At 41.2% G+C, this 45,051-nt stretch carries 43 protein-coding genes, 20 tRNA genes, 2 rRNA genes, 1 pseudogene and 1 riboswitch (1 of these 67 cut by a window edge); of the genes and pseudogenes, 50 read left to right on the top strand and 16 right to left on the bottom strand.

The features are described 5' to 3' along the window. The 22 genes from AC1TO6_RS03015 to AC1TO6_RS02910 all read left to right on the top strand — a co-directional run. Positions 1-96, top strand: a 23S ribosomal RNA gene (locus tag AC1TO6_RS03015); the annotation flags it as partial. 150 nt (positions 97-246) lie between these two features. Next, positions 247-362 (top strand): 5S ribosomal RNA (gene rrf, locus AC1TO6_RS03010). 141 nt (positions 363-503) lie between these two features. After that, positions 504-579 (top strand) — tRNA-Val (locus AC1TO6_RS03005). Between the two features lie 66 nt (positions 580-645). After that, positions 646-721 (top strand) — tRNA-Thr (locus AC1TO6_RS03000). Between the two features lie 6 nt (positions 722-727). Then, a tRNA-Lys gene (locus tag AC1TO6_RS02995) sits at positions 728-803 on the top strand. Positions 804-834: 31 nt separating this feature from the next. Further along, a tRNA-Leu gene (locus tag AC1TO6_RS02990) sits at positions 835-916 on the top strand. Positions 917-924: 8 nt separating this feature from the next. Next, positions 925-999: transfer RNA gene (locus AC1TO6_RS02985), tRNA-Gly, on the top strand. 7 nt (positions 1,000-1,006) lie between these two features. Beyond that, positions 1,007-1,092: transfer RNA gene (locus AC1TO6_RS02980), tRNA-Leu, on the top strand. 23 nt (positions 1,093-1,115) lie between these two features. Next, a tRNA-Arg gene (locus AC1TO6_RS02975) sits at positions 1,116-1,192 on the top strand. 25 nt (positions 1,193-1,217) lie between these two features. Beyond that, positions 1,218-1,294 (top strand) — tRNA-Pro (locus AC1TO6_RS02970). Between the two features lie 82 nt (positions 1,295-1,376). Beyond that, positions 1,377-1,452: transfer RNA gene (locus AC1TO6_RS02965), tRNA-Ala, on the top strand. A 26-nt stretch (positions 1,453-1,478) separates the two neighbouring features. Further along, positions 1,479-1,552: transfer RNA gene (locus AC1TO6_RS02960), tRNA-Met, on the top strand. A 7-nt stretch (positions 1,553-1,559) separates the two neighbouring features. Further along, a tRNA-Ile gene (locus tag AC1TO6_RS02955) sits at positions 1,560-1,636 on the top strand. Between the two features lie 20 nt (positions 1,637-1,656). Then, a tRNA-Ser gene (locus AC1TO6_RS02950) sits at positions 1,657-1,749 on the top strand. Positions 1,750-1,790: 41 nt separating this feature from the next. Then, positions 1,791-1,865, top strand: a tRNA-Met gene (locus AC1TO6_RS02945). Between the two features lie 3 nt (positions 1,866-1,868). Continuing rightward, a tRNA-Asp gene (locus tag AC1TO6_RS02940) sits at positions 1,869-1,944 on the top strand. A 55-nt stretch (positions 1,945-1,999) separates the two neighbouring features. Beyond that, a tRNA-Phe gene (locus AC1TO6_RS02935) sits at positions 2,000-2,075 on the top strand. 7 nt (positions 2,076-2,082) lie between these two features. Then, positions 2,083-2,156: transfer RNA gene (locus AC1TO6_RS02930), tRNA-Gly, on the top strand. Positions 2,157-2,159: 3 nt separating this feature from the next. Then, positions 2,160-2,236 (top strand) — tRNA-Ile (locus AC1TO6_RS02925). Between the two features lies 1 nt (position 2,237). Further along, positions 2,238-2,312, top strand: a tRNA-Asn gene (locus tag AC1TO6_RS02920). A 7-nt stretch (positions 2,313-2,319) separates the two neighbouring features. Beyond that, a tRNA-Ser gene (locus tag AC1TO6_RS02915) sits at positions 2,320-2,410 on the top strand. A gap of 8 nt (positions 2,411-2,418) precedes the next feature. After that, positions 2,419-2,490 (top strand) — tRNA-Glu (locus tag AC1TO6_RS02910). 308 nt (positions 2,491-2,798) lie between these two features. Here AC1TO6_RS02910 and AC1TO6_RS02905 read toward each other — a convergent pair. Together AC1TO6_RS02905 and AC1TO6_RS02900 are read right to left on the bottom strand one after the other, a co-directional pair. After that, positions 2,799-3,539 carry a TraR/DksA C4-type zinc finger protein gene (locus AC1TO6_RS02905; RefSeq protein WP_482100094.1) on the bottom strand — a complete coding sequence of 247 codons (741 nt, stop codon included), beginning with the start codon at positions 3,537-3,539 and terminating at the stop codon, positions 2,799-2,801. A 178-nt stretch (positions 3,540-3,717) separates the two neighbouring features. Next, positions 3,718-4,632: a 1,4-dihydroxy-2-naphthoate polyprenyltransferase gene (locus tag AC1TO6_RS02900; RefSeq protein WP_482100093.1), complete on the bottom strand. Its 915-nt coding sequence runs from the start codon at positions 4,630-4,632 to the stop codon at positions 3,718-3,720. A gap of 208 nt (positions 4,633-4,840) precedes the next feature. Here AC1TO6_RS02900 and AC1TO6_RS02895 point away from each other — a divergent pair, with 208 nt between their 5' ends. The 5 genes from AC1TO6_RS02895 to AC1TO6_RS02875 are packed head-to-tail and all read left to right on the top strand — an operon-like array spanning position 4,841 to position 11,095. Next, entirely contained in the window at positions 4,841-6,226 is a 1,386-nt protein-coding gene (locus AC1TO6_RS02895; RefSeq protein WP_482100092.1) for an isochorismate synthase, read from the top strand. Next, entirely contained in the window at positions 6,219-7,931 is a 1,713-nt protein-coding gene (menD, locus tag AC1TO6_RS02890; RefSeq protein WP_482100091.1) for a 2-succinyl-5-enolpyruvyl-6-hydroxy-3-cyclohexene-1-carboxylic-acid synthase, read from the top strand. The genes AC1TO6_RS02895 and menD overlap by 8 nt, the downstream gene beginning before the upstream one ends. Beyond that, the gene (gene menH / locus AC1TO6_RS02885; RefSeq protein WP_482100090.1) at positions 7,924-8,769 is read left to right on the top strand and encodes a 2-succinyl-6-hydroxy-2,4-cyclohexadiene-1-carboxylate synthase; all 846 of its coding nucleotides are present in this window, start codon (positions 7,924-7,926) and stop codon (positions 8,767-8,769) included. Before menD ends, menH begins: the two co-directional genes overlap by 8 nt. Continuing rightward, positions 8,766-9,584 carry a 1,4-dihydroxy-2-naphthoyl-CoA synthase gene (gene menB, locus AC1TO6_RS02880; RefSeq protein ID WP_482100089.1) on the top strand — a complete coding sequence of 273 codons (819 nt, stop codon included), beginning with the start codon at positions 8,766-8,768 and terminating at the stop codon, positions 9,582-9,584. The genes menH and menB overlap by 4 nt, the downstream gene beginning before the upstream one ends. Before the next feature lie 53 nt (positions 9,585-9,637). After that, positions 9,638-11,095 carry an o-succinylbenzoate--CoA ligase gene (locus AC1TO6_RS02875; protein WP_482100088.1) on the top strand — a complete coding sequence of 486 codons (1,458 nt, stop codon included), beginning with the start codon at positions 9,638-9,640 and terminating at the stop codon, positions 11,093-11,095. Positions 11,096-11,468: 373 nt separating this feature from the next. On the opposite strand, the gene AC1TO6_RS02870 is transcribed toward AC1TO6_RS02875, so the two are convergent. After that, positions 11,469-12,425 (bottom strand): metal ABC transporter solute-binding protein, Zn/Mn family, encoded by a 957-nt coding sequence (locus tag AC1TO6_RS02870; RefSeq protein WP_482100087.1) that lies wholly within the window; start codon positions 12,423-12,425, stop codon positions 11,469-11,471. Positions 12,426-12,583: 158 nt separating this feature from the next. Next, positions 12,584-12,814 carry a membrane protein insertion efficiency factor YidD gene (gene yidD / locus AC1TO6_RS02865; protein ID WP_482100086.1) on the bottom strand — a complete coding sequence of 77 codons (231 nt, stop codon included), beginning with the start codon at positions 12,812-12,814 and terminating at the stop codon, positions 12,584-12,586. Between the two features lie 98 nt (positions 12,815-12,912). On the opposite strand from yidD, the gene AC1TO6_RS02860 reads away from it, so the two are divergent. The 5 genes from AC1TO6_RS02860 to AC1TO6_RS02840 all read left to right on the top strand — a co-directional run bounded on the left by AC1TO6_RS02860 (position 12,913) and on the right by AC1TO6_RS02840 (position 15,287). After that, positions 12,913-13,362, top strand: coding sequence for a Dps family protein (locus tag AC1TO6_RS02860; RefSeq protein WP_482100085.1), 450 nt, complete (start codon positions 12,913-12,915; stop codon positions 13,360-13,362). Positions 13,363-13,424: 62 nt separating this feature from the next. Further along, on the top strand, positions 13,425-13,607 hold the full coding sequence (locus tag AC1TO6_RS02855; RefSeq protein WP_482100084.1) for a putative motility protein: 183 nt from the start codon (positions 13,425-13,427) through the stop codon (positions 13,605-13,607). An 88-nt stretch (positions 13,608-13,695) separates the two neighbouring features. Continuing rightward, the gene (locus AC1TO6_RS02850) at positions 13,696-14,004 is read left to right on the top strand and encodes a transposase (protein WP_482100083.1); all 309 of its coding nucleotides are present in this window, start codon (positions 13,696-13,698) and stop codon (positions 14,002-14,004) included. A gap of 46 nt (positions 14,005-14,050) precedes the next feature. Beyond that, a complete protein-coding gene (locus AC1TO6_RS02845) occupies positions 14,051-14,512 on the top strand; it encodes an NUDIX domain-containing protein (RefSeq protein ID WP_482100082.1) in 462 nt (153 codons plus the stop codon). Further along, on the top strand, positions 14,502-15,287 hold the full coding sequence (locus AC1TO6_RS02840; protein WP_482100081.1) for an alpha/beta hydrolase family protein: 786 nt from the start codon (positions 14,502-14,504) through the stop codon (positions 15,285-15,287). The genes AC1TO6_RS02845 and AC1TO6_RS02840 overlap by 11 nt, the downstream gene beginning before the upstream one ends. Positions 15,288-15,434: 147 nt before the next feature. Here the strand turns inward: AC1TO6_RS02840 and pckA are convergent, their stop codons facing one another. After that, positions 15,435-17,021 (bottom strand): phosphoenolpyruvate carboxykinase (ATP), encoded by a 1,587-nt coding sequence (pckA, locus tag AC1TO6_RS02835; protein ID WP_482100080.1) that lies wholly within the window; start codon positions 17,019-17,021, stop codon positions 15,435-15,437. A 187-nt stretch (positions 17,022-17,208) separates the two neighbouring features. Next, positions 17,209-17,327: riboswitch (SAM riboswitch) on the top strand. A gap of 191 nt (positions 17,328-17,518) precedes the next feature. Between pckA and metK the strand changes: the two genes are divergently transcribed. Continuing rightward, a complete protein-coding gene (gene metK / locus AC1TO6_RS02830) occupies positions 17,519-18,715 on the top strand; it encodes a methionine adenosyltransferase (RefSeq protein WP_482100079.1) in 1,197 nt (398 codons plus the stop codon). Positions 18,716-18,821: 106 nt separating this feature from the next. On the opposite strand, the gene AC1TO6_RS02825 is transcribed toward metK, so the two are convergent. Further along, positions 18,822-19,334 (bottom strand): gamma carbonic anhydrase, encoded by a 513-nt coding sequence (locus AC1TO6_RS02825; protein ID WP_482100078.1) that lies wholly within the window; start codon positions 19,332-19,334, stop codon positions 18,822-18,824. A 114-nt stretch (positions 19,335-19,448) separates the two neighbouring features. On the opposite strand from AC1TO6_RS02825, the gene AC1TO6_RS02820 reads away from it, so the two are divergent. The 3 genes from AC1TO6_RS02820 to AC1TO6_RS02810 all read left to right on the top strand — a co-directional run bounded on the left by AC1TO6_RS02820 (position 19,449) and on the right by AC1TO6_RS02810 (position 23,027). Beyond that, entirely contained in the window at positions 19,449-20,243 is a 795-nt protein-coding gene (locus AC1TO6_RS02820; protein ID WP_482100077.1) for an alpha/beta hydrolase, read from the top strand. Between the two features lie 38 nt (positions 20,244-20,281). Next, complete coding sequence (locus AC1TO6_RS02815; RefSeq protein WP_482100125.1) at positions 20,282-20,866, top strand: histidine phosphatase family protein; 585 nt, start codon at positions 20,282-20,284, stop codon at positions 20,864-20,866. A gap of 160 nt (positions 20,867-21,026) precedes the next feature. Continuing rightward, positions 21,027-23,027: a methyl-accepting chemotaxis protein gene (locus tag AC1TO6_RS02810; protein WP_482100076.1), complete on the top strand. Its 2,001-nt coding sequence runs from the start codon at positions 21,027-21,029 to the stop codon at positions 23,025-23,027. A gap of 197 nt (positions 23,028-23,224) precedes the next feature. Here AC1TO6_RS02810 and AC1TO6_RS02805 read toward each other — a convergent pair. Further along, positions 23,225-23,473: pseudogene (locus AC1TO6_RS02805) on the bottom strand (transposase); the annotation flags it as partial. A gap of 394 nt (positions 23,474-23,867) precedes the next feature. Between AC1TO6_RS02805 and lepB the strand changes: the two are divergent. The 8 genes from lepB to nhaC all read left to right on the top strand — a co-directional run bounded on the left by lepB (position 23,868) and on the right by nhaC (position 31,104). Beyond that, on the top strand, positions 23,868-24,395 hold the full coding sequence (lepB, locus tag AC1TO6_RS02800; protein WP_482100075.1) for a signal peptidase I: 528 nt from the start codon (positions 23,868-23,870) through the stop codon (positions 24,393-24,395). Positions 24,396-24,635: 240 nt separating this feature from the next. Beyond that, on the top strand, positions 24,636-25,181 hold the full coding sequence (locus AC1TO6_RS02795; protein WP_482100074.1) for a GNAT family N-acetyltransferase: 546 nt from the start codon (positions 24,636-24,638) through the stop codon (positions 25,179-25,181). Positions 25,182-25,244: 63 nt separating this feature from the next. Then, on the top strand, positions 25,245-25,433 hold the full coding sequence (locus tag AC1TO6_RS02790; RefSeq protein ID WP_482100073.1) for a hypothetical protein: 189 nt from the start codon (positions 25,245-25,247) through the stop codon (positions 25,431-25,433). Positions 25,434-25,685: 252 nt separating this feature from the next. Continuing rightward, positions 25,686-27,842, top strand: coding sequence for an ATP-dependent helicase (locus tag AC1TO6_RS02785; protein WP_482100072.1), 2,157 nt, complete (start codon positions 25,686-25,688; stop codon positions 27,840-27,842). Further along, on the top strand, positions 27,839-28,216 hold the full coding sequence (locus tag AC1TO6_RS02780) for a fluoride efflux transporter FluC (protein WP_482100071.1): 378 nt from the start codon (positions 27,839-27,841) through the stop codon (positions 28,214-28,216). The genes AC1TO6_RS02785 and AC1TO6_RS02780 overlap by 4 nt, the downstream gene beginning before the upstream one ends. Beyond that, on the top strand, positions 28,213-28,563 hold the full coding sequence (crcB, locus tag AC1TO6_RS02775) for a fluoride efflux transporter CrcB (RefSeq protein WP_482100070.1): 351 nt from the start codon (positions 28,213-28,215) through the stop codon (positions 28,561-28,563). The genes AC1TO6_RS02780 and crcB overlap by 4 nt, the downstream gene beginning before the upstream one ends. A 33-nt stretch (positions 28,564-28,596) precedes the next feature. Then, positions 28,597-29,331 carry a thermonuclease family protein gene (locus AC1TO6_RS02770; protein WP_482100069.1) on the top strand — a complete coding sequence of 245 codons (735 nt, stop codon included), beginning with the start codon at positions 28,597-28,599 and terminating at the stop codon, positions 29,329-29,331. Between the two features lie 384 nt (positions 29,332-29,715). Continuing rightward, positions 29,716-31,104, top strand: coding sequence for a Na+/H+ antiporter NhaC (nhaC, locus tag AC1TO6_RS02765; protein WP_482100068.1), 1,389 nt, complete (start codon positions 29,716-29,718; stop codon positions 31,102-31,104). Positions 31,105-31,219: 115 nt separating this feature from the next. Here the strand turns inward: nhaC and AC1TO6_RS02760 are convergent, their stop codons facing one another. Continuing rightward, entirely contained in the window at positions 31,220-31,426 is a 207-nt protein-coding gene (locus AC1TO6_RS02760; protein ID WP_482100067.1) for a hypothetical protein, read from the bottom strand. 946 nt (positions 31,427-32,372) lie between these two features. On the opposite strand from AC1TO6_RS02760, the gene AC1TO6_RS02755 reads away from it, so the two are divergent. After that, on the top strand, positions 32,373-33,668 hold the full coding sequence (locus AC1TO6_RS02755; RefSeq protein WP_482100066.1) for a hemolysin family protein: 1,296 nt from the start codon (positions 32,373-32,375) through the stop codon (positions 33,666-33,668). 94 nt (positions 33,669-33,762) lie between these two features. On the opposite strand, the gene AC1TO6_RS02750 is transcribed toward AC1TO6_RS02755, so the two are convergent. Both AC1TO6_RS02750 and AC1TO6_RS02745 read right to left on the bottom strand, forming a co-directional pair. Further along, positions 33,763-34,296: an isoprenylcysteine carboxyl methyltransferase family protein gene (locus AC1TO6_RS02750; protein WP_482100124.1), complete on the bottom strand. Its 534-nt coding sequence runs from the start codon at positions 34,294-34,296 to the stop codon at positions 33,763-33,765. A gap of 12 nt (positions 34,297-34,308) precedes the next feature. Continuing rightward, positions 34,309-35,388: a type III polyketide synthase gene (locus AC1TO6_RS02745; RefSeq protein WP_482100065.1), complete on the bottom strand. Its 1,080-nt coding sequence runs from the start codon at positions 35,386-35,388 to the stop codon at positions 34,309-34,311. Between the two features lie 132 nt (positions 35,389-35,520). On the opposite strand from AC1TO6_RS02745, the gene AC1TO6_RS02740 reads away from it, so the two are divergent. Continuing rightward, positions 35,521-36,525, top strand: a complete 1,005-nt coding sequence (locus AC1TO6_RS02740; protein ID WP_482100064.1) for an LLM class flavin-dependent oxidoreductase — start codon at positions 35,521-35,523, stop codon at positions 36,523-36,525. 229 nt (positions 36,526-36,754) lie between these two features. On the opposite strand, the gene AC1TO6_RS02735 is transcribed toward AC1TO6_RS02740, so the two are convergent. Both AC1TO6_RS02735 and AC1TO6_RS02730 read right to left on the bottom strand, forming a co-directional pair. After that, entirely contained in the window at positions 36,755-37,201 is a 447-nt protein-coding gene (locus tag AC1TO6_RS02735) for a YaiI/YqxD family protein (RefSeq protein WP_482100063.1), read from the bottom strand. Between the two features lie 60 nt (positions 37,202-37,261). Further along, complete coding sequence (locus AC1TO6_RS02730) at positions 37,262-38,587, bottom strand: M28 family peptidase (RefSeq protein ID WP_482100062.1); 1,326 nt, start codon at positions 38,585-38,587, stop codon at positions 37,262-37,264. 107 nt (positions 38,588-38,694) lie between these two features. On the opposite strand from AC1TO6_RS02730, the gene AC1TO6_RS02725 reads away from it, so the two are divergent. Next, positions 38,695-38,928 carry a hypothetical protein gene (locus AC1TO6_RS02725; protein WP_482100061.1) on the top strand — a complete coding sequence of 78 codons (234 nt, stop codon included), beginning with the start codon at positions 38,695-38,697 and terminating at the stop codon, positions 38,926-38,928. Between the two features lie 97 nt (positions 38,929-39,025). Next, on the top strand, positions 39,026-39,529 hold the full coding sequence (locus AC1TO6_RS02720; RefSeq protein ID WP_482100060.1) for a DinB family protein: 504 nt from the start codon (positions 39,026-39,028) through the stop codon (positions 39,527-39,529). Between the two features lie 233 nt (positions 39,530-39,762). On the opposite strand, the gene AC1TO6_RS02715 is transcribed toward AC1TO6_RS02720, so the two are convergent. Beyond that, the gene (locus AC1TO6_RS02715; protein ID WP_482100059.1) at positions 39,763-40,791 is read right to left on the bottom strand and encodes a DUF4097 family beta strand repeat-containing protein; all 1,029 of its coding nucleotides are present in this window, start codon (positions 40,789-40,791) and stop codon (positions 39,763-39,765) included. Beyond that, positions 40,784-41,107, bottom strand: coding sequence for a PadR family transcriptional regulator (locus tag AC1TO6_RS02710; RefSeq protein WP_482100058.1), 324 nt, complete (start codon positions 41,105-41,107; stop codon positions 40,784-40,786). The genes AC1TO6_RS02715 and AC1TO6_RS02710 overlap by 8 nt, the downstream gene beginning before the upstream one ends. 213 nt (positions 41,108-41,320) lie before the next feature. Between AC1TO6_RS02710 and AC1TO6_RS02705 the strand changes: the two genes are divergently transcribed. Beyond that, positions 41,321-41,719 carry a hypothetical protein gene (locus AC1TO6_RS02705; RefSeq protein ID WP_482100057.1) on the top strand — a complete coding sequence of 133 codons (399 nt, stop codon included), beginning with the start codon at positions 41,321-41,323 and terminating at the stop codon, positions 41,717-41,719. Here AC1TO6_RS02705 and AC1TO6_RS02700 read toward each other — a convergent pair whose 3' ends face one another. Next, positions 41,720-42,394, bottom strand: coding sequence for a DNA alkylation repair protein (locus AC1TO6_RS02700; protein ID WP_482100056.1), 675 nt, complete (start codon positions 42,392-42,394; stop codon positions 41,720-41,722). It abuts the gene before it with no gap. A gap of 321 nt (positions 42,395-42,715) precedes the next feature. On the opposite strand from AC1TO6_RS02700, the gene AC1TO6_RS02695 reads away from it, so the two are divergent. After that, on the top strand, positions 42,716-44,101 hold the full coding sequence (locus tag AC1TO6_RS02695) for a leucyl aminopeptidase family protein (protein ID WP_482100055.1): 1,386 nt from the start codon (positions 42,716-42,718) through the stop codon (positions 44,099-44,101). Positions 44,102-44,255: 154 nt separating this feature from the next. Here AC1TO6_RS02695 and AC1TO6_RS02690 read toward each other — a convergent pair whose 3' ends face one another. Beyond that, positions 44,256-45,051 carry the 3' portion of a TRM11 family SAM-dependent methyltransferase gene (locus tag AC1TO6_RS02690; protein WP_482100123.1) on the bottom strand. Its footprint extends 89 nt past the window's final position, so 796 of the gene's 885 nt are visible here — the last part of the coding sequence; its start codon lies beyond the right edge, outside the window — the gene reads right to left on this strand; the stop codon is at positions 44,256-44,258.

Raw genomic sequence — 45,051 nt, 5'->3', positions numbered from 1 at the left:
TAAGATCCCTCAAAGAAGATGAGGTTGATAGGTCTGGGGTGGAAGCACGGCGACGTGTGGAGCTGACGGATACTAATCGATCGAGGACTTAACCAATTTTGAAGAGGGCTTGATTACCCTGATTCATGCACACAATGTCTGTTTCATTCAGTTTTGAACGAATAAGTACCGTTCATAAAAATAGTGCTTGCAATTAGCTTGAGAGTTGTTATAATGAGTATTGTCTTAGAAATAAGACGATGAAGGTCTGGTGACGATTGCGAAGAGGTCACACCCGTTCCCATACCGAACACGGAAGTTAAGCTCTTCAGCGCCGATGGTAGTTGGGGGTTTCCCCCTGTGAGAGTAGGACGTCGCCGGGCCTAAACATTCATTACATACAGTTTAGATCTTTGTAATAAGAAGCTTAAGACTCATTATGTGGGACAAGCCATTAATACATAGAAATGATTGAGTAAGTAGAAATGTTTAAACTTTATTTAGTTTGTTGAAATGATTACCCAGGAGGATTAGCTCAGCTGGGAGAGCACCTGCCTTACAAGCAGGGGGTCGGCGGTTCGAGCCCGTCATCCTCCACCAATTTTTTTAAAACACGAACTTTCGTTTTAAAGAAATTTCATTACGGATTCACTTCGTATGAATAATGCCGGAGTAGCTCAACTGGTAGAGCAACTGACTTGTAATCAGTAGGTTGAGGGTTCAAGTCCTTTCTCCGGCACCACTTTTCGAGCCATTAGCTCAGTTGGTAGAGCATCTGACTTTTAATCAGAGGGTCGCAGGTTCGAATCCTGCATGGCTCACCATTTTTTATGAAATAAGGTCAATTTATATATTGCGGGTATGGCGGAACTGGCAGACGCGCTAGACTTAGGATCTAGTGCCTTCGGGCGTGGGGGTTCGACTCCCTTTACCCGCACTTATAGTGCGGAAGTAGTTCAGTGGTAGAATACGACCTTGCCAAGGTCGGGGTCGCGGGTTCGAATCCCGTCTTCCGCTCCATATTTTTGCCGGGGTGGCGGAACTGGCAGACGCACAGGACTTAAAATCCTGCGATAGGTGACTATCGTACCGGTTCGATTCCGGTTCTCGGCATAAATAACTTTTTACACTTATATGCGCTCGTAGCTCAATTGGATAGAGCACCTGACTACGGATCAGGAGGTTGTGGATTCGACTTCTGCCGGGCGCACCATTATATTTTAAAATTTAATAAACATCGGGACGTAGCTCAGCTTGGTAGAGCACTTGGTTTGGGACCAAGGGGTCGCAGGTTCGAATCCTGTCTTCCCGACCATTAAGCTTTTTAAGCAGATTCACCGCTTAAATAAACTATCATCTTAAATCGAATTATTACTTAATTAACTAACCCTTACATTGGGGCCTTAGCTCAGCTGGGAGAGCGCCTGCCTTGCACGCAGGAGGTCAGCGGTTCGATCCCGCTAGGCTCCACCAATTACAAAAACTATTTAAATTATCCTGGCGGCGTAGCTCAGCTGGCTAGAGCGTACGGTTCATACCCGTGAGGTCGGGGGTTCGATCCCCTCTGCCGCCATCTTAAAGGACCTTTAGCTCAGTTGGTTAGAGCAGACGGCTCATAACCGTCCGGTCGCAGGTTCGAGTCCTGCAAGGTCCACCACTTATTTATTATACAGCCATGGAGGTATACCCAAGCTCGGCTGAAGGGATCGGTCTTGAAAACCGACAGGGGAGTCAAATCCCGCGGGGGTTCGAATCCCTCTACCTCCTCCATTTTTACTAGTGGTAAAATTAAATAATACTTATATTGTTGTCGCGGGGTGGAGAAGTGGTATCTCGTCGGGCTCATAACCCGAAGGTCGCAGGTTCAAATCCTGCCCCCGCAACCAAATGGTCCCGTGGTGTAGCGGTTAACATGCCTGCCTGTCACGCAGGAGATCGCCGGTTCGATCCCGGTCGGGACCGCCATTTTTTATTAGTATTATAGGGTTTAAGATAAGTAATTAACTTAAATCAAATACGTGGCTCAGTAGCTCAGTCGGTAGAGCAAAGGACTGAAAATCCTTGTGTCGGCGGTTCGATTCCGTCCTGAGCCACCATTTTTATGCGAGTGTAGTTTAGTGGTAAAACCTCAGCCTTCCAAGCTGATGATGAGGGTTCGATTCCCTTCACTCGCTCCAAGAGGGCCTATAGCTCAGCTGGTTAGAGCGCACGCCTGATAAGCGTGAGGTCGGTGGTTCGAGTCCACTTAGGCCCACCATTCCGCAGTAGCTCAGTGGTAGAGCAATCGGCTGTTAACCGATCGGTCGTAGGTTCGAGTCCTACCTGCGGAGCCATTTATATGGGGAAGTACTCAAGCGGCTCAAGAGGTGCCCCTGCTAAGGGTATAGATCGCGAAAGCGGTGCGAGGGTTCGAATCCCTCCTTCTCCGCCATATAATTTGGCCCCTTGGTCAAGCGGTTAAGACACCGCCCTTTCACGGCGGTATCACGGGTTCGAATCCCGTAGGGGTCATAATAAAAGCAGTAATACAAGTTTTTTATTAAACTTGTATTACTGCTTTTTTATTGTTTAGAAAGATAATTTTAATGATTGGATTTCATGTCTGGACTCGCCGTTTACTGCTTGTGGGGACAAGTCTTTTCCTACTACTATGAATCGGTACATTTGCTTAATTATCTTGTGTATTGTAAACCTGAATATACTTTTTCGACTTGGTTTTGTACTCAACAATTGCTAATAGATACAATGGAATCTACTTCCATTGTATCTAGCACCGTAAATTAAAAACCTATACCAATTGACTCAATTAACAAATTAATTCATTTTCTTTTGCCGTCAACATAACCATCGCTTTCATGATATGGAATGTCGCCAAGTGGGGATTCAATACCTTCATTATCCAATTCATCTTCGTATTTGTCAGAAGCATCGGATCGTACAAAACCCCTTGATTGACCATTTATATCGGTGCCAGTGAATTCTTCAATTTCTTCAGCTGCACCGTCTGAAATCTCGTTGTCGTATAGCGTATTGTAGCTGGCGTGATCCCCACTAAAATCTGAAGGGGTTTCAGATGTACCGGATTTTGCAATTTCCTGAAAGCTATCTTCACTTTCCCGAGTTGTTCCCAACTTTCGATCGGCGAATGAGTTAGGGTTGGCCATGGTAAGAGTATCTTCTTCTACGGGTCTGTCTAGAGGTACTTCTTGCTCTGTCGCATGTTCAATGCAAAGAGTGGTATAAGGAACTGCCTCAAGCCGCTCAAATGGTATATCCGTTTGACATACTTCGCATTTTCCATAAGAACCATCCTCCATTGCTTGTAAGGCGTTTTCTACTTTATTAAGCTCAGAGCCTGCATGCACGTTCAGTGCTACGTCTTTCTCTCTCTCAAACAGTTCAGTACCCATGTCAGCAGGATGATTGTCATACATAGAAAGTTCTCCGACTTCTTCTAACGGACTATCTTTAATATCGGTTTCTTTTGCTGTTTTGGTTAAATGATCCATCATTTCATGTAACTCTTTTTTTAATGTCTCTGTTTGTTTCGCATCTAACATGTTTTGCCACGTCCTTTTCAGTAATAGTATCAGTATGCTCATTAATAACTTGCTTAATGAGCATGGAATGGATTGTTTTCTATTCTTTTTACTTTCCTTCTTGAAGTCCTTTTTAAACATTCGAACAAAAAAAGTCCGATCCATCAGAGTGATGGTTCAGACTTTTTTTGATTAAATATTAAAAAAGAAGATGTCCAATGAGGATTCCAGTGCCTAATAGTAATCCAAACAGCGTGTTTGTGATTGCAGTGTTTTTCATGGCAGGGTTCACATGTATGGGTAGGTGGTTATTTCGGAACACGGCGATTGCAGATGCCGGTTTTTTTAGACTTAAGAATATGATTAACGCCCATGGAGTGAGATGTCCAAAGAGAATCAGTGCTACAACCCAACCATAAGATACGATGAAAAATAGCATTAGGATGGTAATTGCATTAGAACGGCCAACTAGAATCGCAAGCGTCTTCCGTCCGCCTTCCTTATCTCCTTCCAAATCACGTATATTGTTTGCCATCATAATACCCGCGACAAGCAACATACTTGGTATGGATAGAAGTACTGCTTCTGTCGTGATCGTTCCTGTCTGAATATAGAATGCAATGAGGATTAGTAGCATTCCCATGACAACTCCGGAAAAGAGTTCCCCAAAAGGCGTGTATGCGATTGGATATGGACCGCCTGTATAAAAATAACCAATTATCATGGATATGCCACCGACCACTGCAAGCATCCACGACGTTTCCATGCATATGTATACTCCTATAAGAATGGAGATTCCGTAAAGCATAAAGGCAAGGTTCAACACCGTTTTCGGTTTGACGCCATTCCGGACAATTGTACCTCCGATACCTATGGATTGTTCTGTATCGAGACCTCTTTTGAAATCATAGTATTCATTGAACATATTTGTCGCCATTTGAATGAATATACTTGCAATAAGCATAGCGAAAAATAGAGGAAAATGAATGTCCCCATATGTCAACGCAATCATTGTACCGAGGAAAACTGGTGCAAAAGCTGCAGTGAGTGTATGAGGTCGGGTTAGCTGCCACCAAATTCGCCAACCTGAATCCGCTTCTATTTTCTGTTGCATTATGATTCTCTCCCTACATTTGTGATTAAGCCAAGAACACCCATGATTTCAGTCGTAGGAGGTTCATAATGACCTCATCCATTGTACTCCATAATTGGTGGAGTGAACAGAGAGACTGCATATTATGTGCCGAAACGCTACAGTTTCGGTATAATAGAATAAAGGAATAAGCTCAAAATTTGACGTATGAATGTGCGGAGGGAAAATAATGAATCGGAAGTTGACCACTACCCGCGAATCTAAATTAAAAGTTAGTCAGCATGAAATGCGCTTTTTCACAGAAACTGTTGATGCGGATCGAATATCACCACTTGCATTTTTTGAGGCAGGGGATTCATGTTATAAAGATGAACGGTTTTATTGGCAAAATGCAGATAAAACATTAACACTTGTTGGAATTGGACATGCTACTGTATTGACCAGTGAAGAAACGGAGAATCGTTTTGAGGTTATTTCAGAAAGCTGGAAAAACTTGTGTGCGGCGCTTATAAAGGAAGAAAATGATCGGGAGCCTGTTCTTTTCGGAGGTTTCTCATTTGATCCTAAAAGTAATAAGGGAACAGAGTGGGATGCATTTCCATCTGCTCATTTTGTTGTGCCTGCTTTCCAGCTATCAATTACAAATGGCAAGACTGCCATCTCCATAAACCTAGTTACAAAAAGCAATGATGCTGCGGAGCAGTTTGAAAAGTTGCGCGAGGAAAGGGATCGTCTTATCCATATTGCACAAGTGGAAGAATTCGCTCTTCATACCAAGCCAGAAGTTGTATCTATTGAGGAGCTAGCGAAAAATCATTATATGGAAACGTTAGTTGATATTACAGAACGAATTAATAATGGTGAAGCGGAGAAGGTTGTAATTGCAAGAGCGATAAAATTAAACTTTAAAGATAAAGTACCTGCTGTCACGGCACTTCACCATATTACGAACGAACAACAAGAAAGTTACCACTTCGGTTTGCAAAAAGAAGGTCAACTATTTTTCGGTGCTACTCCAGAGCGGCTTATAGAAATATCAAACGGACGGGCGTACTCTGCATGTGTAGCAGGGTCTATCAAACGTGGTAAATCAGCGGCTGAAGACCGGAAACTTGGTGATCAACTTCTTGAAGATCGTAAAAATAGGGAAGAGCATCAATACGTTGTAAATATGATTTCACAAGTATTTGAAACTTTTTGTACAGATGTCAAAGTTTCAAAAGTACCGAAATTAATGAAAGTTCGTGATATACAGCATCTGTTAACACCAGTTGAGGGGAAAGTTGAACATGGGACTGATATTTTTAGCATGGTTCAGGCTCTCCATCCAACTCCGGCACTTGGCGGTGTTCCGACAGAAAAATCGATGGAACTGATTCGCACTGAGGAAAACATGGATCGAGGATATTATGCAGCACCAATCGGCTGGACGGATACAGCAGGAAATGGTGAATTTGCTGTGGCTATCCGCTCTGCACTACTCGATGGGGATAGTGCATATTTGTATGCGGGGGGCGGTATTGTGGCGGATTCTGAACCTGATAAGGAATACGACGAAACATGGGTGAAATTCAGACCGGTCATACGTGCACTTGGGGGTAAATTGAATGGATAACCGAATAGTTTTGACTGATTATGTTCGACGAATGACCAGTGCTTTGATGATGGCCGGTGTGAAAACTGTGGTCATTAGTCCGGGCTCTCGTTCGACACCACTCGCATATGCATTTGCCTCAACAGATGAGCTTGATGTGTATATGCAAGTAGACGAACGCTCAGCAGCCTATTTTGCACTTGGAATGGCAAAGGCCTCTTCTGATCCTATCGTTCTCCTATGTACATCAGGTACAGCAGCGTCCAACTATCATCCTGCGATAACAGAAGCGTACTATGCGCGAATCCCACTAATTGTTATTACTGCGGATCGCCCACACGAACTAAGAGAAGTTGGAGCACCACAGGCAATCGATCAAATTCGAATGTACGGTAAGCATGTGAAACATAGTGTAGACTTCCCACTTGCAGAAAAAAATACAGACATTGATGACTTTATCGATAGACATATAAGTCGGGCATTATCGGTAGCAACTACAGCTCCACGCGGACCGGTCCATTTAAATGTTCCGTTCCGTGAACCGCTACTCATTGATTTTGATCGTGAGATACCCAAAATGACTTTCCAGAAAAGGATTCAAAGTGTAGATAGTCTGGATCTAGAAACGATTCAACAGATTACCTTGTTACTTGCTCGTTCAGAAAAGGGAATAATTATTGCTGGGGAAATGCCAGTAGGATTAAATAAAGAGCTTTTCTGGAGCTTTGCAAAAGCGCTGGAATGGCCGGTATTGTGCGATCCGATATCAAATCTTCGTACGGAAATACCAGAGCAATGCCGTTCACTATGTATTGATCATTATGATGCAATATTAAAGAGCGAGTTATTCAAAGGGAAATCTGTACCTGATACTGTGATTCGATTCGGTACACAACCGGTTTCGAAACCACTTTCACTATATTTGAAAGCAATGCGACCAGCGAACGTTATCACGGTTGATGAATCACCGGAATTCCGAGATTCACTTGGTATTGTTACCCATCATATCCAGGCTTCACCTGAAACGGTATTAAGAATATTGGTCGAAAAACAAAAGACATCTTTTTCGGAGTCATGGACACTAGCGAATGATGCTGCATCTGCAATCACCGATGAATACACGGGAGTTGACGGAGATGAAGGGATTTTTGCAAAGTTGCTTTTTGAGCATCTTCCCTCCGGCAGCGACTTAATTACTGGTAGCAGTATGCCAATCCGTGATGTTGATACGTTTTTTAGGAAAACGACCAAAGATATAGCGATTTTTGCCAACCGTGGGACGAACGGAATTGATGGCGTTGTCTCGACAGCTTTCGGTGTCCAGACCAATAGAAAGAGACCGGCGTGGCTATTAATAGGCGATCTGTCGTTCTTGCATGACGTCAATGGGCTTATTGTAACTCGTTTTCATGAGGTTGACTTGACTATTGTAATTATCAATAATGACGGTGGTGGTATATTCTCATACCTTCCACAAGCTGAAGCAGGCCGTCATTTTGAAGAATTATTTGGTACACCTACAGGGTTAACGTTTGGTCACATAGCAGCTATGTATGACGCTCAGTATGCAGCGATAACAACCCCAGAAGAGTTTGGGATAGAGTTAGCTAAAGTGAAAAATAAACCAGTGCGCATCATAGAAGTATTTACAAATCGACAGGCAAACGTCGTTGCACACCGTGACCTATGGAAACAAATTACCGCTAGGATTGAGCAGGATGAGTAACAAGACGATTCGCATTCGGGGCATAGATATAAATGTAGAAATTTCGGGTGAAGAACAGTTACCCTCTGTCGTTCTACTACATGGATTCACAGGTAGCACTGCTTCATGGCGTGAAATAGTTGAATTATTCAGAGGTAAATACAGAACAATAGCTGTCGATTTGACTGGACACGGGAAATCGAGTATTCCAGATGATGTAAATAGATACACGATGGAACAGCAATTAGCCGATCTCGAGGAATTATTTACTGTGTTATCACTTGATCAATTCATATTGATAGGTTATTCCATGGGTGGGCGTATCGCTCTGGCTTATACAATTAATTATCCGAATCGGATTTCATCATTAATTCTAGAAAGCTCTTCTCCAGGTTTAAAGACAGAAAATGAAAGAAATGAAAGAAAAGCAGCGGATAAACGTTTGGCAGAAAGAATATTGAAAGATGGGTTACCTTCATTCGTCGACTTTTGGGAAAACGTTCAGTTATTTGCAACACAGAAAAGTTTACCTAAAGAAAAACAGATAAAAATCAGAAATGAGCGGCTAGGTCAAAGGGGTAATGGACTAGCCAACAGCCTACTCGGCATTGGCACAGGCAGCCAACAGTCTTATTGGGAATGTCTTGAGACGTTCAATCTGCCTGTTTTGCTAATAACGGGAGAACTCGACACTAAGTTCGTAAATATTTCCCGGGAAATGCATGATAAATTTCACAATGTCCGCCATGAAACGATAAAACACGTTGGGCATGCAATTCATGTGGAAAAACCGGGTACATTTGCTACAATGGTAGAGCAGCATGTTTCAGAGTTGAAAAATCGAGGAGGGTCACTATGACACGTCAATGGGAAACGATACGTACATACGAAGACATCAAATACGAACAGTATGGCGGGATTGCAAAAGTAACAATCAACCGTCCGGAAGTGCGCAATGCATTCCGACCTAAAACGGTATCAGAGTTAATCGACGCATTTTCACGCGCACGGGACGACCAGAGCATTGGAGTCATCGTATTAACAGGGGAAGGCGAGAAAGCATTCTGTTCAGGCGGAGACCAATCAGTTCGTGGTCACGGCGGCTATGTCGGTGAAGATGAAATACCGCGTCTTAACGTTCTGGACTTGCAGCGCCTAATCCGGGTTATTCCAAAACCGGTTGTGGCAATGGTTGCAGGATATGCAATCGGCGGCGGACACGTTCTGCATGTTGTCTGTGATTTGACGATTGCTGCAGAAAATGCAGTTTTCGGACAAACAGGACCGAAAGTCGGTTCATTCGACGCAGGTTACGGTTCAGGATACTTGGCACGAATCGTCGGTCATAAGAAAGCGCGTGAAATCTGGTTCTTATGCCGTCAATACAACGCACAGGAAGCACTCGAAATGGGTTTAGTTAACACTGTGGTTCCTTATGAACAATTGGAAGACGAGACTGTCCAGTGGTGTGAAGAGATGCTTGGCATGAGCCCAACTGCACTTCGTTTCGTAAAAGCAGCAATGAACGCAGATACGGACGGACTTGCTGGACTTCAACAATTAGCTGGTGATGCAACACTTCTTTATTACACAACGGATGAGGCGAAAGAAGGCCGCGATGCGTTCAAAGAAAAACGTAAACCGGAATTCGGACAGTTTCCTCGATTCCCTTAATAAAACTGCATGAATACTTAAAGAGCTGCCTTTAATCGGGTGGCTTTTTCTGAATGGATGGTGATTGGATGATTCCAAATTGGTTAATACAGCGGGCATATTTAACGCCCGATAAAACAGCTTTTTCATTTAAGGATGAAAAGTGGACATTTATACAATTAAAAAATCGTGCAATGACTCTTGCGCAGAAAATGAAAGCCAATGGTTTAAGTGAAGGGGATCGAATTGCACTACTTGGGGCTTCCAATGCTGAAATGGTATTTGTCATTCATGCCTGTATGCTATTGGGACTAGAAATTGTCATGTTGAATAGCCGGTTGACGAAAAAGGAGATTGAGTATCAATTCGACGACTCAAGTGCTACCACGCTAATTGTGGCGGATGATTTACATAGCATAGTTGCTGACATGCCATTACAGAAGTTATACTTTTCTGCAATTTACACGAGCTCTGAAAGGCCATTTATTATCCAGGATAGTTGGGAAACCGACAGAACCATTACAATTATGTATACATCAGGTACGACAGGATTTCCGAAAGGTGTCCGTCAAACCGTTGGGAATCATGTTTCGAGTGCACTTTCATCGGTCCTTAATCTGGGGCTTAACGAACGGGATGCGTGGCTATGTGCTATGCCACTTTTCCATATTAGCGGCTTTTCAATTCTAGTCCGTTCTGTTCTTTATGGAATGGAAGTCGTATTGCAGGAGAAGTTCGATGCAGTTAAATCTGCCAGTGCAGTAGAGAATGGGTTAGTCACATATATGTCCGTCGTATCACTTATGCTTGATAAAGTCTTGCGTGAAATGGAAGAGAGGAATAAGGTTGCTCATCCTACATTCAAAGCAATGCTAGCCGGTGGTGGACCTCTTCCAATCGATTATTTGAATCGAGCAAAAGCGCTTGGAGTTCCAGTTCTTCAAACATATGGCTTAACGGAAACAAGTTCTCAAACAACAACTTTGGCGGCAAACGATGCCATCCGTAAGATGGGTTCTGCCGGCAAACCTTTGTTTTTAAATCAAATCAAAATCAAAAATACTGAAACACCATTAGAAAAAGGTGAAGTTCTAATACGTGGATCGCACGTCACACCAGGATACATCGGTCGTTTCAAAGGGGTAGATCCTTTGGAGGATGGATGGTTCCCGACAGGAGATATCGGCTACTTGGATGATGAAGGCTATTTATATATCGTTGACAGAAGATCCGATTTAATCATTTCAGGTGGCGAAAATGTCTATCCGGCTGAAATTGAAAATGTGTTAGTTGCGCATCCAAGTGTCCGTGAGGCAGGCGTTTGTGCTAAAGAACATTCAGAGTGGGGAAGTGTCCCCATTGCATTTGTTGTCGTTTCTGGAAAAGTAACGGCTGAAGAGTTAACATTATTTTGCGAAGAGCGATTGGCTCGCTACAAAGTACCGAAGTCGTTCCATTTTGTCGAAAAGCTCCCGCGTAATGGGTCTAATAAGCTAATGCGTCGTAAATTGAAAGAGTTGGATGGATACTGAATAAGGAGTCGTCTCAAGTAGGCAAAGCCTGCACCCGCACTAGGAGTGCCGCCTCTAGCAGGTTATTCACAAGTCTAAGTTTTAAACTTTCTATATAGGTTGAACTTATGATTCTTTCTACTTTCCAGTTGATTGGAGTGTAGAGCGGCGAATCCAGCGGGAAAAGCGGTTAGGAAGAGAAAGTTCACTCTTCCTTTGCTGAAAGCCCCGCAGGAACGTAGTGACGAGGAGATTGAAGCCGTGCCCGCGGAAAGCGTCCGCTCGAAACGGAAATCAACGGTTAGTAGGATTCTTTATTTCAACATATTTAGCAACAAAATAGGCTATCAAGCAACCCGGATTTAATCTGGATTACATGATAGCCTTTTCGCATTTACTTCGTATTTAACGCTTTCTCAAGCGTCTCAATATTTTTATTCATCAAAGTGAAATAAGTTTCATTATTTTTTATATCATCGACGGTTAATACGCCTAGATTATGAAGCATGAGTGACTCTGCTCCAATTTCATTCCTCACGACATCAGTCAATTTTGAAGAAACATTCTGCTCAAATAATACATACTGAACATTCTGCTCCTTCGCTGCTTTAACAATTTTAGTTAATTGTTTTTGTGAAGGTTCGCTTTGCGAATTTAATCCCGCAATTGCAATTTGTTCAAGGCCGTATGAATTTGCAATATAACCAAAAGAAGCATGAGAAACAAAGAATGTCTTCGAAGGTGCATTCAGAGCCATTTCTTTAAATTTATCATCGAGTTCATCAAGTTCTAGTTTCAATTGTTCATAGTTCTCTTCAAATTCAATTTCCATTTCAGGCTTTGATACAATTAATGCGTCTTTAATAGAAGATGCAAGTTCAATACTTAGTTTTGGCGAAATCCATACGTGCGGATCAATGCTGCCATGATTATGCTCTTCGTGTTCATCCTGTTCTGCATCATGGCCATGTGCTTCCTCTAGCGACTCTTCGGTTATAGCTTCTGCTGTTGCAATCATTTTGACATTTTCATTTTTTAATGTTTTTTCAGCATTTTCGACAAATCCTTCAAGGCCCATTCCGATATAGAAAAACAAATCCGCTTCCGCAAGTGACATCATATCTTTTTGTGTCGGTTCAAAAGTGTGCTCGTCCGTTCCAGCGGGATAGACGGACTTAACTTCAACATGATCAGCACCAATACGTTCAGTAAAGTATTGTAGTGGATAAACCGTAGTATAAATTGTTAGTTTTTCAGATTCACTATTCTCTGTGTTCTTCACCTTATTACCACATCCAGAAAGTACTATAATTGTGAGTAAAGAAAAGATGATTAGCAGTTTCCGGTTCATGCAAAAACCTCCATTTATTTAATAGTAATCATTCCGATTTAGAGAACTGACTTTTTTATCATACAAGAGCTTTTCTATTTTGGCAACTAAATAAGTGGTTTTATTATCATCAAAAAAAGACAGTTCGGCAGTTTTGCCTACCTGTCTTATCCTAGGAATTATTTTGTTTTTGAGTCTTTCTCAGGAACTGGATCAAATCCACCTTCATGAAATGGATGACATTTTGAAATTCTTCGAACCGCCAACCAAGAACCCTTTAATGCACCATGCTTTTCCACTGCCTCAATTCCATAATGGGAGCAAGTTGGGTAGAAACGACAAGACGGAGGAGTTAAAGGCGAGATAACTTTTTGATAGATTTTGATAATGCCTATTACAATTTTTTTCATTTCATTTCTCCCTATTCGTACCTATATGTTTATTGTAGTGGCTTTAGTGGTAAATTAAAAGAAGGACGAACTATATAATAACAAAGGGAGAGATTAATATGTCAAAAGAACTTATTGAAGAATTGAACGTGCAAGTATCAACATGGTCGGTGATGTATGCAAAACTTCATAATTACCATTGGTACATAAAAGGGCCTCATTTCTTCACATTGCATGCCAAATTCGAAGAACTTTATAATGAGGCTACGCTTCATATGGACGAAATCGCTGAACGTGTGTTGACGCTGGGTGGAAATCCGGTAGCTTCTTTAAAAGAACATCTTGAAATGTCTGTGGTGATAGAAGCTACAGGAAAAGAAAAAGAAGACGATATGGTCAAGAACGTCGTCGATGATTTTGGTAAAATTATGAAATCGTTGAAAAAAGGTATGGAATTAGCTGCAAAAGATGGCGATGACATGACGGAAGATTTACTGAATGCAACTTATCAGAGCATTGAGAAACACCAGTGGATGCTAAATGCGTTCCTTGGGGAAGATAACAAATAATCAATTTTCATTGAAAAAGTCAGCTATTTGCCGATAGTAAACTTGTGAGGAGAATGGTGTAAATGAATATGAGTTCCATCATGGCTAGTCAATTGAATAGTTTGCAATCGACTGTCCGGTTGAGTGTTCTAAACAACACACTTTCAATGAATACGGCAGCTGCAACAGAAATGCTGAAAAGTTTAGCTGATCAGTCTGCTGCAACGCATCCTCATAAAGGTGCTTCGGTCGACGTTCAAACTTGATTTGAGAAAAAGCATGTATTCCCGTAAAGGGAATGCATGCTTTTGTTCATTTTAAGCCATGCTAAAAAGAAAAAAAGGATGGGTTGGCATGGAAAAATACAATATGTACGTTTCAGTTGTACATCAGCAAATATATCATCACCCGGATGATTCACCGTGGGAGTATGAAGTTAAAATCACAGAAGAACATATTCCCGTATTCAATCGTTTATTTTCACAGATAGATGAACTTGAAATACGGAACTTTATTAGGTCGCATCTACCGTTTTTACCGTATTATTATGGCCGGAATAATGAAAAGGTCGATCAACGTACGATGAGGATTTATGCACTTATCCATGAGTTCACCGATGAGCCATCGAAGCGATTCATCGAAGAACTTCCTTATTTTCGTTGATACTCATCCTGTCCTTCGTTAAAATGAACGAAAGGACGGGATTTTAATGTTGACATTTAATGATGTAAACGGTGGCCGTGTCGAGCTGTCATTTGGAAAGAATCGATTTAGTATGCCTGCTCGGCATGTTCTTGTTGTATTGAAATATAAAGAAAAGTGGCTTCTAACTCGTCATTTGGAGCGTGGTGTCGAGTTTCCAGGTGGCAAAGCAGAAGAAGGGGAATCAATCGAAGAAGCGGCCATTCGTGAAACGATTGAAGAAACCGGCGTTAGAATTACGGATGTGCAAAATTTTGCGGAATATGTCGTTCGAAGCAATAGCACATTTTGTAAAGCTGTATTCACGGGAAGCGTTGTAGAAATTGATGAAAATCCAACACTTTACGAAACGAATGGCGCTACATGGATGACAAGTGAGGAACTGGACGCGTGTGATGAGTTAAGTTTTCATATGAAAGGTACGGGAATGGAAGCTTTAAGAAAGTGGGTGGAAGCACGTGAGTTATGATGGCACTATTATTCACCGGAAAGCCTATCCTTCGCCAAACCCAAACGTTTATCTTGAAGAAATCACTTATTTTTCGGATGGGCTGAGAGTGAAAGGGCTTATGGCGCAACCGCTTACGCATGGAACCTATGAAGGTATCCTTTATTTAAGAGGCGGCATGCAACATATAGGAATGGTTCGTCCAGCTCGAATTGCCCAGTTTGCTGCGCAAGGGTTCGTTGTATTCGCTCCTTACTACCGTGGGAACCGTGGAGGGGAAGGTCGGGATGAATTCGCAGGTGCCGATCGTCAGGATGCGTTGAATGCTGTAGACGTGCTGAAACAAAATCCTATGACAAACGTCGAGAGGATTCACTTATTCGCGTTTTCACGAGGCGGCATTATGGCTCTGTGGACCGCTATTTTGCGTGAGGATATTACTTCGGTTGTTACGTGGTCGGGTGTTTCCGATGTCATTTTTACATACAAAGAACGGAAAGACATGCGGCGGATGATGAAGCGAGTTATCGGTGGAACGCCGAACAGCGTGCCTGATGAATACAGAAAAAGGACAGCGCTGTTTCGCGTAGATGAAATTACTGCACCTGTTCTTATCATTCATGGCATGATTGATGAGAACGTCTCATTTCAACAGGCTGTGTTATTGGAGAACGCATTGCGTGAACATAATAAAGTATACGAGACATGGTACTTCCCAGAATACACGCATTTCATTCCACCGGGCATGAATGCACAGCTTGTTAGAGATTTGACGAGTTGGATGAAGAGACAGTGAGTAGATCATTATAGATACTGATTATAATGATACAAAAACAGGGTAGCACAATAAATGTGCTACCCTGTTTAGATTTGATTGTCTTTACTCCATTCCTAGTGGATGGAGCCGCTATAGTCTATCGGATATAGACTAAGAGCATTCTTCTTATGCGATTGGCCCGCCTTTATACGTAATCTCTTCTGAAACCGAACCGAATTTCTTAAAGTTTTCACGGAACATAGATGCTAGTTCTTTTGCTTTAAGATCGTAAGCATTTCCATCTGCCCATGCATTGCGTGGGTTCAACACTTCTGTCGGAACGCCTTCAATCTCTGTAGGCATTGCAAGACCAAAAATGCTATTCATTTCTGTTTCAACATTATTTAGTTTACCAGCAAGTGCTGCACGAACCATTGCGCGTGTATACTTAAGATCCATACGCTTACCAACACCATATACGCCGCCAGTCCAACCTGTATTCACTAGGAATACTTGTGCGTCATGTTCATCAATCTTTTTCCCAAGCATTTCAGCATATACTGTCGCTGGAAGCGGAAGGAAAGGTGATCCGAAGCATGTCGAGAATGTTGCTTCAGGTGATGTGATACCACGTTCTGTTCCAGCAAGTTTCGAAGTGAAACCACTTAGGAAGTGGTACATTGCTTGCTCTTTCGTTAATTTGGAAATAGGGGGCAGTACGCCGAAAGCATCTGCAGTCAAGAAAATAATTGTTTTAGGATGACCTGCAACTGAAGGGTCAACGATGTTATCGATTGCTTGAATTGGATATGCTGCACGTGTATTTTCAGTCAAAGATCCATCATCGTAATTCGGAATGTTTGTTACTGGATCGATAACAACGTTTTCAAGAACTGATCCGAAACGAATTGCACCGAAAATTTCAGGTTCTTTTTCTTGAGATAAATTGATACATTTCGCGTAGCAACCACCTTCGATGTTAAAGACACCAGTGTCAGACCAACCGTGTTCATCGTCGCCGATTAATTTGCGGTTCGCGTCAGCTGAAAGTGTTGTTTTACCTGTTCCTGAAAGACCGAAGAACAAAGCGACATCGCCTTCTTCGCCGACGTTCGCAGAACAGTGCATCGGCATGATGCCATTCTCAGGTAGGAAGTAGTTCATGACAGAGAAGATTGCTTTTTTCATTTCACCAGCATATTCAGTACCACCAATGAGAACGATGCGTTTTTCCATAGACACAATAATGAACGTCTCGGAATTCGTACCGTCAACTGCAGGATCCGCTTTAAAAGAAGGAGCTGAAATGATAGTAAATTGCGCTTCGTGTTTCGAGAGCTCTACTTCAGTCGGGCGAATAAACAATTGATGGACGAATAGGTTATGCCAAGCAAATTCATTCACGACTTGAATGGATAGACGTGAAGCTGGATCTGCACCAGCGAATCCTTTGAAGACGAACAGTTCGTCTTTAACTTTTAAGTGTGTAAGCATTTTATTATATAATGAGTCAAATACATCAGATGAAATCGGACGGTTTACGCTGCCCCAATCGATTTTGTCTTTGGAGGACGCTTCCTCGACAATATATTTATCTTTAGGGGAACGACCTGTATACTTCCCTGTTTGAGCCGTGACTGCTCCATCGGAAGTCAGTTGAGCTTCTCCACGTGATATCGCTTTTTCAACAAGTTGTGGTACTGAAAGTTGAATTTTTATATTTTCACCGGAAAGAAGGTTATTTAGATCGTCGCTAATCTTTGCTGTAATCATAATTATGTACCGTCCTTTACTCATAGTCCCATATAATTGGGTGTCATGTCATCACATTTCTTAAATAGTATAACACATTAAGAATAATAATCTATATTAATCAAAATCTCAAGCAATTAGATGTAAAATCGGCAAAGAAATTTGACAGGGAACAAGTTTTTTCGTAGCATATATAGTTGAACGGATACTCTTATCCCGAGCTGGTGGAGGGGTCAGGCCCAATGAAACCCGGCAACCTGCAATGACTTATTTGTCTGCGCAAAGGTGCCAAACCTGTAGCAAGGCACAGTCCTTGTATGATAAGAGTGAAAGGTGCTTTTAAAATCATGCCTTTCCTCATGTATTAGTACGTGAGCGAAGGGCTTTTTAATTTGTTTAGCCCTTTATCCTCGTGTATAGAGCTCGCAGTGGCTTGTAGTCTTTCCTGAATCCGGGAGGACTCTACATGGGACATATGAGTACCGTATCAATCTCGTAGGATATAAGGAGGAAAAGACATGACTAACCGCCGACTGTTTACTTCAGAATCGGTAACTGAAGGACATCCAGACAAAATGTGCGACCAAATTTCAGATGCTATCCTTGATGCTATTTTGGAGGAAGATCCAAATGCACGCGTAGCATGTGAAACGACAATCACTACAGGACTGGTACTCGTAGCAGGTGAAATCACGACGACTACATATGTCGATATTCCAAAAGTTGTGCGCGAAACTGTTAAAGGAATTGGTTACGTTCGAGCGAAATACGGATTTGATTGGGAAACGTCTGCAGTTCTCACTGCGATCGATGAACAATCAGCCGATATTGCTGCGGGTGTTGACCAAGCACTTGAAGCGCGTGAAGGATTAATGACGGATGACGAACTTGAAGATATTGGAGCAGGCGACCAAGGTTTGATGTTTGGTTATGCTTGTAATGAGACACCAGAACTGATGCCATTACCAATCAGCTTAGCCCATAAACTATCCTTTAAACTTGCACAAGTACGTAAAGATGAAACACTTTCGTACCTAAGACCGGATGGGAAAACGCAAGTGACTGTAGAGTATGATGAAAATAATATACCGGTTAGAATTGATACGATTGTTATTTCAGCACAACATCATCCTGAAGTGACACTTGAGCAGATTCAAAGTGATATTAAGGAATTCGTTATTAATCCAGTTGTACCAACTAATCTAATTGATGAAGAAACAAAGTACTACATCAATCCGACTGGCCGATTTGTAATAGGTGGACCTCAAGGAGATGCGGGTCTGACTGGTCGTAAAATCATTGTTGATACGTATGGCGGTTATGCACGTCATGGCGGTGGGGCATTTTCGGGGAAAGATCCTACAAAAGTGGACCGCTCAGCTTCATACGCGGCTCGTTATGTTGCAAAAAACATCGTTGCAGCAGAACTTGCAGACCGCTGTGAAGTCCAGTTGGCTTATGCAATCGGTGTAGCTCAACCTGTATCGATTTCCATTGATACATTCGGAACAGGTACCGTTGAGGAGAGTAAACTCGTGGAACTGACACGTGAACTCTTTGACCTTCGTCCAGCAGGTATCATTAAAATGCTTAATCTCCGTCGTCCTATCTACAAGCAGACGGCAGCGTATGGTCACTTCGGCCGCACGGATGTTGATCTGCCATGGGAACAAACGGACAAAGCTGCAACATTGAAAGAACTAACAGGGAAATAATTATTGAAAATGCCGGAAGCAAGGACTCGTCCTTAGCTTCCGGCATTTTTTATCGTGTGTTATTATCCTTCAATAAAAAAAGCCGCCAATCAATGGCGGCAATACATCACTTTTGTAGACTCTTGTAATATTGCCCTTTTTCCGCGTATTCACGAACAATTCTTTCCATATCTGCACGGTCGTCTTCATTCAGTTCTCGAACAACTTTTGCCGGTGAACCGAGTGCTAACATATTCGGTGGAATCTTCTTACCGGGCGGTACTAGACTGCCCGCTCCAATAAATGCCCCCTCGCCGATTTCAGCCCCGTCTAGAATGATGGAGCCCATGCCAATCAGCGCACCTTTTTTTATAGTGCAGCTATGTAGAGTAACTTGGTGTCCAATCGAAACTTCGTCCTCAAGGATTAGTGGAGAGTGTGGGCTTTGATGTAGGCAGCACAAGTCTTGCACGTTCACTTTACGTCCGATAATTGTAGCTGAGACATCACCGCGAATCACAGTATTGAACCAGATTGACGATTCGGCACCAATTGTTACATCTCCAGAAATTGTTGTATAATCTGCAATGAATACGGATGGATCGATTACGGGTGTTTTATCTTTGTAGGGATAAATCATTCAACTCTCCTCATTTCTTTATGTAGTGTATAATTATCGTAACAAAGATTAGGATTTTATAGTAGGTTAAGAGTTAAACAATAGAAAGAAAATAATGTAATAGGTAAGGGGAAGATGACCGTGTGGAAATGGGAAGCGGAAGGACAGCCTAAAGCTGTCGTGGCGATCGTTCATAATGTGTACGAACATCATAGTAGAAATGCTTGGCTCATTCAGAAGCTTCGTAATAGTGGTTTCCATGTCGTGGCAGGTGATTTACCTGGACACGGAGTAGAAAGCCAAGGGAAAATCCACAACGAACAGGTTGATACATACACTAAATATGTGGAAAAGTTAATAGAGGTCGGTCTCGGTGATCATCTACCTTTTTTTATTATAGGACATGGAATGGGTGCGACGTTCGTCATGCGTCTTTTGCAAAGAAAGAAAATTGAGTGTGCAGGAGTTGTATTCAGCTCGCCTTGGTTGGCGCTGCGTCACCAACCGCCGAAATTTTCGAACGTACTGACTAAACTTTCATCTTCTACTAAGCTGGATCATGAAATTGATGTTGAAATGTTGACTCGTAACAGTGAGTTATATGAAGAAATACGGTCAGATGAGAATTATGGCACTGAAAGCACGGTATCTTGGTACAAAGAGTTACAGGCATTCATGAAATTGGTGGTACAGCACGAAGGAAACATGCATGATACTCCAGTTTTAATGCACATTGCAGAGGAAGATAAAATTACGGATACCTCCACTGTGAAGAAGTGGCTCATTAGGCAAGATTTATCTGAATTACAGTACAAGCAATGGAAGCATTTGTACCATGATATTTATCAGGAACCAGAACGAGAAGAAGTTTACTTATATACGGAGTCATTTATGAATAATGTACTGAGATCTGTTGGATACGTCGTGTGAGAACAGCAGTAAATTTTTCTAGCAAAGGGGTGTTTAATATTACGACTTTTGGATTTGTGAGGCATGGAGTCACTACGTGGAATAAAGAAGGACGTGCTCAAGGGAGTACTGATATCCCGCTTGACGAAGAAGGAATTGAAATGGCTAACCGAGTGGCAAAAAGGCTTTCGAGCGAACAATGGGATTTCATATACACAAGTCCCTTAATGCGGGCAGCAAAAACAGCAGAAATCATTGCTGAAAGTAGTATTGGAATTCCTCTGATAGCTGACAACCGTCTGCGTGAATCAGGGGGCGGCTTAATCGAAGGAATGACGGAAACAGAGCGCGTTGCAAAATGGGGTCATTCGTGGAGAAAGCTTGAACTGGGGTTCGAACCGCAAGAGGAAATTGTCTCACGCGGTTTGGAATTTGTTAAGGAAATGAACGCGGCATATCCTGGAAAAAGAATTCTAGTTGTTAGTCACGGTGGATTTCTCGGCCGTTTGATCAACGAACTAGTTCCCCATAAAGACTTGAGAGAAAATCTTGAAAATACTTCTCTTACAATCATTGAGCTTCGAGAAGAAAGAAACATGTGCGAATTATTTAATTGCACGAAGCATTTACAAATGGTTGATTAACAAAGCGCCAGCTAATGGCGTTATTTTTTTGGGAAAAATATTATCTGAACCGTTGATGCGATGCGATTCTGGAATAGTTCAAATAATAAAATAATGCTTCAGTCTTAGAGTCTTTTAGACTATACTTGAACTAAAAGGAATAATGAAAAGGGGAAATAGGATGAAATCAATTCGCACAAAAATTGTAGCTGGCGTTTTTTTACTATTTTTTGTTTCGGTTTTATTCATTTATGGCGTTGTCAGTACGCAGATGGAGAAAAATGCTACCGCAAATGTATTGAATAACAGTCAAGTCACTATTAAAGAAATGAATTATTCAATACATAACTTTCTGATGCAATATGAATATGCTTTAGGAATGGTGTCAGAAAACAGTAACGTTATTGATTATATCGATACACAAACTGGAAAAGAAAATGTTACGGCTACGCTAGACAAAGGGATAGATGATGCTTTCCTAACTTATCGAAATAATTTATCTGAAACTGAAGCAATCTTTTTTGGATTTGAAAATAAGCATACAAAACTTTCTGGGGACACTCCTCCGCCGGAAGGATATGACCCGACTTCACGAGGATGGTATCAATTGGCAAAGGAAAGTCCTAACGAAGTCATTTGGACAGATCCTTATATTGACGCATTTACGGGCGGCTACGTCATAACGGTAACAAAAGGAATAATGAAAGATGGCGAATTTGTCGGAGCAATTGGGGTCGATCTTCTATTAACATCTCTATCTGACAGAATCGGCAAAACGGATCCTGGCTTCGATGGTTACCAGTTCATTTATGATGCAACAGGTGTAGCTGTCGTTCATCCTGTTACGCAAGGAGAGAGCAGCATCGAAGAGAAACATGTTGCCTCACTGTATACAGATGGGAAAACAGAAGGAGTAATCGAGTTTACTGAAAATGGTAGAAAAAAGATTGGTGTTTATGAGACAGTGGATGGTTTTGATTGGAAAATTGGAACGGTTTACGATGTAGGTGCCATAAAAGGTTCCGTAACTGAGGCGCGCAATCTAATTTTAATCATAGCGCTTATTACTGAATTGGCCGTCATTGTTGTTTTGTGGATACTTATATCACGGCTTATCAGACCTCTTTATACGTTACAATCGGCAATGGACAAAATGGCTGATGGGGATTTAAATGCACATGCCGAAGTGTACTCCAAAGATGAATTTGGTCAACTGGCAACCAATTTTAATACGATGGGTTCTAAAATTCGAGATTTAATTACGCTCGTTAACAGCTCCGTCAATGAAGTTCGTCTCGCTGCAGAAAGCTTAAGTGCATCCGCGGAAGAGACGAATGCCGTAAGTGAGCAGATGGCTGGAGCAATTGATGATATTGCGTCTGGTGCAACAAAGTCTGCGCATGATACTGAAGACGTTACGAAAACGGTCGACCACTTAGGTAATCAAATTGTTGGAATCCAAGAAAAAGCCAGTATTATGACAGGGATTGCCAAGGAAGCTGAGGTAGTCAATAAGAGCGGACTTAGTCAAGTCAATCAACTGCAATCATCGTTCGATGGCTGGAAGAATAACCTACAGTCGATGGCGGATGTCGTTGGTGAGTTGGAAACAAAAGTCGGAGCAATCGGAGTCGTGATGGAAACGATTACTCAAATTTCTACGCAGACGAACTTGCTGGCACTTAATGCGAGCATTGAAGCCGCACGGGCGGGCGAACATGGTAAAGGCTTTGCTGTGGTAGCGGATGAAGTGCGTAAACTTGCAGAACAATCTGCCCGAGCTACAGAGGAAGTGAAAGCAACTGTTATGGAGCTTCAAAATGGTTCTCGTCAAGTTTCCATGCAAATGAGAGAAACGGGAGCGACATTCGAGGAACAAGGAAAAGTGGTAGAAGCTACACAAGTGACGTTCGGTGATATATCCGAACTGATGAATAAGTTAGAGCAGTCAATTAGTAGTGTCTACGATGAGGTCAATAAAGTAGTTGAGCATAAAGAAACGGTCATGCAGACAATTGAAACAATGGCGGCAACCGCTGAAGAAACAGCGGCTGCAAGTGAAGAGATTAGTGCGTCGACAGACGAACAGCTTCGAGCAATCCAAGAGGTGGCACAAGCCGCGGACACATTGTCGGAGTTAAGTGACGACCTCTATAAAGCAATCAGTCATTTCAAAATCTAAAAATAGCATTCATAACTGAACAAAGCACTGTCTACGGACAGTGCTTCAGACTGTAGACAAAAGGGCTGGAAATCAAATTGATTTCCAGCCCTTTTGTCTTTTTAATGTTTTGTTTGCGAAAAATAGCCATATTCTATCACTATTTTTATTTCAATTACGCCGTAGCTGGCGTTTTTCTAGGTCCGGTTGGCGAGCTTCTAAAGATTTTGGGCAGGGAAAGTTAGCATCGCTTGCATAGACAATTTTAAAAGCCCTCTAGGGGTTGTCCATCGCATACCATGCTTTTCTTTGGCATTGGCAAAGACGCGTTCGACCGTCTTTTTTCGCTTCCCATATATTTCTTTGATTTCATAGTGGTGTCTAAAGTCTCCCACTACATCCAGATAGTCTTGCCAGATGTGTCGCTGAATTAGCTTTTGTTGGTTCTTACTGTTTGTGCATCTTGCGCTTCCCGTTCATGAATTTGATTCTTCGTCATCATATCCATCACCTCATTTGATACTTAGGAAACACTGTTGATTTCCGCTGCGAGCGGCGACTCCTGCGGGAACAGCGCGAGCTGAAGGCCCTGGACTGAGCGCAGCGAGGGAAGCGGCTGAAGCCGTGCCCGCGGAAAACGTCCGCTCGCAGCGGAAATCAACTTTTCAGGCTTTATTCCATTGTAAAAGAAAAAAGACTGTAAGCACTGTCTTCGGACAGTGCTTTATCAATTTAGAAAAGAACTTTGACGTTTTGCAGGAAAATTGGATTAAGAATAGAATATAGAGCATAGGTAGTTGTTAAAAGGGAAGTCTTGTTTTGTGCAGATAAAAAACAACGAAAAGAGTTGGGGGTTATCAGATGAAAGAAGGAGAAAAAAGCGATCTTATTTCATGGATTCAATCATTAGCAATAGTCTTCATTATTGCAATTTCCGTACGGCAATTTCTCTTTACACCGGTGGTTGTTTCCGGTCAATCGATGCTGCCAACTTTTGAAAATGATAATAAAGTCGTCATTTCAAAGGTATATAAGATTGATCGCTTTGACACGATTGTTTTTCATGCTCCCAATTCTGACGATGATTTCATCAAGCGAGTAATCGGTCTGCCGGGCGACGTAGTTGTCATGAAAGACGACATACTTTACATAAACGGCGAAGAATACGAAGAGACCTATCTCCGAGACATGAAAGAAAATGTTTTCGAAGGACAAAAATTAACGCAGGACTTGAAGGTAGAAGTACCAGAAGGTTATTTGTATGTCCTCGGCGATAATCGGAGAAACAGTACAGATAGCAGAATCATTGGCTTCGTTGATGAAAAGTCGGTTGTGGGTTCGGTGAAATTCAGGTTCTTCCCATTCCAGGAAATAGGAATTACTAAGTGAAGCATCAATCCAATCATTCTTTCATCCTCGGAATTGACGGTGGTAGTGGATCAGGGAAAACTACGTACGCTCTTACATTGCAGCAACAGTTAGAAGGTTCAATTGTCTTTCACCTTGATGATTTTATTCAGAAAAAGAAAGTCCGATATACCTTTTTCCTGCTGAAGAAGTGTATTTACAAATGTGTAATCCGCATACGCTAGCAGATGAAATTCGATACGACGTGAAAGGGAGTTTCTAATGACATTTCCACTTTTAAAAACCTCACGCCTTCTATTGACTGAAGTCACACCGGATCATGCACCAGCGCTATTTGAGGTTTTTTCAAATCCAGAAGTAATTAAGTATTATGGAATGGACTTGATGAACGAACAGGCTCAGGCAGACAAAATTATACAGCATTTTAGGACCAATTTTGAAACGGAAAAAGGAATCCGCTGGGCAATTATGTTGAAGGATAGAAATCAGTTCGTTGGCACAATTGGTTTAAATAATCTAGCACTCGGTATGAAAAGAGCCGAAGTCGGATTCGAAATACATCCAGATTTCTGGAGAAGTGGCATTACGTCTGAGGCACTGCAAGAAGTTCTGCATTATTCATTCACAGAACTCGGTCTTCATAGGATAGGCGCAGTTACATTTCTAGCAAACGGTGCATCAATCGGACTTTTGAAGACAAATGGGTTCATAGAAGAAGGAAAGTTGCGCAGTTATTTATTTCAAAATGGCCATTCGCACGACGCGCTAATGTTTTCCCGAATCCATAACGATGGGTCTGTTAAATGAATAAGAACACCCCGATGAGGGTATATTTTTACTGACGAATCTCGAATAGAGGAGTGAAGAACATTGCCACAAGACGATAAAAAGCCGATGTCCGATAAAAAGACGGGTAGCTTGAACCAAACCGAAACGACTGGCAAAGAATTTTCAGATGAAGAGCGTCATACAAACGAAGTCGCTTCGACTGAGTACACAGGCGGCGGAGAAGGAAAAAAGGATTTGAAAAATGACCGACTCGAAACGGGCGGATTTTAACAGGGAGGAATGAAGTTCAATTCCTCCCTGTTAAAGCCTCCGGCGGATGTCACAGATTTTGAAGGGAGTTAATTGAGCAAGCTCAATTCAAAATCTTGACGCAATCACACCGAGGCGTGATTGATGATAATTTAGAGGGTCTTTGCACATTCATTGTGTAAAGGCTTTTTGTTTGGGTAACGCTGGATTCCTCTACAATTAAGCATTCTTATGGTAAATTAAGTACAGCTGAAGTAAAAGGAGTTACATACCATGAATGACTTTTTCGAACGTAAAAAGAAAGAACTAAATATAGATTTAAATGCTGTGCAGAAGAAAGCGGTAACGCAGACGGAAGGTCCGCTCCTTCTATTGGCATGCCCGGGTTCTGGGAAAACGACGACGATGATTATGCGAATTGGTTATTTGATTGAAGAAAAGAAAATCAACCCAAAACGCATAAAAGCAATAACATTCAGCCGGGCATCTGCGCGCGATATGACAGAGCGTTTTACACGGTTTTTCCCACTGAGTTCCAGAGTCGACTTTTCGACAATACATAGTTTGGCATTCAACATTGCACGTACGTATTTAGAAAAAATCGGTACAACTTATGAATTGATTGAAGGAAGCGGTAAAGGACGTCAGTCAGTCAACAAAACTTTTTTATTAAAAGGGATTTATAAAGAAGTATTAAAAGAGGATTGCACGGATGACGAATTGGCTTCACTTTCCACATTCATCAGTTCCATTAAAAACCGGCTAATTCCTATTGGGAAATGGGACGATCTAAAAGGACCTGTCGAAAAGGCGGGCCGTATTGCAAAGAAGTATGAACAATATAAGATGCGTACAAAGGGTCACTTACTTTTGGATTTCGACGATATGCTGACGACTGCAGAACAGGCACTTCGGGAAGACGATGAGCTAAGTGAACATTTTCGAAACCTCTATGATTACCTTCTGACAGATGAGAGCCAAGATACATCACTTGTTCAGCACAAGATTGTTGAGCATCTAGTGGCGCATCATGGCAATCTTTGCGTTGTCGCAGATGATGATCAGTCAATCTATACATGGCGAGGCGCTGAGCCGGATTATCTGCTGGACTTTAAACGTGTCTATCCGGACGCCCAAGTGCTGATGATGGAGCGCAACTACCGTTCGTCAAAAGAGATAGTGGAGATGTCTTCGAAGTTCATCAAACGCAACAAAATACGCTATCCAAAAGAAATGCACACTGAAAATGACAAGTTAGGACCCATTTATATTAAACAACTGAACAACCCGAAACAGCAGTTGGAATACGTGACGTACGAACTGCTGGGTGAAAAGAATTTGAATGAGATCGCCATATTGTTCAGGAATAACTCATCTTCGACGATGTTTGTAAGCGAGTTGCACAGGCGGGGGATTCCATTTTATATGAAGGATGCAGACGATAAGTTTTTCTCGCATTGGATTGTTGAAGACATTCTGAATTTCATGCGTCTCAGTTTTAATGTGGAACGAAAAGATGTTTTCGCAAAAATCATTATGAAAATGAATTTATTTATCTCACGAAACATGCTTACTACGTTTGAAAATACGGAAACGACGGGGAATGTGTTTGATGCCTTTATTCAAACGGTTGAGTTGAAAGACAGCCAAGTTAAAAAGTTAGCGGACTATAAAAAAGGCTATGCTGTGATTCCTGACATGCGCCCAGAACGAGTAATTCAGCTAATTCGCAACGATTTTGGTTATGAGGCGGGACTAAAAAGTAGGGCCGAAAAATTCGGCTATCGATTCGATAGTCTCCTACGCATTTTGGACACGCTTGAAGGCATTGCATCACAACTCCGAACGATGGTGGAATTTGCAACGCGTTTGAAAGAACTAGAACAAGCTGTACAAAATGCTAAATTCAATGCCCCAGAAAATGCAGTGACATTATCAACGTTTCATAGCGCAAAAGGGCTTGAGTTCAGACGTGTATTCATGATTGATTTACTAAAAGGGATCATCCCATCAGAGGAGGACGAAGGGGACGTGGCAATGCTTGAGGAAGCGCGTAGGCTCTTCTATGTCGGCATGACACGTGCTAAAAATCGTCTTGAATTGCTTTCATATGGGCAGGACGAAGGAAAACCTAAAGAAGATTCGAGGTTTCTGAATGAAGTGCGAAGCCTCCTATTGAAACCGGGAGAAGTGAAAAAAGACCAGAAACCGATGAAGATTACAAAAGCAGAGATTGAACTTAACCCTGACGGTATACAGGATAGTGATGAATTAGCAGTCGGAACCGCGGTCAAGCACCGAGTATTTGGGAACGGTGAAATCATCAGACGTGCAGGTGACGAAATCCATATCCAATTCGGGAATGTCGAAAAAAGGCTTGATCTTGAAACGGTGCTTTCCTTACGACTACTTGAGAAAGTTGCCACATGAAAAAGTTGTTGTGGATTGGGTTGGCGGGAGCGACTGGTGCAATTATGCGGGTGGCGATTGGTCAAGTCATTTCCAGCGATTCAGGATTCCCTATTTCGACTCTTACTGTAAATGTGATTGGAACATTTTTATTATGTTTCATCCTCACAGGTGCTTTTCGCTCACTTTCAACACATAAAGAATTTCAAGCCGCAGTTACAACTGGTTTTCTTGGTTCATTCACAACATTTTCCGCTTTTAGCATGGAAACGGTTTTACTCGTGGAACAAGATCAATTTCTGCTAGCTGGACTGTATGTCATTATAAGTGTATTTGGTGGAATTTCTGCAGGTGTCCTCGGCTTTCATCATGGCGGTAAGAAGGTGAGCCCATGACTTTTTTTGAATTATTGATGGTTGGAATCGGAGGTTTTTTTGGTGCTGTCACTCGGTATTTCATTTCCTCTAAAATGAATGGTGAAAAAACCTTGCCTATGGGCACATTGCTTGTAAATCTGACAGGGTCTCTGCTGATTGGAATCATTTTAGGGCTTGGATTACCTTTGTGGGTGAAATTGCTATTGGCCTCAGGATTTGCTGGAGCACTGACGACGTTTTCTACGATGAATAAAGAACTAATCGAACTTTGGAAAAATGGCAAAAAGCATCAAACAGTACTGTATTTCCTGTTAACCTATGGGGGTGGAATTGCGCTGGCAGCCCTCGGGTATTACATAGCGTAAATTTAATTGTTTTTACGAAAAGGAATGAGTTATATGGCAAAGGTAAAAGTGAATAAAATTTTAAAAAGCCCGTCAGGTATCGTCAGTATCATTCTTGTCTTAACCGCTTTAGTCGTATATAACCTGTTCTTACCGGAAACAGACCCAGAACTAAGCCGCTCGGATTTGATCCCAGTTGAGCTTGTCAAGACAATCGATGGTGATACGATTAAAATTATGTATGAAGGCAAAGAACAAAATGTCCGTTATTTACTCGTAGATACCCCGGAAACGAATCATCCGCGACTTGGTAAGCAGCCATTCGGCGACAAAGCAAAAGAGCGCAATCAGGAGCTGATGAACAGTGGGAAACTCGAAATCGAATTTGACATTGGCGGAAAAACAGATAAGTATGACAGACTGCTTGCCTATATTTACATTGATGGTGTAAGTGTCCAAGAAAAACTGCTGGAAGAAGGTCTTGCCCGCGTTGCGTATGTTTATCCGCCGAACACACGACATCTCGACGCCTATGAAAAAGCGCAGGCAAAAGCGAAAAAAGCGGGAATTGGCATCTGGACACTTGAAGATTATGCGACAGATCGTGGATTCGACAGTGAAACTTCTGTTGACAAGGAAGCCGTGAAGAAGCCGGTGTCGGATGCTGGAGAATCTTTCAAAAATTGTACAGAACTGCGCAAGAGCTATCCGAATGGTGTGAAAAAAGGACATGCTGCATATTCCGAAAAAATGGATGGCGATAAAGATGGCTTTGCATGTGAACGTTGACACTTCGTTTAAGAGTTAGATAAAACACTCAATTTCGTGTTTTCGTAATCCACTTGACTTGCTCCAGTAACATGATAATATTCAAATCAATTACATTCGAAATAACTAATCGTTATAATTAAATAAATGTGAGAGATGGTCCAGTAATCAAATTGTGAGCAGCAGCTAGAGACTGAATGGCAGGTGTGAATTCAGGCAGCAATATGTATGAAGTACGCCATCCGATTTTCTCAACGACTAATGAAGTGGGTGGCCGGTTCAGGACTGGTTCGTCAATTAGGGTGGTAACGCGGAGAGCTCCTTCGTCCCTTTCCAAGGGATTGAAGGGGCATTTTTGTATCCAAAAGTACTTTTCAGTTTTCAACCATCGAGGAGGATTTCATCATGTTTAAAATAAAAGCAATTATTTCGCCGACTTTTACAGAGGCGGCAACACTTGTAGCAGCAATTGTATTGATGATTAGTGTCAGTATCGTTAAATTTGAAGCAGTTCCGCATATGCCAATTCTATTTTCCATAATGTTATTGGTCTGCTATGGTCTGGTCAAAAAAGTGCCTTACCGTAAACTTGAAGGTGGTTTAGTAGAAGGGGCTGGAGCCGGAATGAGTGCGGTCTTCCTGTTTTTCTTCATCGGAATATTAATCAGTAGTTGGATGATGAGTGGAACGATTCCAACGCTAATCTATGCAGGGTTTAATTTGATCACACCATCCTTTTTCTTTGCAATTGTTTTTATTGTTACTTCAATTATTGGTCTTTCAATAGGTAGTTCGTTGACGACGGTTGCAACGGTCGGTGTTGCATTTATTGGTATGGCTACCGTCCTTGACTTATCAATGGCGATAACAGCGGGAGCAATCGTTTCTGGAGCATTTTTCGGAGATAAAATGTCGCCTCTTTCAGATACAACAAACCTTGCTTCTTCGATTGTGGACGTAGACTTATTCGAGCATATACGAAATATGGGCTGGACAACAATTCCTGCTTTTGTTATTTCATTGGTTATCTTCGGTATACTTTCCCCGAGTACCACGGTGACTGAAGTCGATAAAATCGCCTTTTTCCAGGAAGGGCTTTTAGAGACAGGGATGATTCATTGGTATACGGTGATTCCGCTAGTCGTTCTTGTTATTTTTACAATCATGAAAGTTCCTGCGTTAATGACATTGGCAGTAAGTGCAGCCAGTGCGGTAGCAATTTCATTTTTCCATCAAAGCTATAGTGCGGCACAAGTGTTCAAAATCTTATTCAGTGGCTTTGTTTCAACGACAGGGATTGAGGACATAGATGCGCTGCTCACTCGTGGCGGCATGGAAAGTATGATGTTTACTGTTGGGTTAGTATTATTAGCGCTTAGTATGGGTGGATTGTTGTTCACGCTAGGGATTGTTCAATCCCTGCTATCCAAAATTGAAAGTCTATTGAAAAAAGCGTCTTCTGTGATTGCGGCTTCTGCGTTAACCGCAATTGGCATCAATGTGTTGATCGGTGAACAGTATTTATCGATATTACTGACAGGCCAAGCATTTCAATCACAATTTGAAAAGGTGGGTCTCACGGGCAAGAATTTAAGCCGAGTGATGGAGGACGCGGGGACAGTCGTGAATCCATTAGTGCCTTGGAGTGTCTGCGGAATTTTCATCACGGGAGTACTTGGCGTCTCTACGATGGAGTACTTGCCATTTGCATTCTTTTGCCTGTTATCACCTATATTAACGGTTTTCTTCGGATTTACAGGGAAAACGTTGACCTATCGGGCTGTAGAAAAGTGATGAATGAGTAGAATTATGTAACGGGAGAGAGCATACCTCATTAGGTAGTGCTCTTTTTGGTGTGGAATTATGATCGCAGGGAAATACAAGCAATAGCGTATTCTTTTTGCACAAATTATTCTAGACTTCGTTTCTCTGCAATTCTGCAATCCAATGCTGCCCCCGCAATGAATCCTGGAATACCTCCACCTGAAATAGAAACAAACACAAAGGACATTTTAAATGTGCCGTATACGCTATAGAGCGCAGTACATACCAATAGACTTGTTCCAAAAAAGAAAAGTATCGAGTATAAATATGTGATGGCTAAATCATTGTTCATTTGTAGAACCTATTTTTCTTTTTTGATACGAAATGCTGATGTATAGTCGTTTTTCTACTCATTTATTTCACGCCTTTCATCCTATGTTGGGGCCGCTTCATTACTGTAAAAGTAGCGTGACTAACGTAAATAAAAAGATCGGTATAGCAAGTTGCAGTTATTACGCCCATATATTTTACTACTTTATAAAATCTTTGCCTAGATTTCCTAATTTTATTCGACAATATAAAGCTAAGGCTAAATCTATTTCTAAGTTGTATTATGAAGTCGTATGATTTTAACCATTAATCATGAGAAATGACGACTCTTCCATAAGAATCATGCTCAAATACATCCATTCAATTAGCCAGCCATATTTTAAGACATATTTAGGTGAATTTTTGGGTATATCTATTAAGAACTTTGTATATTTAACGAACATTATAAAATTGTTTGTTCAGGATACATATATTATTACATGAAAATGGTAAACTATAAGCATCACTTGAGAGTTTGGAGGCGAGCCTATTGGGAAGGATAAACTAAAAATTGCGGAATTAGCCGATAGTGCAGCTGTATCCAAACGGGGAATTAATGATTATACAAACTTGAATCTATTAAAACCGTCACGTTTCGACACAGATAATCGTTTTTCGAACTTTCTGATGTTGATCTATTACAGAAAATCGTACATATGAAAGGATAAGGGTTCCCCTGTCAAAAACTTCCGATTACTAATTCTAATAATCAGATGTTGGAGAACGCACTCCTAATATTAACTAATCTTCAAGAAGTTTTGGATTTAGTAAAATGAGTTAATCGGGAAAATGCTTCAAATAATCAAAGTATTACTCATAATACTTTTCCGGTAATTCAAGCTATATACCAATTAAATGTATAATTCAATACTCGATAGTAGCAAATCATTTATGGAGGTGGAAGCCTTGCATCACGTAAGGTTATCAAAATGGAAATAATAAACTTAGTATTAGTCGCATTACTTATCGCTTTAACAGCATTCTTTGTAGCAACAGAATTTGCATTAGTGAAAGTTAGAAGTTCAAAAATTGACCAACTCGTTTTAGAAGGTAAAAAAGGGGCTCTATCTGCAAAACATGTAACGACTCATTTAGACGAATATCTTTCTGCCTGCCAATTAGGAATTACAATTACGGCTCTAGGGCTCGGATGGCTTGGTGAACCGACGGTAGAGACAATGCTACATCCTTTGTTCGAAAGGTTCGCTGTAGATCCATCTGTCTCTCAGATTCTTTCCTTTGTCATTGCCTTTGTCTTCATCACTTTCCTACATGTTGTAGTGGGGGAACTTGCTCCGAAGACGATAGCGATCCAAAGAGCAGAAGCACTGACATTGCTTTTTTCTAAACCAATCATGTGGTTCTATAAGTTAATGTTTCCGTTTATTTTTGTGTTGAATGGATCAGCTCGTTTGCTTATCGGTCTATTCGGCTTTAAGTCAGCATCGGAACACGAAGTTGCTCATACGGAAGAAGAGTTACGGCTCATTTTGTCAGACAGTTTTAAAAGCGGAGAAATTAACCAGTCCGAACTGAACTATGTCAACAAAATGTTTGAATTCGACAACCGAATTGCAAAAGAGATTATGGTGCCACGGACTGAAATGGTAACGTTCTCCTCAGATGTTTCTTTCGATGAAGTAGCCTATACAATCCAAGAGGAAAGATACACACGATATCCCATTTACGAGGGGGATATAGACAATATCATAGGTTTCATCAACAGTAAGGATTTACTATACTTCACCCTCGGCGATCGCTCGTCGTTACAGACATTCTCCATTAAAGACTTGTTACATCCAATACCAATGGCAATCGAAACATTGCCAATCGATGAAGTTCTGAAAAAAATGCAAAACGAACGGTCCCAATTATCGCTTGTAATCGATGAATATGGCGGCACGGCTGGAATGGTAACAATCGAAGACATCCTTGAAGAAATCGTCGGGGATATACACGATGAATATGATGCAGATGAAATCGCGGAAATCACAAGGATCTCAGAGAACCATTATATCGTCAGCGGTAAAGTGCTGATAGAAGAAATCAATGATTTGCTTGGGATATCAATAGAAATGGATACGGTGGATATGATTGGCGGATGGTTCTTAACACAGAGTTCCGATCTTAAAGAAGGAGAACGGATTGAGCAAGATGGCTTCATTTTTATACTCAATGAACTAGAAGGGCACCAAATACACTATATAGAAATACAGAAAAGTTGATAGAATTTCTATTTGTAAATGACCATATAAATGAACAGGGATACAAAAACGCTGATGAATTCTCATCAGCGTTTTTGTTGTTTAGAGGAATGGTTTAATCGTGCAGTGAAAAGGTCTCTTTATAATTTGTTGATTCCTTCAATGCTTTCTCTTCCACAGGAATTCGCACCGACAACATCCATACATTCAACAGAGAAAAGACTATTGCTGTTAAATATGCGCTGAACAGTAGCGGAAGGACAAGCAGTTCAGTTGCTACAATTATATAATTCGGATGACGTACCCACTTATAAGGCCCTTTTTGTACAACAGTAGCACCTGGTAGGATGATGATTTTCGTATTCCAAAACTTCCCGAGTGAAGTAAGACACCAGATTCTTGCCGCTTGTGCGATTAGAAAAATGACGAGAAAAACAATCCATAGTGGAGACAACGCTTTTTCGAACAAAAAGACCTCTGCCAGGAGTGAAATAAAAAAAACGATATGCATAGATACCATTACGGGATAGTGGGCAGCACCCGCTTCAAATGCCCCCTGACTGCGCATCCATTTTTCATTGCGCTTCGCGATAAAAAGTTCGATGAGGCGCTGTAAGATGACAATTGAAATGACAATCGGAAATAACATTAGCATCAACCCTCATTCCCATTTCAATAGTAACAGTTCACCGCAAAATCCTGGCCCAAGAGCAGCCATCAATCCATAATCACCAGCGACAGGTTCGTTTTCCATGAATTTTTCTAGAACGTAGAGAATAGTTGGTGAGGACATATTGCCATTTTGACGCAGTACGTCGCGCGAGATATCCGTTTTAGTTTTATCAAAACCAAGTGCGGTTTCATAAGCTTCGAGTATTTTTTTACCACCAGGATGTGCAACGAAATGTGTAATATTGTCTTTAGTAAGTCCTTGTTCACTGAGAAATTCATGAACGAAAGGGCCGAGCCAATTTGTGATGATAGCAGGAATGCTTTTTGAGAAAACAACATAGAGCCCAGTATTTTTCACATCCCAGCCCATGACCTCCTCAGAATTGGGCATCAGTTTTGACGTAGTGGCAATCACTTTAGGCATTGCTTTAGTAACCTTTACCGACGATTTCTCTCCAGAAACCAACGCACAAGCAACCCCATCGGAAAATAACGACACACCTACCAAATTGCTTTTTGAATAATCGTCTTTTTGGAATGTCAAACTACATAATTCAACAGAGAGTACGAGGACATTCGCCTCAGGGTATGCAAGGCAATATTCATAAGCTCTGCTAATCCCCACCGCGCCACCAGCGCAACCCAGTCCCCAGATAGGAATACGTTTTGTATTATCACGGAAAGGGATATTATTCATGATGCGTGCTTCAATACTTGGAGTTGAAATTCCGCTGCTTGAAATGAAATAAATGGCGTCAATCACAGATGGATCAATTGCACTGTCAAGCTTGCCGTTTCCTTGCAGGCACGAAAGTACGGCTTGTACACCGAAATCGACCGCATGTTGAATGTATAAGTTATTGCGCTCTTCAAAGTCATGCTCTTTGCCGTACCATTCAATGGGCATGCATACATTGCGTGTCTCGATATCTCCATTTTGAAATACATTTAGTAGTCTTTCTATATCCTTGTATTTCTCACTGAAAAGAGAACGGGTCAGTTCAACTGCCTGTTCTTGTTTTACTTCATGCGGGGGTTTGAAAGTACTAACAGAAATAATTTTCGGCATAGGTTACCTCCCACTCATTATCTAATACATATTACCTGAATTTGACTTTGTCAAACGTCTTACTTGAGCGTCCCTACCATCTAGTCACTATACTTCGTGTAAAATGGTGACATAATGATTGGAGGGAATACAATGACCATCAAACTAAGTATATTGGATCAATCACCGATATCTGAAGGTAGCAACGCTATAGAATCATTAAAACAGACAGCAGTACTTGCACAAAAAGCCGAAGAATGGGGTTATACTCGTTTTTGGGTTTCCGAACACCATGACACGACAACACTAGCGGGATCGTCACCGGAAATACTAATCGCTCATCTGGCTTCTGTAACCTCTACAATCCGACTCGGAACGGGAGGTGTTATGCTGCCTCATTATTCCGCGTACAAAGTTGCAGAGAATTTTAAACTCCTTGAAGCACTCTTTCCAGGTCGGATTGATGCGGGCGTTGGACGCGCTCCGGGTGGGATGCCGCGAGCGACATATGCCTTGCATAATGGAAACTATCGGGATGTCAATAAATTCCCGGAACAAGTGGATGACTTACTGATGTATTTGAACGATTCTATCCCAGCCGAACACGCATACTATGGCTTGAAAGCCACACCTATAACGGAAGAGGTACCGCCCGTTTGGATGTTAGGATCGAGTCAAAGCTCTGCCTTTCTTGCCGCTGAAAAAGGTCTACCCTATATGTTTGCACAGTTCATTAACGGAGAAGGCGGTCCCGCATACGCGAATCATTATCGCAAAAAGTTCCAGCCTTCCGTATATTTGCAAAAACCTAAACAAGCAGTTGCTGTCTTTTTTGCCTGTGCAGAAACGGAAGAAGAAGCCGAACGGATCATCTCTTCACTTGATTTATCCAGGATTATGCTAGAACAGGGCATGCGCTCCAAAGGCACACCTTCGCCCGAAAATGCGCTTGCATATCCATACAGTCATTTTGAACAGCAACGTGTTAAAGAAAATCGTAAACGGATGATTGTAGGTACACCTAAACTGGTGAGAAAAGAAATAGAAAAAATTGCAGAAGAGTACAATGCGGATGAAGTGATGCTTGTGATGATTGCATATGACTTTCAGGATAAGCTAAGGTCTTATGAATTGATTGCCAATGAGATGCTTATCTGAACGAATGTACATACATTAGCGTACGCATAACTTGTACGAAAGATGACTAACTTAGGAAAAAGCATTGCTTAGGCGGTGCTTTGTAATTTTTGGGATTAAATATTATGTTATTCACAAGTTATAATTATTTTTATACAACATTATTAAAAAGCACCGCAAAATTGCGATGCTTTTTGTGTTACATACGTTTTTTTCATCTGATAAAATACTTAGATAGCGTTTGTTTACCTTATTTGTTTACAATTTGTGTACATAACTTTTTAAGACTCTCTTCGAACTTCAAATCACTCTCTTTTGAGCGTTTCTTTGGACCACGTAAGCGTCCGCCAGCCATTCGGACTTTTTGTGCAGTATGGCGGGCGTACAATAGCTGATCGATATTGTCCTCCGTATAAAGGCGTCCATTTTGATCGATTGGATGCCCTTTTTTTGCTAGGACCATAGCAGCTAAACCGTAATCTTGTGTAACGACAATATCATCTTTTTGCACACGATTTACAAGAACAAAATCGACTGCATCTGCTCCCTTAGAGACTATTATCGTCTCGGCCCCTTCGCGATGCATTTCATGTGTCGTATCGCAAATGAGGATGCAGCGGAATCCGAAGGTCCCTGCTATTTGAATCGTTTCTTTTACAACCGGACATGCATCCGCGTCGATAAGAATTGTCGTCATGGGACGTCCCCCTTTATACTTTCTTATGCGTAATTCTTTTAAAAAAGAACCTTCAACTTGTCATTCTCTATATACGTCTGGCAAAGTTAATTCAAAAACGGAGGAACCGACGATTTTCGCAACGTTCTGTAGCCGTTCCTTACTTAATTTTTCAATTGTGTCTTCAGGAGTATGGTACCATTCTTCAACAGGATTATAAATGAACAGCGCTGCATCGATTCCCGCATCATGAAATGGCACATGATCACTTCTGTCTCCGAAATCAGTTTCGATGGGATTTCCATAGAGTTGTTCGTTCGCATTACTTGCGGCTTCTGTAACAGTATTATCAGATCCATCCATCGTTTGAATGGTTAAATCTCCGGCATAAGCACTTCCAACCATATCAAGATTGAACATTGCGACAGAGCGCTTAATTTCACTAGGAGACATCGCATTCACATACTTTTTGGAACCATACAATCCTTCTTCTTCAGCGCCAAAAAGTAAGAAACGGATTTCTTTATTTGTTGGAACGGTTTTGAACAACCGTGCAAGTTCTAAGACAACTGCTGTGCCGCTAGCATTGTCGCTCGCACCGGGTGCCTTTGCGACAGAATCATAATGGGCACCAATTAATACAATTTCATCATTGACTTCGGAAACAGGTTGTTTAGTAGCTATCAAATTTTGCGATTCTTCTATTTGAATAGAGGCACCACCAATTTTAACTTCCGCATTGATAGGGCTGCTAGTTTTAACTAAGTTTACAAGTTTTGTACCTTCCTCATAATTTAGAGCAAGCGCAGGAATGAAATCGTCATAATGTTCATCGCCGAGTGACCAGTTATCAATCTCCGACTCATCAGGGAAATAAAGAATGATTCCCTCCGCACCGGAATCTGCTGCTAGTAAAACGAGTTCGTAGAAAGGTGTATCCTTAACCGCAACAAGTACAATTTTTCCTACTACGTCCACTTTTTTATAGTCGGCTTTTAAACCATGGCCTACGTCAATCAATTGTCCTTTGACGTGACCGTCAACTGAGTATTGAAACGGAGAAGGTGAGAGCGTGCCATCAAACCCTTCAACGACAATGTTGTGAAATTTAGGCATGATATATCTCTCAAACTCAAAAGGTTGAACTTCAACTTCATAACCAGCCATTTTAAGTTGGGCTGTTATAAAAGTAGCCGCTTGCAGTTCAGATTTCGTGCCTGCAACACGGGGTTCTAACGATAATTCTTTTAGGGAAGCGTAAATGTTATTAACGTTTACATTATTGCTAAAGTCAATATGCATTTGACTGAACCCTGGACTTTCCACGACCTGTGTTTTAGATGAACAGGCTGTTAACAGGACAATACATACGAGTAGTAAAGAGAATAGCCTTTTTTTAAAAATCATAGGACTCCTCCAATCTGATTAAGGAAATTATAGCATGACCATTCAGTTTCAATATAAACAGGTAAGGGAATAGTTGTAAAAAGGCTAAAGTGGAAGGAGTGAACTGAATGTTTAAAAAACCAGAAGATGCACGAATGACACGTGAAGAATCGGAAGGATATGGGCGCCATACAGACGCTAAAAACGCAAGATATGAGCATGTTGAGTTGGATAATGATAAAGACAACAATGCCACTTCAGCTAGTACCCCTCTAACTGAAGAGGAAATCGTCAGGCGGGTAGGAGAACAAAATTATAAAAATATGAATGATGATAAGACATCGGCATCCATAAATAGCTAAAAGAGACAGCTTCTTTGTTAATGAAAACAAAGGAAAACGACTATCACATGTCGAATGGTCCTTAAGATAATTAGTATACAATTTGGAGGCGCTGTAGATGTTTAAAACAATTGAAGAATTTCTTGTTAACTGGGGTCATGAAAGTGGTTCTACACAAAAGATTCTAGACACATTGACAGATGAATCACTTCGACAAGAAGTATCACCTGAAGATCGCACGCTCGGTAGAATTGCTTGGCATCTCGTTACAACACTTGACGAGATGGTATCGCGTACAGGTCTTGAATTTGATGCGACTCCCCATGACGCTCCTGTTCCAGGAAAAGCTACTGATATTGCAGATGCCTATCGTTCTTCAAACAATACGATGGTTGCGGCAATAAAAGAACAATGGAATGACGATATTTTGCATGAAAAGAAAGATATGTATGGAGAGCAGTGGACGATTGGCACCGTCCTAAATATATTAATAGCACACCAAACGCATCACCGTGGTCAAATGACTGTTCTTATGAGACAAGCAGGTTTACGTGTACCGGGTGTATATGGACCGTCTCGCGAAGAGTGGGCAGAGTTTGGCGGAGAAGCTCCTAAAGTCTAAATATATGAAAAGCTGCTCAAAATCAGTTGATGATTGAGCAGCTTTTCTTTTAATTATTGAGGGGATAAGTATCTGAACAAGGTTTTTATATTGAACTATAAAGAGAGAAATAAAATATTTGCCTAGCACATTCGTGGCAATGAGTATTACCGACCGCTCGAATCTGTACCTGGACCGCTCAAAACTCGCTCAGCAACAATCCAAAACCCACCGCTAACCAACAATATCCATACTTACTTAACCGTAATCCGTCCATTATCGGTCTTTAAACGAATCGTATGCTCTCCGGCACCGATAACCGTCCGTAAATTCCGTTCTCCAAAGACATCAATTCCGCTATGACTCGTCTTCGCATGTATTGTAACATTTTTCGCGCTTTCACTTGATTCAATAAGGATGCTTCCGTTATCTGTTCGTAAATCCATATTTCGATCAATACTATCTGTTTGAACGATAATTCGTCCATTATCCGTACTTCCGACAATGGATCCTGATACATGTTCCAAAACGATTCGCCCGTTATCCGTTTCTGTTGCAATACTGACCGCATCTACATAGCGCATTTCAATCCGTCCGTTATCCGTTTTCGCTGTTATCTGTTCAACTTGTGCTTTATCGACTTCAATTCGCCCATTATCCGTTTCAGCATTCAATGTCGTTGCTGCAATTTCCTTTAAATGGACTGCTCCGTTATCAGTCTTCGCTTGGATTTTCTTGGCAAGCAGTTTCTTAGCGGTAATTCGTCCATTATCCGTCATCATAGCAATTGATTGATAAAGTTTAATTGGAATCATGACATTTAGAGTCACTGCCTTAAAATTGAAATGAAGCATGAATAACCAGTGACGCAAACCTTTGAGTCTGATGAACAATGTGTCTTCAATAACTTCAGTCGACAGCTGCAATTTCTCATCCCAACCAACCAATTCCACTGTGGTAACCGAACTGTCGGATGGACTTACCACAATTGACCCATATTTAACATTGATATCGATATTGTTAAAATGGTTATCTGAAATTGTAATCATTTTATTTATTGGTGTCACTTCTACTTCATTTTTAGAGAACGAATGGGAAGCTTGCAATTCTTCAGCAATAGTTTGAGGGGCTCCTAAGGAAGCAGCAATTTCACTATCTGATTTTCCATCTTCACGTCCATTTGTAAAGTATTCTCGGATATCTAGAATAATATCGTTCAGTTCCTCTGCAGGTAGCCTTTTTAAAGCATTTTGAAGTTCAACAATAAATTGATTTTCAGTCATTAATAACGCCCTCCTCGATTAATGTATTCACGCCATCCGTGAAGTTTTTCCATTCAGCCAGTTGTGCATGAAGATAATCCCGGCCACTATCCGTCAATTTGTAATACTTGCGGGGAGGACCTTCCGTCGATTCCTGCAGGTAAGTTGTAAAATAACCTTCCTTGGTCAATCGACGCAGTAAAGGATATACTGACCCTTCTGAAATGGATATTTGATCCGAAATCTTCTGCACGAGTTCATATCCATACCGATCTTGTTTATCCAGCAGTACAAGCACACACAAATTCAACACACCTTTTTTAAATTGCACATTCACTTAATTTCGTCTCCTTTCGCTATTAATCAATGAATAGTACCATACCATGCGATGTACTTAATGACACCAATATATCATATGGTATTGTTCACTACAAGGTACCGATATAAAAATTATATAAGTGAATCCCATTTTAGGAACGGAACTTTCATTAGGGAGAAACGTAGTACATGATAGCAGTTGATTAAATGATAATACCAAGGGGGTAATAAGTTGAAGAAAGTCTTAATGATAATCTTTTCTGTACTGTTACTAACAAGTTGTAGTCAGAGAAAGCCTCATCACAATAAAGAACTCGAAAAAGATATTATCTCCATAATGAATGAAAAAGTAGCGGTGGAAATCAACTTGAATAACATGACGGAATTCATATGGGACAAAGCATTCATTATCCGGCCTTATACGACTAATCAAGCGATAAAGGAGCTAATTGGCGGCAAAGACCTGAACAATATGGAAATCCGTGATGATATAAATACTATTATTTTTAGTAAAGCAGGTAAACCGATTCAATATGTGGAAATACCTCGGTATACGGATTTTGTAGTAGAAGACGATACAAAACCGATTACACCGGAAGAAAGTATCTTGAAATTTGAAAAGACCTCATAATCATTTAAAATGTTTCAGCGCTTCTCGCTTACTAAGCGGTTTTAGAGGATGTTTTTCAACAAATGACATCACAAGATCTGGATCTGTTTTGGCATATTCCCTTAATGCCCAGCCAATCGATTTTTGAATGAAGAATTCCTTTGAAGTAGAATGCTGTTGAATGATTCTAAAAAGCAAATCTGCGTCTGTTTCTTGTTTGAATTTTAGTTGATGGAGAATCGCAGAACGGTTAGTCCACATATTGTCTGAAAGAGACCAATCTAGCATCACTTTTTCTCCATATTTACGATTGATTTTCACTACATGACCAACGAGAGAAGGGGCAATCGAATCTACGCTATCCCACCATGATTTAGACTCAATTAGCTCCTTTAAAACAGGGAAGTCATCTATTGATAACTGTTTTTTTAACTTATCAATAAGCGCGATAGCTGCGTACTGATACTCACGTTCTGGAAGATTATACAGTTTCCATGCTTCAACAAAAAGTTCCCTACGTTCAGGTAAGGAGAATTCGGAAAACTGTTCCTTTAATAATGCTTTGCGAAGTGGACTTTTAATACCAAGGAAAGGAAAATGGTTTTTCAAATAAGCCACCATTGGTCCTGCCTGTTCAGTGTTTCGATTCGCTTCAAATTTCTCCATAATTCCTTTATGATCCCACGCTTTTTTCAATCCAGCTACCTCCCAGAAGTTTTAATTAAAGTGTAACATACTCACATACATGCAGCCTTTAGACAGAAATACATTCAAAATCGTTTGGAGCCACTCAAATGAAAAACGAGAGTTACTACGTAGGTTGAGGAACACTCGCGTTATTCAATGCACGATTGGCGTAATGGAAAAAATGGGCTGAAATGGTTTCTCTTATCTTTAATTATGGTTCATTCACAAGTCTTACCCTCTTTCTTTTGGATAAAAGATAATTCTACGAAATGGAATAATTTATGGTAAACTATTTTAGAAATCGAAATAATTTATCCAGGGGGAAAATGAATGCCTATTGAAGTAAAAGTTATTTTTTCGAGCAATCCAATTGTTTCAGATAATGCCACAGTCAACCTATTTGTTGCCAATCAAAAAGCAGGACATTGTTCTGTATTAATTGGAGAAACGCATTATATCATTGTGAAAAAGTGCAAAGAAAAAGAGATGACACTCGAAAAAGTCCGTGCTACAGCGGGTAATATCGCACGCGATGTAAGCGCTCAAAAAGTGGATAAAGCAATAGTGGACGGCGTGGAACTTTCAAATTCATTTACTGTGTTGGATAAAGAATCCATTCTGACAGCTTTCTCAGAAGGATGGGAATTGGGATCTTATCAGTTCGTAACCTATAAATCAGCAGTCACACCATTCCAAACTGAACTCCATGTAACAGGCGACGAAGCGAAGCCTTTCGTTGAAGTGGGAAAAATTCGTGCGGCAGCAACAGCATTTTCACGTGATTTAATGAATGAAGTATCGAACGTTTTGAATCCTGAAACGTTTCCTGAAGTACTGAAGCAAAATTTTGAAGGCACAAATGTCGAAGTCAATGTGTTAGACAAAAAGAACCTTGAGGAAATGGGAATGAACGGGGTTCTGACAGTTGCTCGGGGTAGTATTTACAAACCTTCATTTGTTGAACTCATCTATAAAGGCGATGCTTCGAAACCGCTTGTTGCACTTGTGGGTAAAGGCGTGACGTTCGATACAGGCGGCATCAGCTTGAAGAGCGGCAAAGATTTAAGCGACATGCGTATGGACATGGGTGGGGCAGCTGCTGTTTCAGGTGCTCTTACATTGTTAGCAAAGTCGAATGCAAAAGTGAATGTCGTGGCATTGATTCCAATCGTGGAAAACATGCCGGATAACACATCTGTTTTGCCCGGTGAAGTTATCACTTACAAAAATGGTTTGACAGTGCAGGTGGGTAACACGGATGCAGAAGGTCGCCTCATTTTAGCAGACGCACTCATTCGTGCAGGTGAATGGAAAGCGGAATACATCGTGGATATCGCTACGCTGACTGGTGCAATCGTCAATGCACTCGGAACTGAACTAGGAGGCGTATTCGGTGATGAAGAACTGTCTGCACAAATGAAAAAAATCGGTGATCAAAATGGCGATTTCATCTGGCCGATGCCATTAGTCGAAGCATACGATAAGTCGCTCGACAGTGATTATGCGGATATGAATAACATCAGTTCACTTGGCGGGGCTGGCTCGATTACAGCGGGATTATTCCTACGCCGTTTCGTACCGAAAGAGAGTAAATGGCTGCATGTTGATATGGCGGGGATGATGAGTAAAACCAGCGCATCAGGCTATTATGCTAAATCTGCAACAGGGTATGGTGCGCGGTTACTGGCTGACTTTACAACGCATATCTCAAAATGAAAGAAAGTGCTCAGTTATACTGGGCACTTTCTTTTTCCTTATTCAAAGTCTAAGTAGTAGAGATGTGGCTGGACATACACATCAGCAATCAGCGCTCAATCCATCTTTTTATGAATCAAATGATGAACTCACCAAAAGGGATAAGGCACTTTCATTATTCGCAAACTAATACTTGTCTGATGAAATGTCCCTTTTTAGCAACACAACGATCGACGATAACGAATCCGGCTTCTTCAAGCATATGATCAATCGTTTCAATTGTCACAACAACGACTTTTTTAGTGAATCGGCGTGCTTCTATCAAGATATCCAGCTGTTCTTCTGGTGTAATATGCGTAAAGAGATTATAAGGCATATCAATGATTGCGACGTCATAGTTGTCAACAACTTCTGCAATAGGTCCGATTTCTACATTGCCCTCAAGTCCAAAATGAACGATGTTTTTTCTAGAACCTAAAACGACGCGCGGGTTAATGTCTCGACCGACGATGTTAATGTCCATTGATAGGGCTTCGACTAAAACTGTCCCAATCCCACAACAAGGATCTATTGCCCGAATCCCTTCAGGGTGAGGCACTGCAATATTGGCAACTGCCCTGGCAACACGTGTACTTAGCGCAGTTGAATACATATGCGGTTTTTTCTGATGAAGAAACCAGACAGATTCACTTTCGACATGCTCCCCAAAATACCACTTGCCATTCAATAGGACGATGCCGAATGACTTTTCGGGAGAATTCACTAAATCAGGAGTGCCATTGATACGCAGTCCGATTTCACGTTCGATTTTCCGACGTTCAGGATGTCCAATTTTAGTAGTTGTATCAAGGTTGGTCGTATTTAAGCAGACAACTCTAAATGTAGATTCACCTAAATCATACTGCTCGACTTGTCGAGAAACTTCTTCAAGACTGTCACCAACATAAATAATTTCCAATCTTTCTTTCATG

This window comes from Sporosarcina sp. Y352, from assembly GCF_056786535.1.
Note: the sequence above shows the minus strand (reverse complement) of the source record. Positions and strands in the feature narration are given on the sequence as shown.

What these genes read in the sequence shown, in the direction of transcription:
- AC1TO6_RS02905 (WP_482100094.1), bottom strand. Translation starts at nt 3,539, where the DNA reads ATGTTAGATGCGAAACAAACAGAGACATTAAAAAAAGAGTTACATGAA.
- AC1TO6_RS02900 (WP_482100093.1), bottom strand. Translation starts at nt 4,632, where the DNA reads ATGCAACAGAAAATAGAAGCGGATTCAGGTTGGCGAATTTGGTGGCAG.
- AC1TO6_RS02895 (WP_482100092.1), top strand. Translation starts at nt 4,841, where the DNA reads ATGAATCGGAAGTTGACCACTACCCGCGAATCTAAATTAAAAGTTAGT.
- menD (WP_482100091.1), top strand. Translation starts at nt 6,219, where the DNA reads ATGGATAACCGAATAGTTTTGACTGATTATGTTCGACGAATGACCAGT.
- menH (WP_482100090.1), top strand. Translation starts at nt 7,924, where the DNA reads ATGAGTAACAAGACGATTCGCATTCGGGGCATAGATATAAATGTAGAA.
- menB (WP_482100089.1), top strand. Translation starts at nt 8,766, where the DNA reads ATGACACGTCAATGGGAAACGATACGTACATACGAAGACATCAAATAC.
- AC1TO6_RS02875 (WP_482100088.1), top strand. Translation starts at nt 9,638, where the DNA reads ATGGATGGTGATTGGATGATTCCAAATTGGTTAATACAGCGGGCATAT.
- AC1TO6_RS02870 (WP_482100087.1), bottom strand. Translation starts at nt 12,425, where the DNA reads ATGAACCGGAAACTGCTAATCATCTTTTCTTTACTCACAATTATAGTA.
- yidD (WP_482100086.1), bottom strand. Translation starts at nt 12,814, where the DNA reads ATGAAAAAAATTGTAATAGGCATTATCAAAATCTATCAAAAAGTTATC.
- AC1TO6_RS02860 (WP_482100085.1), top strand. Translation starts at nt 12,913, where the DNA reads ATGTCAAAAGAACTTATTGAAGAATTGAACGTGCAAGTATCAACATGG.
- AC1TO6_RS02855 (WP_482100084.1), top strand. Translation starts at nt 13,425, where the DNA reads ATGAATATGAGTTCCATCATGGCTAGTCAATTGAATAGTTTGCAATCG.
- AC1TO6_RS02850 (WP_482100083.1), top strand. Translation starts at nt 13,696, where the DNA reads ATGGAAAAATACAATATGTACGTTTCAGTTGTACATCAGCAAATATAT.
- AC1TO6_RS02845 (WP_482100082.1), top strand. Translation starts at nt 14,051, where the DNA reads ATGTTGACATTTAATGATGTAAACGGTGGCCGTGTCGAGCTGTCATTT.
- pckA (WP_482100080.1), bottom strand. Translation starts at nt 17,021, where the DNA reads ATGATTACAGCAAAGATTAGCGACGATCTAAATAACCTTCTTTCCGGT.
- metK (WP_482100079.1), top strand. Translation starts at nt 17,519, where the DNA reads ATGACTAACCGCCGACTGTTTACTTCAGAATCGGTAACTGAAGGACAT.
- AC1TO6_RS02825 (WP_482100078.1), bottom strand. Translation starts at nt 19,334, where the DNA reads ATGATTTATCCCTACAAAGATAAAACACCCGTAATCGATCCATCCGTA.
- AC1TO6_RS02820 (WP_482100077.1), top strand. Translation starts at nt 19,449, where the DNA reads ATGACCGTGTGGAAATGGGAAGCGGAAGGACAGCCTAAAGCTGTCGTG.
- AC1TO6_RS02810 (WP_482100076.1), top strand. Translation starts at nt 21,027, where the DNA reads ATGAAATCAATTCGCACAAAAATTGTAGCTGGCGTTTTTTTACTATTT.
- lepB (WP_482100075.1), top strand. Translation starts at nt 23,868, where the DNA reads ATGAAAGAAGGAGAAAAAAGCGATCTTATTTCATGGATTCAATCATTA.
- AC1TO6_RS02795 (WP_482100074.1), top strand. Translation starts at nt 24,636, where the DNA reads ATGACATTTCCACTTTTAAAAACCTCACGCCTTCTATTGACTGAAGTC.
- AC1TO6_RS02785 (WP_482100072.1), top strand. Translation starts at nt 25,686, where the DNA reads ATGAATGACTTTTTCGAACGTAAAAAGAAAGAACTAAATATAGATTTA.
- AC1TO6_RS02780 (WP_482100071.1), top strand. Translation starts at nt 27,839, where the DNA reads ATGAAAAAGTTGTTGTGGATTGGGTTGGCGGGAGCGACTGGTGCAATT.
- crcB (WP_482100070.1), top strand. Translation starts at nt 28,213, where the DNA reads ATGACTTTTTTTGAATTATTGATGGTTGGAATCGGAGGTTTTTTTGGT.
- AC1TO6_RS02770 (WP_482100069.1), top strand. Translation starts at nt 28,597, where the DNA reads ATGGCAAAGGTAAAAGTGAATAAAATTTTAAAAAGCCCGTCAGGTATC.
- nhaC (WP_482100068.1), top strand. Translation starts at nt 29,716, where the DNA reads ATGTTTAAAATAAAAGCAATTATTTCGCCGACTTTTACAGAGGCGGCA.
- AC1TO6_RS02760 (WP_482100067.1), bottom strand. Translation starts at nt 31,426, where the DNA reads ATGAACAATGATTTAGCCATCACATATTTATACTCGATACTTTTCTTT.
- AC1TO6_RS02755 (WP_482100066.1), top strand. Translation starts at nt 32,373, where the DNA reads ATGGAAATAATAAACTTAGTATTAGTCGCATTACTTATCGCTTTAACA.
- AC1TO6_RS02750 (WP_482100124.1), bottom strand. Translation starts at nt 34,296, where the DNA reads ATGTTATTTCCGATTGTCATTTCAATTGTCATCTTACAGCGCCTCATC.
- AC1TO6_RS02745 (WP_482100065.1), bottom strand. Translation starts at nt 35,388, where the DNA reads ATGCCGAAAATTATTTCTGTTAGTACTTTCAAACCCCCGCATGAAGTA.
- AC1TO6_RS02740 (WP_482100064.1), top strand. Translation starts at nt 35,521, where the DNA reads ATGACCATCAAACTAAGTATATTGGATCAATCACCGATATCTGAAGGT.
- AC1TO6_RS02735 (WP_482100063.1), bottom strand. Translation starts at nt 37,201, where the DNA reads ATGACGACAATTCTTATCGACGCGGATGCATGTCCGGTTGTAAAAGAA.
- AC1TO6_RS02730 (WP_482100062.1), bottom strand. Translation starts at nt 38,587, where the DNA reads ATGATTTTTAAAAAAAGGCTATTCTCTTTACTACTCGTATGTATTGTC.
- AC1TO6_RS02725 (WP_482100061.1), top strand. Translation starts at nt 38,695, where the DNA reads ATGTTTAAAAAACCAGAAGATGCACGAATGACACGTGAAGAATCGGAA.
- AC1TO6_RS02720 (WP_482100060.1), top strand. Translation starts at nt 39,026, where the DNA reads ATGTTTAAAACAATTGAAGAATTTCTTGTTAACTGGGGTCATGAAAGT.
- AC1TO6_RS02715 (WP_482100059.1), bottom strand. Translation starts at nt 40,791, where the DNA reads ATGACTGAAAATCAATTTATTGTTGAACTTCAAAATGCTTTAAAAAGG.
- AC1TO6_RS02695 (WP_482100055.1), top strand. Translation starts at nt 42,716, where the DNA reads ATGCCTATTGAAGTAAAAGTTATTTTTTCGAGCAATCCAATTGTTTCA.